57 protein-coding genes (1 of these 57 running past the window's edge) are annotated in these 55,424 nt (G+C 69.3%); 24 read left to right on the top strand and 33 right to left on the bottom strand.

All coding sequences use genetic code 11. The features are described 5' to 3' along the window. Positions 1 to 1,202 carry the 5' portion of a deoxyguanosinetriphosphate triphosphohydrolase gene (locus tag NJ4_RS08045; protein WP_067432767.1) on the bottom strand. 40 nt of this gene lie to the left of the window's left edge, so only the first 1,202 of its 1,242 coding nucleotides appear in the window; its start codon is at positions 1,200 to 1,202; the stop codon falls past the left edge of the window. Positions 1,203 to 1,223: 21 nt separating this feature from the next. On the opposite strand from NJ4_RS08045, the gene NJ4_RS25095 reads away from it, so the two are divergent. The 3 genes from NJ4_RS25095 to NJ4_RS08035 all read left to right on the top strand — a co-directional run bounded on the left by NJ4_RS25095 (position 1,224) and on the right by NJ4_RS08035 (position 2,650). After that, positions 1,224 to 1,352, top strand: a complete 129-nt coding sequence (locus NJ4_RS25095; protein ID WP_082748299.1) for a helix-turn-helix domain-containing protein — start codon at positions 1,224 to 1,226, stop codon at positions 1,350 to 1,352. A 195-nt stretch (positions 1,353 to 1,547) separates the two neighbouring features. Then, positions 1,548 to 2,150, top strand: a complete 603-nt coding sequence (locus tag NJ4_RS08040; RefSeq protein WP_067432764.1) for a hypothetical protein — start codon at positions 1,548 to 1,550, stop codon at positions 2,148 to 2,150. Then, positions 2,147 to 2,650: an RNA polymerase sigma factor gene (locus NJ4_RS08035; RefSeq protein ID WP_067432761.1), complete on the top strand. Its 504-nt coding sequence runs from the start codon at positions 2,147 to 2,149 to the stop codon at positions 2,648 to 2,650. Before NJ4_RS08040 ends, NJ4_RS08035 begins: the two co-directional genes overlap by 4 nt. 458 nt (positions 2,651 to 3,108) lie before the next feature. On the opposite strand, the gene NJ4_RS08030 is transcribed toward NJ4_RS08035, so the two are convergent. The 5 genes from NJ4_RS08030 to NJ4_RS08010 all read right to left on the bottom strand — a co-directional run bounded on the left by NJ4_RS08030 (position 3,109) and on the right by NJ4_RS08010 (position 8,049). Then, positions 3,109 to 3,975, bottom strand: coding sequence for an SH3 domain-containing protein (locus NJ4_RS08030; protein WP_157550924.1), 867 nt, complete (start codon positions 3,973 to 3,975; stop codon positions 3,109 to 3,111). Positions 3,976 to 4,107: 132 nt separating this feature from the next. Next, on the bottom strand, positions 4,108 to 5,286 hold the full coding sequence (gene dusB, locus NJ4_RS08025) for a tRNA dihydrouridine synthase DusB (RefSeq protein ID WP_067432755.1): 1,179 nt from the start codon (positions 5,284 to 5,286) through the stop codon (positions 4,108 to 4,110). 118 nt (positions 5,287 to 5,404) lie between these two features. After that, positions 5,405 to 6,058 carry a hypothetical protein gene (locus NJ4_RS08020; protein WP_157550921.1) on the bottom strand — a complete coding sequence of 218 codons (654 nt, stop codon included), beginning with the start codon at positions 6,056 to 6,058 and terminating at the stop codon, positions 5,405 to 5,407. 48 nt (positions 6,059 to 6,106) lie between these two features. Then, positions 6,107 to 7,519 carry a glycine--tRNA ligase gene (locus NJ4_RS08015; protein ID WP_067432749.1) on the bottom strand — a complete coding sequence of 471 codons (1,413 nt, stop codon included), beginning with the start codon at positions 7,517 to 7,519 and terminating at the stop codon, positions 6,107 to 6,109. A 218-nt stretch (positions 7,520 to 7,737) separates the two neighbouring features. After that, entirely contained in the window at positions 7,738 to 8,049 is a 312-nt protein-coding gene (locus tag NJ4_RS08010) for an antibiotic biosynthesis monooxygenase family protein (protein WP_245644505.1), read from the bottom strand. A 150-nt stretch (positions 8,050 to 8,199) separates the two neighbouring features. On the opposite strand from NJ4_RS08010, the gene NJ4_RS08005 reads away from it, so the two are divergent. Genes NJ4_RS08005 through NJ4_RS07990 form a run of 4 tightly spaced genes read left to right on the top strand, consistent with a single transcriptional unit; the run spans position 8,200 to position 11,393 of the window. Continuing rightward, the gene (locus tag NJ4_RS08005; RefSeq protein ID WP_067432743.1) at positions 8,200 to 9,168 is read left to right on the top strand and encodes a metal ABC transporter substrate-binding protein; all 969 of its coding nucleotides are present in this window, start codon (positions 8,200 to 8,202) and stop codon (positions 9,166 to 9,168) included. Continuing rightward, positions 9,162 to 9,989, top strand: a complete 828-nt coding sequence (locus NJ4_RS08000; protein ID WP_067432740.1) for a metal ABC transporter ATP-binding protein — start codon at positions 9,162 to 9,164, stop codon at positions 9,987 to 9,989. The genes NJ4_RS08005 and NJ4_RS08000 overlap by 7 nt, the downstream gene beginning before the upstream one ends. Then, positions 9,989 to 10,975: a metal ABC transporter permease gene (locus NJ4_RS07995; protein WP_067432737.1), complete on the top strand. Its 987-nt coding sequence runs from the start codon at positions 9,989 to 9,991 to the stop codon at positions 10,973 to 10,975. The genes NJ4_RS08000 and NJ4_RS07995 overlap by 1 nt, the downstream gene beginning before the upstream one ends. Next, positions 10,962 to 11,393 (top strand): Fur family transcriptional regulator, encoded by a 432-nt coding sequence (locus NJ4_RS07990; protein ID WP_067432734.1) that lies wholly within the window; start codon positions 10,962 to 10,964, stop codon positions 11,391 to 11,393. The genes NJ4_RS07995 and NJ4_RS07990 overlap by 14 nt, the downstream gene beginning before the upstream one ends. A 22-nt stretch (positions 11,394 to 11,415) precedes the next feature. Here the strand turns inward: NJ4_RS07990 and NJ4_RS07985 are convergent, their stop codons facing one another. After that, positions 11,416 to 12,192, bottom strand: coding sequence for an isoprenyl transferase (locus NJ4_RS07985; protein ID WP_067432731.1), 777 nt, complete (start codon positions 12,190 to 12,192; stop codon positions 11,416 to 11,418). 44 nt (positions 12,193 to 12,236) lie between these two features. Between NJ4_RS07985 and NJ4_RS07980 the strand changes: the two genes are divergently transcribed. Beyond that, the gene (locus NJ4_RS07980) at positions 12,237 to 12,692 is read left to right on the top strand and encodes a MarR family winged helix-turn-helix transcriptional regulator (protein ID WP_067432728.1); all 456 of its coding nucleotides are present in this window, start codon (positions 12,237 to 12,239) and stop codon (positions 12,690 to 12,692) included. Positions 12,693 to 12,740: 48 nt separating this feature from the next. Here NJ4_RS07980 and recO read toward each other — a convergent pair whose 3' ends face one another. The 3 genes from recO to NJ4_RS07965 are packed head-to-tail and all read right to left on the bottom strand — an operon-like array spanning position 12,741 to position 14,914. Beyond that, positions 12,741 to 13,469 (bottom strand): DNA repair protein RecO, encoded by a 729-nt coding sequence (gene recO, locus NJ4_RS07975; protein WP_067432725.1) that lies wholly within the window; start codon positions 13,467 to 13,469, stop codon positions 12,741 to 12,743. Positions 13,470 to 13,486: 17 nt separating this feature from the next. Then, on the bottom strand, positions 13,487 to 14,344 hold the full coding sequence (locus NJ4_RS07970; protein WP_082748292.1) for an alpha/beta fold hydrolase: 858 nt from the start codon (positions 14,342 to 14,344) through the stop codon (positions 13,487 to 13,489). 36 nt (positions 14,345 to 14,380) lie between these two features. After that, complete coding sequence (locus tag NJ4_RS07965; protein ID WP_067432721.1) at positions 14,381 to 14,914, bottom strand: FKBP-type peptidyl-prolyl cis-trans isomerase; 534 nt, start codon at positions 14,912 to 14,914, stop codon at positions 14,381 to 14,383. A gap of 42 nt (positions 14,915 to 14,956) precedes the next feature. On the opposite strand from NJ4_RS07965, the gene NJ4_RS07960 reads away from it, so the two are divergent. Together NJ4_RS07960 and NJ4_RS07955 are read left to right on the top strand one after the other, a co-directional pair. Beyond that, positions 14,957 to 15,751 carry a hypothetical protein gene (locus NJ4_RS07960; protein WP_067432718.1) on the top strand — a complete coding sequence of 265 codons (795 nt, stop codon included), beginning with the start codon at positions 14,957 to 14,959 and terminating at the stop codon, positions 15,749 to 15,751. Then, positions 15,748 to 16,218 carry a GNAT family N-acetyltransferase gene (locus NJ4_RS07955; RefSeq protein ID WP_067432715.1) on the top strand — a complete coding sequence of 157 codons (471 nt, stop codon included), beginning with the start codon at positions 15,748 to 15,750 and terminating at the stop codon, positions 16,216 to 16,218. The genes NJ4_RS07960 and NJ4_RS07955 overlap by 4 nt, the downstream gene beginning before the upstream one ends. Positions 16,219 to 16,225: 7 nt before the next feature. Here the strand turns inward: NJ4_RS07955 and leuA are convergent, their stop codons facing one another. Then, complete coding sequence (gene leuA / locus NJ4_RS07950) at positions 16,226 to 17,995, bottom strand: 2-isopropylmalate synthase (RefSeq protein ID WP_067432712.1); 1,770 nt, start codon at positions 17,993 to 17,995, stop codon at positions 16,226 to 16,228. Between the two features lie 174 nt (positions 17,996 to 18,169). Here leuA and NJ4_RS07945 point away from each other — a divergent pair, with 174 nt between their 5' ends. Genes NJ4_RS07945 through NJ4_RS07935 form a run of 3 tightly spaced genes read left to right on the top strand, consistent with a single transcriptional unit; the run spans position 18,170 to position 20,313 of the window. Then, positions 18,170 to 18,664, top strand: a complete 495-nt coding sequence (locus tag NJ4_RS07945) for a flavodoxin family protein (protein WP_067432709.1) — start codon at positions 18,170 to 18,172, stop codon at positions 18,662 to 18,664. A 12-nt stretch (positions 18,665 to 18,676) separates the two neighbouring features. Continuing rightward, the gene (locus tag NJ4_RS07940) at positions 18,677 to 19,483 is read left to right on the top strand and encodes a septum formation family protein (protein ID WP_067432707.1); all 807 of its coding nucleotides are present in this window, start codon (positions 18,677 to 18,679) and stop codon (positions 19,481 to 19,483) included. Then, on the top strand, positions 19,480 to 20,313 hold the full coding sequence (locus tag NJ4_RS07935) for a septum formation family protein (RefSeq protein ID WP_067432704.1): 834 nt from the start codon (positions 19,480 to 19,482) through the stop codon (positions 20,311 to 20,313). Before NJ4_RS07940 ends, NJ4_RS07935 begins: the two co-directional genes overlap by 4 nt. A 15-nt stretch (positions 20,314 to 20,328) precedes the next feature. Here NJ4_RS07935 and era read toward each other — a convergent pair whose 3' ends face one another. Together era and NJ4_RS07925 are read right to left on the bottom strand one after the other, a co-directional pair. Then, positions 20,329 to 21,330, bottom strand: coding sequence for a GTPase Era (era, locus tag NJ4_RS07930; protein ID WP_174524593.1), 1,002 nt, complete (start codon positions 21,328 to 21,330; stop codon positions 20,329 to 20,331). Continuing rightward, a complete protein-coding gene (locus tag NJ4_RS07925; protein ID WP_067432701.1) occupies positions 21,327 to 22,103 on the bottom strand; it encodes a siderophore-interacting protein in 777 nt (258 codons plus the stop codon). The genes era and NJ4_RS07925 overlap by 4 nt, the downstream gene beginning before the upstream one ends. Positions 22,104 to 22,213: 110 nt before the next feature. On the opposite strand from NJ4_RS07925, the gene NJ4_RS07920 reads away from it, so the two are divergent. Further along, the gene (locus NJ4_RS07920) at positions 22,214 to 23,593 is read left to right on the top strand and encodes an MFS transporter (RefSeq protein ID WP_067432698.1); all 1,380 of its coding nucleotides are present in this window, start codon (positions 22,214 to 22,216) and stop codon (positions 23,591 to 23,593) included. After that, positions 23,590 to 24,360 carry an HAD family hydrolase gene (locus NJ4_RS07915; RefSeq protein ID WP_067432695.1) on the top strand — a complete coding sequence of 257 codons (771 nt, stop codon included), beginning with the start codon at positions 23,590 to 23,592 and terminating at the stop codon, positions 24,358 to 24,360. Before NJ4_RS07920 ends, NJ4_RS07915 begins: the two co-directional genes overlap by 4 nt. Before the next feature lie 42 nt (positions 24,361 to 24,402). Here the strand turns inward: NJ4_RS07915 and NJ4_RS07910 are convergent, their stop codons facing one another. The 8 genes from NJ4_RS07910 to NJ4_RS07875 all read right to left on the bottom strand — a co-directional run bounded on the left by NJ4_RS07910 (position 24,403) and on the right by NJ4_RS07875 (position 31,725). Beyond that, complete coding sequence (locus NJ4_RS07910; RefSeq protein WP_067432692.1) at positions 24,403 to 25,680, bottom strand: SAM-dependent methyltransferase; 1,278 nt, start codon at positions 25,678 to 25,680, stop codon at positions 24,403 to 24,405. Between the two features lie 2 nt (positions 25,681 to 25,682). Beyond that, entirely contained in the window at positions 25,683 to 27,077 is a 1,395-nt protein-coding gene (locus tag NJ4_RS07905) for an FAD-binding oxidoreductase (protein WP_082748291.1), read from the bottom strand. Positions 27,078 to 27,218: 141 nt separating this feature from the next. After that, positions 27,219 to 28,034, bottom strand: a complete 816-nt coding sequence (locus NJ4_RS07900; RefSeq protein WP_157550918.1) for a hypothetical protein — start codon at positions 28,032 to 28,034, stop codon at positions 27,219 to 27,221. Between the two features lie 152 nt (positions 28,035 to 28,186). Further along, positions 28,187 to 28,492, bottom strand: a complete 306-nt coding sequence (locus tag NJ4_RS07895) for a cytidine deaminase (RefSeq protein WP_174524592.1) — start codon at positions 28,490 to 28,492, stop codon at positions 28,187 to 28,189. Next, the gene (locus NJ4_RS07890) at positions 28,485 to 29,801 is read right to left on the bottom strand and encodes a hemolysin family protein (RefSeq protein WP_067432888.1); all 1,317 of its coding nucleotides are present in this window, start codon (positions 29,799 to 29,801) and stop codon (positions 28,485 to 28,487) included. The genes NJ4_RS07895 and NJ4_RS07890 overlap by 8 nt, the downstream gene beginning before the upstream one ends. Next, positions 29,798 to 30,247 carry an rRNA maturation RNase YbeY gene (gene ybeY, locus NJ4_RS07885; protein ID WP_067432686.1) on the bottom strand — a complete coding sequence of 150 codons (450 nt, stop codon included), beginning with the start codon at positions 30,245 to 30,247 and terminating at the stop codon, positions 29,798 to 29,800. Before ybeY ends, NJ4_RS07890 begins: the two co-directional genes overlap by 4 nt. Further along, entirely contained in the window at positions 30,244 to 31,260 is a 1,017-nt protein-coding gene (locus NJ4_RS07880; protein ID WP_067432684.1) for a PhoH family protein, read from the bottom strand. Before NJ4_RS07880 ends, ybeY begins: the two co-directional genes overlap by 4 nt. Before the next feature lie 108 nt (positions 31,261 to 31,368). Next, on the bottom strand, positions 31,369 to 31,725 hold the full coding sequence (locus NJ4_RS07875) for a histidine triad nucleotide-binding protein (RefSeq protein WP_067432681.1): 357 nt from the start codon (positions 31,723 to 31,725) through the stop codon (positions 31,369 to 31,371). A 99-nt stretch (positions 31,726 to 31,824) separates the two neighbouring features. Here NJ4_RS07875 and NJ4_RS07870 point away from each other — a divergent pair, with 99 nt between their 5' ends. Genes NJ4_RS07870 through NJ4_RS07855 form a run of 4 tightly spaced genes read left to right on the top strand, consistent with a single transcriptional unit; the run spans position 31,825 to position 35,536 of the window. Continuing rightward, complete coding sequence (locus tag NJ4_RS07870; protein ID WP_245644504.1) at positions 31,825 to 32,385, top strand: SigE family RNA polymerase sigma factor; 561 nt, start codon at positions 31,825 to 31,827, stop codon at positions 32,383 to 32,385. Then, a complete protein-coding gene (locus tag NJ4_RS07865; protein ID WP_067432675.1) occupies positions 32,382 to 33,479 on the top strand; it encodes a Gmad2 immunoglobulin-like domain-containing protein in 1,098 nt (365 codons plus the stop codon). Before NJ4_RS07870 ends, NJ4_RS07865 begins: the two co-directional genes overlap by 4 nt. Positions 33,480 to 33,505: 26 nt before the next feature. Then, positions 33,506 to 34,447 (top strand): Gmad2 immunoglobulin-like domain-containing protein, encoded by a 942-nt coding sequence (locus NJ4_RS07860; protein WP_067432673.1) that lies wholly within the window; start codon positions 33,506 to 33,508, stop codon positions 34,445 to 34,447. A gap of 33 nt (positions 34,448 to 34,480) precedes the next feature. Further along, the gene (locus NJ4_RS07855; RefSeq protein ID WP_067432669.1) at positions 34,481 to 35,536 is read left to right on the top strand and encodes a winged helix DNA-binding domain-containing protein; all 1,056 of its coding nucleotides are present in this window, start codon (positions 34,481 to 34,483) and stop codon (positions 35,534 to 35,536) included. A gap of 7 nt (positions 35,537 to 35,543) precedes the next feature. Here the strand turns inward: NJ4_RS07855 and NJ4_RS07850 are convergent, their stop codons facing one another. The 4 genes from NJ4_RS07850 to hrcA form a co-directional block, all read right to left on the bottom strand. Further along, positions 35,544 to 36,836 (bottom strand): cytochrome P450, encoded by a 1,293-nt coding sequence (locus tag NJ4_RS07850; RefSeq protein ID WP_082748289.1) that lies wholly within the window; start codon positions 36,834 to 36,836, stop codon positions 35,544 to 35,546. A gap of 75 nt (positions 36,837 to 36,911) precedes the next feature. Continuing rightward, the gene (locus NJ4_RS07845) at positions 36,912 to 37,652 is read right to left on the bottom strand and encodes a 16S rRNA (uracil(1498)-N(3))-methyltransferase (RefSeq protein ID WP_067432661.1); all 741 of its coding nucleotides are present in this window, start codon (positions 37,650 to 37,652) and stop codon (positions 36,912 to 36,914) included. Next, positions 37,652 to 38,827 (bottom strand): molecular chaperone DnaJ, encoded by a 1,176-nt coding sequence (gene dnaJ / locus NJ4_RS07840; protein WP_067432658.1) that lies wholly within the window; start codon positions 38,825 to 38,827, stop codon positions 37,652 to 37,654. The genes NJ4_RS07845 and dnaJ overlap by 1 nt, the downstream gene beginning before the upstream one ends. A 31-nt stretch (positions 38,828 to 38,858) precedes the next feature. Next, positions 38,859 to 39,881 (bottom strand): heat-inducible transcriptional repressor HrcA, encoded by a 1,023-nt coding sequence (gene hrcA, locus NJ4_RS07835; RefSeq protein ID WP_067432655.1) that lies wholly within the window; start codon positions 39,879 to 39,881, stop codon positions 38,859 to 38,861. Between the two features lie 144 nt (positions 39,882 to 40,025). Here hrcA and NJ4_RS07830 point away from each other — a divergent pair, with 144 nt between their 5' ends. The 3 genes from NJ4_RS07830 to NJ4_RS07820 all read left to right on the top strand — a co-directional run bounded on the left by NJ4_RS07830 (position 40,026) and on the right by NJ4_RS07820 (position 42,520). Further along, positions 40,026 to 40,727 (top strand): hypothetical protein, encoded by a 702-nt coding sequence (locus NJ4_RS07830; protein ID WP_067432652.1) that lies wholly within the window; start codon positions 40,026 to 40,028, stop codon positions 40,725 to 40,727. A 97-nt stretch (positions 40,728 to 40,824) separates the two neighbouring features. Next, a complete protein-coding gene (locus NJ4_RS07825; RefSeq protein WP_067432649.1) occupies positions 40,825 to 41,646 on the top strand; it encodes an MBL fold metallo-hydrolase in 822 nt (273 codons plus the stop codon). A 19-nt stretch (positions 41,647 to 41,665) separates the two neighbouring features. Continuing rightward, positions 41,666 to 42,520: a DUF3097 domain-containing protein gene (locus tag NJ4_RS07820; protein ID WP_067432882.1), complete on the top strand. Its 855-nt coding sequence runs from the start codon at positions 41,666 to 41,668 to the stop codon at positions 42,518 to 42,520. A 65-nt stretch (positions 42,521 to 42,585) separates the two neighbouring features. On the opposite strand, the gene hemW is transcribed toward NJ4_RS07820, so the two are convergent. From hemW to lepA, 5 genes are all read right to left on the bottom strand, one after another. Next, positions 42,586 to 43,803: a radical SAM family heme chaperone HemW gene (gene hemW / locus NJ4_RS07815; RefSeq protein ID WP_067432646.1), complete on the bottom strand. Its 1,218-nt coding sequence runs from the start codon at positions 43,801 to 43,803 to the stop codon at positions 42,586 to 42,588. Between the two features lie 115 nt (positions 43,804 to 43,918). Then, positions 43,919 to 45,703: an AMP-dependent synthetase/ligase gene (locus tag NJ4_RS07810; RefSeq protein WP_245644503.1), complete on the bottom strand. Its 1,785-nt coding sequence runs from the start codon at positions 45,701 to 45,703 to the stop codon at positions 43,919 to 43,921. A gap of 163 nt (positions 45,704 to 45,866) precedes the next feature. After that, entirely contained in the window at positions 45,867 to 46,529 is a 663-nt protein-coding gene (locus NJ4_RS07805; RefSeq protein ID WP_067432639.1) for an MOSC domain-containing protein, read from the bottom strand. Positions 46,530 to 46,864: 335 nt separating this feature from the next. Then, the gene (locus NJ4_RS07800) at positions 46,865 to 47,785 is read right to left on the bottom strand and encodes an aminoglycoside phosphotransferase family protein (protein WP_067432636.1); all 921 of its coding nucleotides are present in this window, start codon (positions 47,783 to 47,785) and stop codon (positions 46,865 to 46,867) included. 24 nt (positions 47,786 to 47,809) lie between these two features. Beyond that, positions 47,810 to 49,684: a translation elongation factor 4 gene (gene lepA / locus NJ4_RS07795; protein ID WP_067432633.1), complete on the bottom strand. Its 1,875-nt coding sequence runs from the start codon at positions 49,682 to 49,684 to the stop codon at positions 47,810 to 47,812. Positions 49,685 to 49,865: 181 nt separating this feature from the next. On the opposite strand from lepA, the gene NJ4_RS07790 reads away from it, so the two are divergent. After that, positions 49,866 to 50,810, top strand: a complete 945-nt coding sequence (locus tag NJ4_RS07790) for a phosphotransferase family protein (protein WP_067432630.1) — start codon at positions 49,866 to 49,868, stop codon at positions 50,808 to 50,810. 190 nt (positions 50,811 to 51,000) lie between these two features. Further along, positions 51,001 to 51,261: a 30S ribosomal protein S20 gene (rpsT, locus tag NJ4_RS07785; protein WP_067432628.1), complete on the top strand. Its 261-nt coding sequence runs from the start codon at positions 51,001 to 51,003 to the stop codon at positions 51,259 to 51,261. Positions 51,262 to 51,329: 68 nt separating this feature from the next. Here the strand turns inward: rpsT and holA are convergent, their stop codons facing one another. The 3 genes from holA to NJ4_RS07770 all read right to left on the bottom strand — a co-directional run. Continuing rightward, positions 51,330 to 52,322, bottom strand: a complete 993-nt coding sequence (gene holA / locus NJ4_RS07780) for a DNA polymerase III subunit delta (RefSeq protein WP_067432625.1) — start codon at positions 52,320 to 52,322, stop codon at positions 51,330 to 51,332. 62 nt (positions 52,323 to 52,384) lie between these two features. Next, the gene (locus NJ4_RS07775; protein ID WP_245644502.1) at positions 52,385 to 54,679 is read right to left on the bottom strand and encodes a ComEC/Rec2 family competence protein; all 2,295 of its coding nucleotides are present in this window, start codon (positions 54,677 to 54,679) and stop codon (positions 52,385 to 52,387) included. After that, on the bottom strand, positions 54,679 to 55,424 hold a 746-nt coding region (locus NJ4_RS07770), incomplete at its 5' end, for a ComEA family DNA-binding protein (protein ID WP_082748288.1). The genes NJ4_RS07770 and NJ4_RS07775, both read right to left, overlap by 1 nt.

Below are 55,424 nucleotides of genomic sequence, written 5' to 3'. Positions count from 1 at the left end.
GAGGCGTCGGTGAGCGAGGCGACCTGGTCGATGACCACCCGCAGGCGAGCGGCGTCGTCGATAGCGTCGCCGTGGTCGTTGGCGAAGGCGGCGTCGAGTCGATCGGGCCGGTCGACCAGGCCCGCGACCAGCTCGGCGAGCAGCTCGCGCTGGCGGGTCATCACCTCCCGTCGCTCGTCGGTGCGCATCACGAGGTGAGCGGCGACGCCCTTGAGCACGGTGATCTCGAGGAGCGTCTCGTCGGGAATCACCAGGTCGGCGCGGTAGCGCACGAACGAGTCGCTGCCGTAGGTGGCCACCATCGCGGCCTGCACGCTGCCGCAGAACCGGCCGATCAGGTCGCTGGTGAGGTTCTTCAGGGCGGCCAGCGACCGCCGCGACCCGTCGTACGACGACCGCTGCCAGCTGCCCTGCGTCTGCATCCGGGCCAGCGCCTCCTCGAAGGCGTCGTCGGTGGCGTCGGGGAGGTACCAGTCGCGGGTGGTCTGCCACACCTCGCGTCGCAACCCGGGGTCGGTCAGCCCGGTCAGGTCGATGCGGTCGGCGACGATGCCGTCCTCGACGTCGTGCACGGAGTAGGCCACGTCGTCGGCGAGGTCCATCACCTGGGCCTCGACGCACGTGCGGTGATCGGTGCGACCGTCACGCATCCAGGTGAAGACCGGCAGGTCGTCGGCGTAGGCGCCGAACTTGGTGCCCGGGATCTCGCGTGGCCAGGGGTATTTCGTGCAGGCGTCGAGGGTCGCGCGGGTGAGGTTGAGGCCCACGGAGTGACCGTCGGCGTCGAACGTCTTGGCCTCGAGTCGGCTGAGCAGGCGCAGGGTCTGGGCGTTGCCCTCGAACCCGCCGCACGGCTCGCTGAGTGCGTCGAGCACCTGCTCGCCGTTGTGACCGAACGGCGGGTGGCCCAGGTCGTGGGCCAGGGCGGCGGTCTCGGTGATGTCGGGGTGACAGCCCAGGGCGCGGGCCAGGTCACGGGCGATCTGCGCGACCTCCAGCGAGTGGGTCAGCCGGTTGCGGACGAAGTCGTCGCTCTGCGGACCGACGACCTGGGTCTTGGCGGCCAACCTCCGGGAGGCCGCCGCGTGGACGACCCGGGCCCGGTCGCGCTCGAACGGGGTGCGCACGGGGGCGTCGACGCGCTTCGGGGGCTCCGGGACGATGCGCTCTCGGTCGCGGTCGTCGTACTCGTTGGTCCTCATCAGGCCCGAGAGTAGTGGCTACTGTCCACAGTCGACGCCATCCTGAAGAACGACCGCGCCACGGCGATCCGTTTCTCGACGCTGACCGCGATCTGCGAGGCGCTGAACTGCGACGTCGGCGAGCTGCTCACCATCCGTCGTACGGACTGAGCTGAATCGGGCCAGCGCCCACACTCTTCGATTTCGGCGGAGTCGGATGTTCGAACTGCCGGAATGGCCTTTGCTTCTTGCTCGGGCAGGGTGGCGGAGATGCTCCAATGAGTAGTGCGCACATCGAATGGACGCTGGCGCCGTTTGCATACATGTACTGGGTGTACGGATCATCCTCGTTCTTCAGGAGACGACATGACATCCTCGTTTGACGCCCAGCTTGACGCATCGGCACCGTCAGTCACTCCGCGGACGCCAGAACTCGAGAGGGAGCTCGCGGTCCTGATCAGGGAGGCTGAGGCGATTGCTGCGCCGGTGCCGTCCCGCTTTCGCCGGCGGATCCTCATCGGCGGCCTGGCGACGATCGGAGTGCTGGGAGGCGGCGCGACTGCCAGCGCCACGGGGCTGCTGCCCTGGTTCGACAACCCGGCGGCTCAGAACACGCAAACGACCTCCACGGGTGCCTCTTGCGAGGTGAAATACGCAGCCAAGGGAATCGAAGACCAGAAGCACCCAGTCGACGACGCCGCGCGCGCTGCGGCTGTCGCCGCCGCAGGCACGTTCCTCCGGGACTTCGATTTCTCCACAATCGACGTGAAGGAGGCCGTCAGAAGGCTTCCTGCCAGAGTCACGGCCGATTCAGAGGCCGGACTTGCCCAAACCGTCGAAGATTACGAGACGTTCGCTGTGCAAGTAGAGCTGGAGAAGCGGCTGGGCGCCTATCTTGCCCAGCATGGCCTTCCTGCAGAGGCGGTCAGCGTGTCCGCGGCGATCTCGTGCGACGGCGGCTGGAAATGAGCGCGGCCGACCGGGCGGCGATTCGTGCGGCATTCCGTGAGACGTCCCCCGACCTGTTGGCCTATTTCGAACGTCGTCTCACCGACAGGGAAGAAGCGGCAGACCTGCTGGGGGAGACGATGGTGACCGCTTGGCGACGGGTGGAAAGGTTGCCAGCCGATGTGGAGCGGCAGCGCATGTGGCTGTTCGTGATCGCAGCCAACACCCTGTCCAACCACCGTCGAACTTGGCAGCGCCGGTTGGCGCTGGCCGACCGGCTCCGAGACCACCTCGCCGTATCAACACCAGTGTCCGAACTGGGTGACGCCCATGCGGTTCGGGATGCCGTATTGCGACTTCACGGCGCTCAACGCGAACTCGTCATGCTCATCCACTGGGAAGGATTCACCATCGTCGAAGCCGCGGAGATCCTCGGACTGAACCCCTCCACCGCGCGCAGCAGATACGCAACGGCGAAGGAATCGCTCCGCGCAGCCCTGGTCGAAGCCAGCTCCATCTGACCGTCGGCGTGGTTGCCGCGAGAATACCGGCGAGTCGGATGTTCGAACTGACGGAGTTCCATGGCGGAAGGCCCACCGGCACACAGTGTGTGCGAGAGGCCCGGGATCCTCGGGACCACGTTTCGCATCTCATTCGGTCGCTATCTAGAGGCGGGCCGTTGTCGGAGTCCACGGTGGCCCAGGGATCGACTCGACGAGTCTGCATGGCGTTCTCACGCCCCTGGCGAATGAGGCGCGCTGATCAGGTACGACCAGCGCGGACATGGTCGTTCGGAGTCTTGCGCGAGGCAGATCTGACGTCGGTTCCGAGCGCTGGGATCAGCCGCTCAACTTGATGAGGCACAACGCCTACTGGTCCTGACGCGAACTGGCAGCCGCCTCCGACCGGATGGCCTTCACGTCACCGCACGAATACATCCAGCGTAAGAGTTCTGCGTCAGATGCAACTTCCGACGTGATCAGTACGTCGTGACGTGCACGTGGTCGTAGTGGTTGGCCGTGGTCGAGCCACGGTCCTCCATCCCACGCCAGCCCTCGCCGGAGCGGTCCACGGACCAGATCTGCTGGGAGTAGATGATGTAGTTCACGCCCAGGTCGGAGAAGTTGGCGCGGACGAACTCCGCGACCTCCCAGCCGCGGTCGCCGCTGACCATGATGTCGACCGCGAGACCCTGCGAGTGCTCACCGTCGCCACGGAACGTGCCGTAGGTGGTGATCTCGGGGAACGCGGCACAGACGGCCTGGTGAACCTTGACGATGTTGGGGCTCACGCCGCTGGGCACCGAGGTGCCGTTGGTGCAGTCGCCGCCGATGCCCTCGACCGGCTTCTCGTCGTCGAGGTACTCCGCTGTCACCCAGCGCGATGCGCCGCCGAGCACGATCTCGGAGCGGCCGTTCTGCTCACGACCGGTGACCAGGACCTTCTTGCCGGCCTCGATCGTGCCGACCTGGGCAGCCTGGTCGGTGGCCGAGTCCCAGAGGTTGAGCTCCTCGGTGGTCCACAGATTGTCGTGGGCCTTGGTGACCGCGCGCTTGGTGGCCAGGCGGTCCGCGTTGCGGGAGTACGTCGCCGAGCTGCGCAGCGTGTCGAGGTCGAGATCGGCTCCTCGAGCACTGGAGCGGGAGGACTCGGTCTTCCGGTCAGCGGTGCTGTTGCCGATGGAGGCCTGGTTGGCGCTGACCACCTTCTGCACCTCGGGGTCGGATCCGAGGACTCCGACACCGACGACGGCGAGGGTGGCGAGCGTGGAGATCGATCCTGCGATGATCACCAGGCGGGGCTTGCGGCGGGCATTGGTGTCCCGCTTGTGGCCATGATTTGCCACAGCGCTGATCCTTTGCGATAGCTGACAGGGGGCTGTCCCCGAACCGGTTCTCGATCGGGCACGAGGATCGAGTGAAACATGAACCAGATGGAAATGTCCCATTTGGGTCCGGAATTCACCGGGTGTTCCCGATCACCCGCCCGATGCGGCGGACACGTCCTCAGCCATCAGCCAGTCACGTCCGTCGGCGTCGTCGAGCCAGCCGTCGGGCAGCACGACGCGCTTGCGCGGGGTGCCCTGACGCCCGCGCGGCGCACCCAGCTCGGCGACCGGGAAGACCGCGTCGGGGTCCAGCTCACTGAGCAGGACGTCGAGAGTGGCGAGACTGTCGATGAGGGCCAACGAGTGACGCAACGCACCGCCGACGGGGAAGCCCTTGAGGTACCACGAGACGTGCTTGCGGAACTCCTTGCAACCGCGCTCCTCCCCCATGTGCAGACTGAGCAGCTCGGCGTGTCGACGCATCATCGCGGCCACCTCGCCCAACCTGGGCAGGGTGGCGATCCGCTCCCCGCGGAAGGCCGCGGCCAGGTCGCGGAACAGCCAGGGCCGACCGAGACAGCCCCGGCCGACGACGACACCGGCGACACCGGTCTCCTCGACCATGCGCAGCGCGTCGGTGGCCTCCCAGATGTCACCGTTGCCGAGCACGGGGATGTCGACGTGGTCGACCAGCTCGGCGATCGACGCCCAGTCGGCGGTGCCCGAGTAGGCCTGTTCGACGGTGCGCCCGTGCAGGGCGATCGCCGCGCACCCGGCCTCCTGCGCGATGCGACCGGCGTCGAGGTAGGTCAGGTGGTCATCGTCAATGCCCTTGCGGGTCTTCATCGTCACCGGGACGTCGTACGGCGCCGCGGCGCGCACAGCGTTCTCGAGGATCGCCCCGAGCAGTCCGCGCTTCCAGGGCAGGGCTCCCCCGCCACCCTTGCGGGTGACCTTGGGCACCGGGCAGCCGAAGTTCAGGTCGATGTGAGCCACGCCGTACTCGGCGCAGAGGATCTCGGCGGCCTTGCCGACGTGGATCGGGTCGGTGCCGTAGAGCTGCACGCTGCGGCGTGTCTCGAGCTCGTCGAAGACCAGCATCGACCGGGTCATCGCGTCACCCTCGACCAGCCCGCGCGAGGTGATCATCTCGCAGACGAAGACGCCGTCGGCGCCTACGGCCTGCATCTGCTCCAGGCACAGCCGGCGGTAGGCGGCGTTGGTGATGCCTGCCATCGGGGCCAGCACGACGGGCGTCTCGACGGTCAGCCCACCCAGGTGCAGGGCACCGGGAAGGCTGCCGGGGAGGCGGGTCGGCGTGGTCGTCATGGCAACCATTGTGGCCCGGGAGGGGCGTTCGGCGGGAATTCAGCCGCCCCACGGCCGTCGAGAATCAACAACTCGAGCGTCAGGAATCAACAACTCGCGGGGGGCAGGTTCCAGGACGTCAGGGCTTCTTCCTGGGCTTCTTCTTCGCGGTGCCCGGCTTGGTGAGCTTGCCGGTCCAGTCGATCTGCTCCTGGGACTCGTCGGGGCGCAGCGCGACCGTTCGCAGCTTCGTCTTGGCGGGGGCCAGGAACACCATGCAGAGGGCGGCGGGCTTGGCCTTGGGGCCGAACTTCTTCGGCAGCAGCCGGTCGGCGCACGGGGCGAAGCCGCTGATGTGCGCTGCCGGGTAGAGGATCGAGGAGCCGTTGTCGAGGAAGACCGGCGGCTCGAAGCCACCGAGGTTGGTGGTGCCGGTGTTGGTCACCTTCAGGTGCACGTAGTAGGGCGTCGCCTTCTTCATCTCGTCGCTCAGCTTGAACCCGCTGAACGCCTTGATCGCGGCCTTGTCGATGCGGGTCACCGTGACCTCGGCCTCGCCGCTCACCTTCGCGGTGGCCTGCCACTCGAACCGGGCCGGGTCACCGAGCTCCAGACTCGACCCGGGCTCGGTCAGACCGTCATCCTCGGGCGCGCTCGAGCCGTCGGTGGTCTGGGAGGACTCCCCCTGGGAGTCCTTCTTGTCCTTGCCGTCGTCGTCCCCGCCCCCACAGCCCGCGAGGGCTACGACGGCGACCAGGGACAACGAGGCAAGGCGAACGACAGCAGAATTCATGGCGTCATTGTGCACCGACGGCGCAGTCGTCGGACGCCGAAACGCAGGTCACGAACCGAGCAAACGCTCCGCGAAGTACGACGAGATGCCGTCGAGGCTGATCCGCTCCTGCGACATCGAGTCACGTTCGCGCACCGTGACGGCGTTGTCGTCGAGCGTCTCGAAGTCGACGGTCACGCAGTAGGGGGTACCGATCTCGTCCTGCCGGCGGTAGCGGCGGCCGATCGCGCCGGAGTCGTCGAACTCGACGTTCCAGTTGCGACGCAGCTCGGCGGACAGTGCCTTCGCCTTCGGCGACAGGTCGGCGTTGCGGCTCAGCGGCAGCACCGCGACCTTGACCGGGGCCAGGCGCGGGTCGAGGCGCAGCACCGTGCGCTTGTCGACGCCGCCCTTGGTGTTGGGCGCCTCGTCCTCGGAGTAGGCGTCGACCAGGAACGTCATCAGGCTGCGACTCAGACCGGCCGCCGGCTCGATGACGTAGGGCGTGTAGCGCTCGTTGTTGGCCTGGTCGAAGTAGGAGAGGTCCTGACCCGAGTGCTTGGAGTGCGTGGTCAGGTCGAAGTCGGTGCGGTTCGCGATGCCTTCGAGCTCACCCCACTCGGAGCCGGCGAAGCGGAAGCGGTACTCGATGTCGGTGGTGCCCTTGGAGTAGTGGCTCAGCTTCTCCAGGGGGTGCTCGAAGTGGCGCAGGTTGTCGGGGTTGATGCCGAGGTCGACGTACCACCGGGTGCGCTCCTCGATCCAGTACTTGTGCCACTCGTCGTCCTCGCCGGGCTTGACGAAGAACTCCATCTCCATCTGCTCGAACTCACGGGTGCGGAAGATGAAGTTGCCCGGCGTGATCTCGTTGCGGAAGCTCTTGCCGATCTGGGCGATGCCGAACGGCGGCTTGCGACGCGAGCTGGTCACCACGTTGGCGAAGTTGAGGAAGATGCCCTGGGCGGTCTCGGGGCGCAGGTAGAGCATGCCGGACTCGTCCTCGAGGACGCCGACATGGGTCTTGAGCATGCCGGAGAACTCGCGCGGCTCGGTCCACGCGCCACGGGTGCCGCAGTTGGCGCAGGCGACGTCCTTGAGGTCGACGTCATCGGGCGACGTGAGCTCGGGCTTCTTCGATGCATTCTTCTCGAAGTACGCCTCCTGCAGGTGGTCGGCGCGGAACCGCTTGTGGCACGACTGGCACTCGGTCAGCGGGTCGTTGAACGTGTCGACATGGCCGGAGGCCACCCACGTCTCGCGCGGCAGGAGGATGCTGGAGTCGAGGCCGACGACGTCCTCGCGGCCCTGAACCATCGCCTTCCACCACTGGCGCTTGATGTTCTCCTTGAGCTCGACACCGAGGGGGCCGTAGTCCCACGCGGAGCGGGTGCCGCCGTAGATCTCACCGCACGGGTAGACGAAGCCTCGACGCTTGGCGAGGGAGACGACGTTGTCGACGGGCGAGGGGGGCGGCTTGGCCACGGGAGCTCCTGGGGAAGGTCGGCCGACTGGCTGTCGGTCTGGAAGGATCAAGCCTAACGACCCTGTCGTGCGCGTTCCGGCTCAGGGTTCGAGCAGGTAGCCGATCCCTGCGCTGGTCAGGATGTGACGCGGCTTCGACGGGTCCGCCTCGAGTTTGCGGCGCAGCTGCGCGGGGCGCCCCTCAGAGGTTGACTCGGCCGGTGGGCCGGCTGGTCTGCTCAGGTCTCGCGCGCCATCGCCTGGTTGGTCTGCTCCCCGGGCTCGACGATCTCGTAGGCGCTCGGCTCGTCGAGAGCAGCACCCAGGAGCTCCCAGGCGCCCAGCTTCACGTCGTACGACGACAGCGCGCGACGGTAGGCGCCGACATGGATCCACCTCGTGGTGAGCACCCAGAGGTCCGGCTCGTCGACGTTGCGACCGACCGTCCCGTCGACGTACCCGGCACACGCCGCCAGCAGCGCGTGCGCCTGCTCGACCTTCGCGCGAAACGACGTCTGGTCGGGCTCGGGCACCCGGAACCTGTTCACCACCAACACACCCCCAATCTCCCATGCAACGCGGGGTCACGGTCGCTCCACACGCGTTCTGTCACGGGCGAAACATCACCACGACCGCACGACTGACACCGGTCGCGACATACGGATTTGACAACGGTTCTCATCTTGCTGAGAATCGTTCTCATGAACTTGCCCGTCACACGCTTCGCCGTACCCCTCGCCCTCAGCGCCTCCCTCTTCCTTGCCGGATGCGGAGCTCTCTCGGGCGAGGGGGACGTCGACGAGCAGAAGGTCTCCGCGGCCTTCTACCCGCTGGCGTACGCCGCCGAGCGCGTGGCGGGCGACCACTTCGAGGTCGAGAATCTGGTCCAGGCCGGCCGCGAGCCGCACGACGTCGAGCTGAGCGTGCGTCAGACCGGCGACGTCGCCCAGGCCGGACTGGTCATCTTCGAGACCGGGTTCCAGCCCGCCGTCGACGAGGCCGTCGAGCAGAACGCCGAGGGCGAGACCCTCGACGCAGCCGAGGTGATCGACCTGCACCAGAACGGCGAGGACGACGCGGACCAGCACGAAGGAGACGAGCACGCCGAAGACGAGCACGCCGACGAGCACGAAGGTCACGACCACGAGCAAGGCGAGAACGACCCCCACTTCTGGCTGGACCCGCTGCTGATGGCCGACCTGGCCGACGCGATCGCCGACAAGCTCAGCGGCATCGACCCCGACCACAAGGACGAGTTCACCGCCAACGCCGCCGACTTCCGCGCCGAGCTCGAGGCCCTGGACAAGGCGTACGCCAGCGGGTTGTCCAGCTGCGAACGCGACACCGTGGTGGTCAACCACGAGGCGTTCGGCTACCTGTCGCGCTACGGACTGCACTTCGAGGCCATCACCGGGCTCTCACCCGGCGCCGAGCCGACCCCGGGTGACCGCGCCCGCCTCGAGCGACTCGTCCGTGCCGACGGCCTGACCACGGTGTTCTCCGAGGCACTGGGCAGCAAGAAGGCCGCCGAAGCGCTCGCCGCGGACGTCGGCGTCGAGGCCGCCGTGCTCGACCCGATCGAGGGCCTGAGTGACCTGACGAAGAACGAGAACTACCTTTCACTCATGAAGAACAACCTGACTGCCCTGAAGAAGGCCAACGGGTGCTGAACGAGACCCCAGGCGATCGAACCGTTCTCGAGGTCGAGAACGGTTCCGTCGCCATTTCCGGGCGACCGATCCTGCGCCACATCGACGTGCGCATCGAACGCGGCGAGTTCGTGGCCCTGATGGGTGCCAACGGCTCCGGAAAGTCGACCCTGGTCCGCACCATGACCGGCCTGCGCAAGCCTGTCGGCGGCACCGTGCGGATCTTCGGCTCCGATCTCGCCGACTTCGACGACTGGCACCGCATCGGCTTCGTCCCGCAGCGCTCCACGGCCGGCGGCGGTGTCCCGGTCTCGGTCTGGGAGGTCGTCTCCTCCGGCCGGCTGACCCGACGTCGTCTCCTGCGACCGCTGATGCGCAAGGACCGCCAGGCGATCATGGACGCGCTCGACGTGGTGGGCCTGGCCGACCGCAGCCGCGACGGCATCACCACGCTCTCCGGAGGGCAGCAGCAACGGGTGCTGATCGCCCGCGCACTGGCCGGCGACCCCGAGCTGTTCTTCCTCGACGAGCCCACTGCCGGCGTCGACCTGCCCAACCAGCAGGCACTGGCGCAGGCCCTCGCCACGCTCAAGGATCGCGGTGCGACCGTCGTACTCGTGGCCCACGAACTGGGCCCGATGGCGCCCCTGGTCGACCGGGCGATCGTCATGCGTGACGGCCGCATCGCCTACGACGGCCCTCCCCTGGCCGACCACGAGGTGCACGGCCCCCTGTTCGGCGCGAGCCACAACCATCATCACCATCCGGCGCCGGCCAGCCGCGACCACGCGCCGCACGTCGCCTCACCGCTCGACCGCACCTCCGACGGGGAGGGCCGCTGATGGACATTCTCGCCCTCGACTTCATGATCCGCGCGATGATCGCCGCGGTCTTCACCGGTCTGGCCGCGCCCGTCGTCGGCACCTACCTGGTGCAACGGCGCCTGGCCCTGATGGGGGACGGCATCGGCCACGTCGCGGTCACCGGTGTCGCCCTCGGGCTCCTCACCAACACCTCCCCGACCTGGACGGCGGTCGTGGTCGCGATCCTCGGCGCCGTGCTGATCGAGGTGATCCGCGAGCAGGGACACGCCAACGGCGACGTCGCCCTGGCCCTGCTCTTCTACGGCGGCATCGCCGGCGGTGTGCTGATCACCGGCCTGGCCGGGCAGAGCGCCGCCCGCCTGCAGGAGTTCCTCTTCGGCTCGATCACCACGATCTCGCCCGATGACGTGTGGGTCACGATGGCGCTCAGCGCCACGGTGATCCTGCTCGGCGTCGGCCTCGCCCCCCAGCTGTTCGCGGTCGCCCAGGACCAGGAGTTCGCCCAGGTCGCCGGCCTGAACATCCGGGCCTACAACGTCCTCGTCGCCGTGCTGGCCGCGGTCACGGTGACGGTGGCGATGCGCACGGTCGGGCTGCTGCTGGTCTCGGCGCTGATGATCGTCCCGGTCGCGGCGGCCCAACAGCTGACCCGCAGCTTCCGCACGACGTTGCTGGCGGCGATGGCCATCGGCGTGAGCGCCTCGTTCGGTGGGTTGATGGTGTCGGCGCTGGCCCTCGACGTGGCACCCGGCCCGACCATCGTGCTGCTGGCCCTGGCCGGGTTCGTGCTGACCTGGCCGGTCGGCATGTGGCTGCGCCGGCGCCGCCGGCAACAGCTGCCGTTCGACGAGATCGAGCCGTTGGCGCACGACGAGATCGAGGAACACCCCCACGAGCACGGTGAGAACTGCGGGCACCCCGCCGTCCCGCACGGCGACCACGTCGACTACGTCCATGACGGTCACCGCCACGCCCCCCACGGAGTGCACTATGACGAACACTGACCCCACCACCGAGTCGAGCACCGGCCGGGCCCCAGCGGCCATGGCACGGCCGACCAAGCAGCGTCTGGCCGTCGCCAACGTGCTCTCGACCTTCAACGACTTCCGCAGTGCGCAGGAGATCCACTCGCTGCTCGACGCGTCGGGCGAGAAGGTCGGCCTGGCCACGGTCTACCGCACCCTGCAGATGCTCGCGGACAGCGGCGAGGTCGACGTCCTCCGCACCGAGGACGGCGAGGCCGCCTACCGACACTGCTCGGACTCGCACCACCACCACCTCGTCTGCCGGTCGTGCGGCGCGACGGTGGAGGTCGAGGGACCGACCGTCGAGCGCTGGACCAAGGCGATCGCCGCCGAGCACGGCTACGCCGACATCAGCCACACCCTGGAGATCTTCGGCACCTGCGCCAGCTGCTCCTGAGCGTGGAACCGGGCCGACCTGATCAGGCGTTGGGCAGTGCGCCGCCGTAGCGGCGGTCCCGGCGCGCATAGGTGTCGACGGCCTGCCACAGGTCTCGACGGTCGACGTCGGGCCACAGCACGTCGGTGAACACGAACTCCGAGTACGCCGCCTGCCAGAGCATGAAGTTCGAGAGTCGCTGCTCCCCCGACGTACGCCAGACCAGGTCCGCGTCGGCGAGGTCGGGCACGTAGAGGTGCTTGGCGAACGTCTTCTCGTCGACCTTCTTCGGGTCGAGGCGGCCCGCCGCCACGGCCTCGGCGATCGACCGGGCGGCGTCGGCCACCTCGGCACGCCCGCCGTAGTTGACGCACATGGTCAGCGTGCAGACCTTGTTGTCCTTGGTGAGCTCCTCGGCGATCTGCAGCTCCTTGATCACCGACTTCCAGAGCCGCGGGGCCCTGCCGGCCCACTTCACGCGGACGCCGAGCTCGTGCATCTCGTCGCGCCGCCGCCGGATCACGTCGCGGTTGAAGCCCATCAAGAACCTGACCTCTTCGGGTGACCGGCTCCAGTTCTCGGTGGAGAAGGCGTACGCCGAGATCGCCTTCACGCCGATCTCGATCGCTCCCTCGACCACGTCGAACAGGGAGGACTCGCCCGCCTCGTGGCCCTTCGTTCGGGGCAGGCCACGCTCCTTGGCCCAACGCCCGTTGCCGTCCATCACGACGGCCACATGGCGTGGCACGAGCTCCCTCGGGATCGGCGGCGGGGTGGCCCCGGACGGGTGGGGCGTGGGACGACGGGGCACTCGATTCACGGGACAACACTAGGGGGTCGGGCAGGGAGTCCTATGCTTCAGCCGTGGAGTCACAGAACGATCTCATCGAGCAGCAGCTGTTCACCCTGCTCCGACGCACCCAGGCGATCCATGTCCGGACGGCTTCCGGGGACGTCGAGCTGGAGCGTTCCAGCTACGGCATCCTCTGTCTGCTCGACGACGAGGGACCGCAACGGCTCGGCGCCATCGCGCAGGCCTTCCGACTCGACCCGTCGACGATCACCCGACAGGTGCAGACCGTGGTCCGTCTCGGCCTCGCCGAGAAGACCGTGGACGAGTCCGACCGGCGAGCGTCGCTGCTCACCCTGACCGAGCTGGGCCGGGTCTCGCTGACCGAGGCCCGCGACCACCGGCGCAGCATGCTCGACCTGTTGTTGTCCTCGTGGACCCCGGCCGAACGCGACAACCTCCTCAGCTCGCTGCGACGCTTCAACGACACCGTCGACCACTGGATCGAGAAGGGCACTCCGCACGAGTAGGCCAGTGTCCGGCCCGAACAGCCCCGCGCCCGGCGACCGGCGCCCGGCTCAGCGTTCGACGTACTCCAGCGAACGCAGCCGTCGCTCCAGGTGCCAGTGCAGGTACGCCGCCACCAACCCGCTGGCCTCCTTGAGGTGTCGCGGCTCGGAAGCGTCGATCAACGGCCAGTCGCCGGCCAGCAGACCGCCCAGGACCGCGACCGTCTCGGACGACGGGTTCGCCGAGCCCGGGAGCCGGCAGGCGCTGCACAGGATGCCGCCGGCCGCCGGGTTGAACCAGCGGTGCGGCCCGGGGGTGTCACAGCGGGCACAGGAGTCGAACGACGGCGCGTAGCCGGCCACCGACAGTGATCGCAGGAAGTAGGAGTCGAGCACCTGCCCCGGACGACGCTCCGGTGAGGTCAGCGCGCGCAGACCGCCGACGAGCAGCAGGAACTGCTGCAGCGAGGGCTGCCGCTCCTCCATGATCAGGCGTTCGGCGGTCTCGAGCATCGCCGTGCCGGCGGTGTAGCGCTCGTAGTCGGCGCCCAACTGGCCCGAGAAGGGGTCGAGGGTCTCGGCCTGGGTGATGGTGTCGAGGTTGCGCCCCTCGGCCAACTGCAGATCGACGTGGGTGAACGGCTCGAGCCGCGACCCCCACCGCGACGACGTCCGTCGTACGCCCTTGGCGACCGCGCGCACCAGCCCGTGGTTGCGGGTCAGCAGCGTGATGATGCGATCGGCCTCACCCAGCTTGTGGGTGCGCAGCACGACGGCTTCGGCGCGATAGAGGGGCACGGGTCCATTGTGCCGGGTCAGAGGCCGCGGAGCCCGCTGGCGGCGCGTGTCTCCCAGCACTCCCGGACGAAGCGGGCGGCCTCGTCGTCGAGACGCTCGGGCCGCAACCGCCACTCGACGATGCTCCGGGCCTGCACGAACCGTGCCCCGGGGATCTCCTCGGCCAGCATCGCCGCGTCCGCCGCCGGGTGGATCGGGTCGGCAGGGTGACCGACCACCAGGGTGGGTACGTCGATCGCGCGCCGTACCTTGGCCGGTGGGGCGATCCGCCCGAAGACGATGCCGTGCAACACCGCCGCCATCGCGGCCGGCTGCTGGTCGCAGGTGTCGAGCAGGACCCCGGCCCAGAAGGGGACGAGTCCTCGCGGGATCGGACGGGTCAGGGCGCGCAGGGTCTTCACCGTGATCGGCAGGAACCGGGCGCCCAACATCATCGGTCCGAAGACGACGAGGCCGACCTCGAGGGCGTTGTCGAGCACCGGCATCTCGACCAGGAGCCCGCGCACCCGTTCGGGGGCGATCGCGGCGACCTCGAGCGACACGTTCGCACCCAACGACGTACCGCCGATGACGGCCTGCTCGGCCCCGAGGTGATCGAGCAGCGCGACCACCTGCTCCGCGAACGCGGTCATCGAGTAGACCAGCGGGTCGGCCGGTCGGTCGGAGCGGCCGTGCCCGAGCAGGTCGATGGCGACCACGTGCATGCCTTCGGCAGCCAGGGCGCGGGCCAACGGCTGGCACATGCGACGCGGCATCAGCTGGCCGTGGACCAGCACGACCCAGCGCTCACCCGAGCCGTACTCGGTGTACTCGAGACGGTCCTCCTCGAGGAAGAACTGCCCGATGCGTTCGGAGACGAGCGAAGAGCGCGGCATGGTCGGCAATCTAGCTCCCGTGCGGCCCCGGAGCGGTCAGCTGACGTCGACCGCGTCCACGACGAAGACCAGGGTCTCGTTCGGCTTGATGCCCTGACCGCCCTCTCCGTATCCCTTCTCCGGCGGGATGATGATCAGTCGGCGGGCGCCCTTCTGGATGCCGATCAGCCCCTCGTTCCAGCCGTCGATGACCGGCGCCTCGCCCAGCGGGGTCACCGGGAACGGCTGGCCACGGTCGTAGGAGTTGTCGAGGACCTGCTGGTCCGACCAGGTGACGAGCAGGTAGTCGGTCACCACCGTGCCACCTGCCTCCGCGGCGGGGCCTGAGCCGGCGCTGAGGTCCTTGGTCACCACGGTCGTGGGCGGCGTGCAGTCCTCGGGCAGTGTCACCACCGGCTTGTCCCCGAAGGCGCCGCTGACATCGATGTCGTCGGCGGTGCACACGGCGGCGCCGGAGTCGGACGTGGCGCCGGACGAGTCGTCCGAGTCGTCCGAGTCACCGCAGCCGGCGGTGGCGAGCAGGGCAGCCGTGACGGCGAGGACCGAGGTGATGCTCCGAGCGGTACGCATGGCGCCGACCCTATCCGGGGCCGACCTGACAGTGTTGGCCGCATGTCAGCGAACACCCGGCAGACGAGACCCGGCGACACGTCCCCGCTCGCGAACTACCCCTCGAAGCCGCCGGTCGGCTACGCGGACTGGACCATGCTGGTCATCGCGATCATCTCGGTGGTGCTGCTGTCATGGATCACGTTCTGGGACGTCTCGGGCCCGACCGAACGCTGGGTGATTCGCGCCGACTACGCGATCTGTGCCCTCTTCGCGATCGAGTTCGTGTGGCGCTGGCGCCGCTCCGGCGAGGGCTGGAGGTTCCCGGTGAAGTACTGGTACGAGGTGCTGGGGATGATCCCGGTCTCGAACCCGGCGTTCCGGTCGTTCCGGCTGCTGCGGATCTTCATCGTGCTGGCCCGACTCGGTCGCGCCGCCGACCGAGCCTTCGGCGACCGGGTCACCGCCGCGATCGTCAAGCAGGGCACGGACTCCATCGTCGAGGTGATCAAGAGGCCGGTGACGATCGCGGTGATGGACGAGGTCACCGCGGTGCTCCAGACCGGCAACTACACCACCAACATCGCCCGCGCGCTCGACGAGAACCGGGCCGAGCTCGACATGATGATCGTCGAGCTGATCAAGAAGGACCAGCAGATGGGCCGGCTCAAGTTCCTGCCGTTCCACGACGACGTCGTCCGCCTGGTCAGCGACACGGTCTTCCGGCTGATCTTCTCGGTGCTCAACGACCCTCGCACCGATGAGCTGATCTCCGATGCCCTGCGCGAGAACATCGACCAGATGCGCGAGGCTGTTCGCAACAAGTACGACGCCGAGAAGGCAGGAGCGATGTCGTGAGCACCGAGACGCGTCGACTGGCCCCCGAGGAGTGGCCCGTGTGGCGCGAGATCCGATTGCGCTCCCTCGCCGACTCCCCCGACGCGTTCGGATCCACCTTCGCCCGGGAACAGGCATTCACCGAGGACGACTGGCTGATGCGGATGGAGAGCATGCCCGTGGTGGTCTTCGTCGACGGCACGCCAGCGGCTCTGGGCGGAGCCTTCCGCGTCGAGGACCGGGTCGCCCAGATCGTGGCGATGTGGACGGCCCCCGAGTTCCGACGCCGGGGCCTGGCCCGGCTGGTGCTCGACGACGTGGTCGGGCAGGCCCGTGCCGAGGGACTCCGGGTCAGGCTCGACGTGACCCGGGGAAACGTGGCCGCGCGCACGACCTACGAGCGCTACGGCTTCGTGCCCACCGGCGAGGTCGAACCCCTCAGGGAGGGGTCCGACCTGCTGGTCGACCTGATGGTGCTGCCCGACTGAGCCTCGCTCAGGCGCGGTTGACCGCCGAGACGACGGCCTTGAGCGAGGCGGTGACGATGTTGGCGTCGAGGCCGACACCCCACAGGATCTGGTCGCCCACCGCACACTCGACGTAGGCCGCGGCGATCGCGTCGCCACCCGCCGAGAGCGCGTGCTCGTGGTAGTCGAGCACCCGCACGTCGCCGCGGTCGTCGTACGACGCGTTGCCGGCGGCCTGCTCGGTCTCGACCAGGTCGTTGAGCGCGTTGGTGAACGCGTTGATCGGCCCGTTGCCCGACGCGGTCAGCGCCCGCAGCTCGCCGTCGACGTACACGTTCACCGAGAGCTGGTCCTTCTCGCCGGCCGCCGAGGAGGTGTGCACCGAGTTCAGCTTCAGCGGGGACTCGCGGTCGAGGTACTCGCTGCGGAAGACCTCCCAGATCGCCTCGGGCGTCATCTCGCCGCCGTCGGAGTCGGTGCGCTGCTGCACCACCCGGCTGAACTCGATCTGCGCACGACGCGGCAGCTCCAGCTTGTGCTCGGCCTTGAGGATGTAGGCCACGCCGCCCTTGCCGGACTGGCTGTTGACCCGGATCACCGCCTCGTAGCTGCGACCGACGTCCTTCGGGTCGATCGGCAGGTAGGGCGCCTCCCAGGGAAGCTCGCCCACGGGGACGCCCCTCTCGGCGGCCTGCTTGTCGAGATCCTCCAGGCCCTTCTTGATGGCGTCCTGGTGGGAGCCGGAGAAGGCGGTGTAGACGAGGTCGCCGGCGTAGGGGTGGCGCGGGTGCACCGGCAGGTTGGTGCAGTACTCGACGGTGCGGCGCACCTCGTCGATGTCGCTGAAGTCGATCTGCGGGTCGATGCCCTGGCTGAACAGGTTCATGCCCAGGGTCACCAGGTCGACGTTGCCGGTGCGCTCGCCGTGGCCGAACAGACAGCCCTCGACGCGGTCGGCGCCGGCCATCAGGGCCAGCTCGGTGGCCGCGACCGCGGTGCCACGGTCGTTGTGCGGGTGCAGGCTGATCGCGCTGTGCTCGCGCCGGGTCAGGCCGCGACCGAAGTGCTCGATCTGGTCGGCGTAGGTGTTGGGCGTCGACATCTCGACGGTGGCCGGCAGGTTGAGGATGATCTCGCGACCCGCCTCGGGCTGCCACACGTCGGAGACCGACTCGCACACCGAGAGCGCGAAGTCGGTGTCGGTCTGGGTGAAGATCTCGGGGCTGTACTGGTAGCCGAAGTCCTGGCTGCCGACGATGCCGCCGAGCAGCTCCTCGGCGTACTTCATCACCATCTCGGTGCCACGGACCGCGATGTTGCGGCACTCGTCGGGAGTGACCCCGAAGACCACGCGCTGGAACAGCGGCGCGGTGGCGTTGTAGAGGTGGATGGTGGCCCGGTCGGAGCCGACCAGTGACTGGACGGTGCGCTCGATGAGGTCCTCGCGGGCCTGGGTCAGCACCGAGATCTGGACGTCGTCGGGGATGCGGTCTCCCTCGATCAGCTGACGCACGAAGTCGAAGTCGGTCTGGCTGGCGCTGGGGAAACCGACCTCGATCTCCTTGTAGCCCATCTTCACCAGCAGCTCGAACATGCTCAGCTTGCGGGGCGGGGTCATCGGGTCGATCAGGGCCTGGTTGCCGTCACGCAGGTCGGTGGAGAGCCAACGCGGGGCCCTGGTGATCTTCTTCGTCGGCCAGGTGCGGTCGGGCACGTCGACCGGTTCGAAGGCGGTGTACCGGCCGAACGGCATGCCGCTGGTGGCCTGCTGGTTGCCGGTGTTGCTCAGGTTGGTCATGGTTTCCTCGCTGCTCGGAGTGGTGTGCCGGTCAGCAGCCCGAACGGGCAGCAGAGCCTCCGCAACGAGGGGGCCGGCTTTCAGGCCTCGTTGCGGCAGCGAAGGAGGAGGCTGCGCATCTTCATGACGACAACCACTTTAGCGCAGCCTCGGCGCCGTGACAGGGTGGGTCTCATGGCCCGGCTGCTGGTTGTCCATCACTCCCCCACGCGCTCGCTGCAGACACTCACCGAGGCGGTCGTCGCGGGCGCCTCCGATGACGAGATCGAGGGCGTCGAGGTCGTCGTACGACCTGCGTTGGAGGCGACTGCCGACGACGTGCTGGCCGCGGACGGCTACCTGCTCGGCACCAGCGCCAACTTCGGCTACATGTCCGGGGCGCTCAAGCACTTCTTCGACTCCACGTTCCTGCAGGTCGGCGGCGCCCTGGACCCGACCGGGGCGGCCGACGACTCCGGGGCCGGCCCCACCGTGAAACGCCCCTACGGCCTCTACGTCCACGGCCGCTACGACACCACCGGGGCGGTCCGCTCGGTCCAGTCGATCGTCGGCGCCCTCGGGTGGCGCCAGGGGTACGACGTCCTCGAGGTGCTCGGCGACGTCGGCGAGGCGGAGACCGAGGCCGCCTACGAGCTGGGCGGTACGATCGCGGCACTGCTGACCACCTGAGGATCGGACCACGTGCCCCCTGTACGACGCCTGTTGCTGGCCGTCGCCCTGCCCTGTGCCCTGCTGCTGGTGGCCTGCGGCAAGGACGACGGCGACGACCGGGTCGACCCCGACCAGGTGGACGCCGTCGAGGCTCCCGTGCTGGGCGCGTGTCGTGACCTCACCCCCGACGACGTCGCGAAGCCGAGCAACGCCACGAAGACCGTGGACTGCACCGAGGACCACACCGCCGAGACCTACGCCGTGGGGCCGCTGCCGGCGAAGTTCTCCGATGTCGAGCACGACGACGAGGGTCTCGCCATTTTCGCCTACGAGCGCTGCTCGACGACGTTCCAGCGCTTCCTCGGCGCCGACGAGTCCCTGGTGATGCGCAGCGTGGTGAGCTGGGCCTGGTTCCGCCCCTCGGAGAAGGCCTGGGAGAACGGCGCCCGCTGGTACCGCTGTGACATGGTCGGCGGGGGCGAGCAGTCCAAGTCGTACGTCGACCTGCCCACGACTGCCAAGGGTCTGCTGAAGGGTCGGCCCGACGACAAGTGGATGGTCTGCGCCGAGGGGCCCAGCGTGGTCGGTGACGTCAAGGTGCCCTGCTCGGAGAAGCACACCTGGCGGGCGGTCACCACGATCAAGGTCGGCACCGACACCGACCCCTACCCGGGCGACCGGCTCGTGGAGGTCAAGTCCCGTGACTTCTGCTCCGACTCCGTCGGCGCCTGGATGAACTACCCGGTTGACTACGACTACGCCTACACGTGGTTCCACGAGGCGGAGTGGCAGGCCGGCAACCGACGTTCCATCTGCTGGGCGAGGACCTCCCGATGACGCGCAGCCTGATCGCCCTGTTGCTCGCCCTCGGCCTGCTGGCGGGATGCTCCGACGACGGGGACAAGTCCGCCGCCCCCGAGCCGACCCCCAGCCAGAGCACCGGCGCACCCGAACCGGCGAAGCCCGCGCCTCGTCCCAAGCCCGGCGGCTGCTACGCGCTCTCCTACGAGGCCGCCGTGGCGCCGACCAATGACGTGAAGCCCGTGTCGTGCCAGGCCAAGCACACCGCGCTGACCTTCTTGGTCGGCGACCTCAACACGGTCGTCGACGGCCACCTGCTCACCGTCGACTCCGACCGGGTTCAACAGCAGGTCGCGCGATCGTGCCCCCAGGCACTGTCCGACTTCGTCGGCGGCTCGGCGGAGGACCTCCGTCTGAGCATGCTCTCCGCGGTCTGGTTCAGCCCGACGGTCGAGCAGTCCGACGCCGGTCAGGACTGGTACCGCTGCGAGGTGATCGCGATCGCCGCCCCGCAGAGGCTGCAGCTGCTGAGCGGAGCGATGAAGGGTGTCCTCGCCACCGAGGAGGGGCGTGACACCTACGGCATGTGCGGCACCGCCAAGCCCGGCAACAAGGACTTCCGACGCGTGTCGTGCGCCCGTCCGCACACGTGGCGCGCGGTGGGCACGGTCGACGTACGACCCGGGAAGGGTGGCGCCTACCCCGGCGTCGAGGCCGCGCAGAAAGCTGGTCAGTCGATCTGCGAGGACACCGTCCGTGACCTGGCCGAGGACCCACTCACGTTCACCTGGGGCTATGAGTGGCCGGAGAGGAAGCAGTGGGCGGCCGGCCAGCACTACGGCTTCTGCTGGAGACCCGAGGCCTGACCGCGACCGGGCGAGTCAGAAGCCGAGCTTGCGCAGCTGGCGCGGGTCGCGCTGCCACTCCTTGGCCACCTTGACCCGCAGGTCGAGGTGCACCGGCGTGCCGAGCATCGCCTGGATCTGCATGCGGGCGTCGGTGCCGACCTGCTTGAGCCGCGACCCCTTGTGGCCGATCACGATGCCCTTCTGCGAGTCGCGCTCGACGTAGAGCCATGCGTGGATCTCGAGCAGCGGCTTGTCCTCTGGGCGGTCCTCGCGCAGGCCCATCTCCTCGACGACGACCGCGATCGAGTGGGGCAGCTCGTCACGCACACCCTCGAGGGCGGCCTCACGGATCAGCTCGGCGACGATCGCCTCCTCGGGGGCGTCGGAGAGCTCGCCGTCCGGGTAGAGAGGCGGACCCTCCGGCAGCATGCCGGTCAGAACGTCGGCCAGCAGCTGCACCTGGTCACCGCTCTTCGCCGACACCGGCACGATCTCGGCCCACTCGGTGCCGGTCTCCGCGCCGAGTGCCTGGATGGCGAGCAGGTGCTCGCCGATCTGCTCCGGGGTGGCCAGGTCGGTCTTGGTCGCGATCGCGACCTTCACGGTGCGCCGGACCTTCGACAGCTCCTTGACGATGAACGTGTCGCCGGGGCCGATCTTCTCGTTGGCCGGGAAGCAGACCGCGACCACGTCGACCTCGGCCCACGTGGTCTTCACCAGGTCGTTGAGGCGCTCCCCGAGCAGGGTGCGGGGCCGGTGCAGGCCGGGGGTGTCGACCAGGATCAGCTGCGCGTCGTCGCGGTGCACGATGCCGCGGACGACGGTGCGTGTGGTCTGCGGCTTGGAGGAGGTGATCACGACCTTCGAGCCGACCAGGGCGTTGGTCAGCGTGGACTTGCCGGCGTTGGGCCGACCCACGAAGGAGACGAACCCGCTCTTGAACCCGTCGGCCCGCTCACCGTGCAACGGTCCCGCCGGGGCCACCCCGCTGACGTCGAAGTCCTTGTCTGACTCAGATCTGCCGTGCTCGTTCACTGATTCTCCCGTGCTGCGTCGTAGTCGGCCCAGATCTCTTCATCGCTCTTGCCCGCCGCCTTGCCGGCCCGGTAGATCGGCCCGGGGTCGACGGCACGCGGTTGCCGCTTCGCCACGCCGCGCCAGTAGCCCATCACGTCGTACGCCGTCGAGGGGAGCCTGCGTTCGCGCATGAGGTGCTTGCGGATCGCTCGCATCTGCGCGGACTCCCCGGCCATCCAGAAGTAGCCCTGCCCCTCGGGCCACTCGATGCCTTCGACCACCTCGGCGAGTGCGCTCTGGCCGTCGCCGGGCTGCTCCAGCCAGGTCACGTCGCAGCCCTCGGGGAGGTAGTCGGGCTGGTCACCGGGCACCTCGGCCCACATGCGCACGGGCACGTCGCGCACCTCACCGGCGATGCGCGCCATCGCCGGCAACGCGGTGAGGTCGCCGACCAGCAGCAGCCAGCCGGCGTCCGACGGCATCGCGAACGAGCCCTTGGGCTCGGTGATCGTGACCACGTCGCCGACGCAGTCCCGCATCGCCCACTCGGTGACCAGGCCGATGTCGTGGACCACGATGTCGAGCACCAGCTCGGCGCCGTCCCACGAACGCACCGTGTAGTAGCGGGACTGGAACTGGCCGGGCACCACCAGGCCGACCCACTCGTCGCTGATCCCGGTCGAGGTGAAGCCGGTGAGCCCGGCGCCACCGAGGGTCAGCCGCACCAGGTGCGACGAGATCTCCTCACGCCGCAGCACCTGCGCGGCGTACTGCTCTGCTCGGGTGCTCACCCGGCAAGGTTAGACGCCTGCCAGCGCAGCACGCGCATCCAGCGCCTCGAGAACCTGCGATGACAGCGCGATGAAAGGCGGATGCAAGGCCGGCCCGCCACTGTGCTGGGATGCCACTGCTCACCGATTCTGCTGCCTCGCATCCGCCCGCCCTCGTCCGTGCCCGCACCGTGATCGTCTGCCTCGCGCTCTTCCTCGAGGGCATGAGCTCCTCGAGCATCAACGTGCAGATCGCCGCCGTGGAGAAGGACTTCGCGCCCGGCCCGGTGGAGCTCCAGCTGATCGCCGGCGTCTTCCTGATCTCGTACGCCGGCCTGCTCCCCCTGGCCGGCCAGCTGGTGGACCGGAGCAACCGACGGACCCTGTTCCAGACCGGAGTCGTCCTGTTCGGTCTCGGCAGTCTGGCCTGCGCCATGGCGCCGGCCGCCCCGTTCCTGGTCCTGGGGCGCTTCGCCCAGGGTGCCGGTGCCGCGCTGAGCGCGCCGGCCGCTCTTGCCCTGATCACCACCGGCCTACCCGTCGGCGCCGCCCGCAACCGGGCAGTGACGACGTACGGTGCGATGGGCGCGGTCGGGTTCTCCACCGGCCTGGTGGTCCCCGGGGCCATGGTCACGGCGCTGGGCTGGCGCTCGAGCTTCCTCGTGCTGGTGCCGATCGTGATGCTGGTCGTCGCCGCCACGTGGCGCATCCCGACCTCGGTGGCCCAGCGCAGTGGCCGCCTCGACCTGCCCGGCGCGCTCCTGCTGACCCTGGCCCTGGCCCTCGCGCTCAGCCTGGTCAGCGGTGTGGGCAGCCTGTCGGTGGCCGTTCTCGGTGCCGGTGCGATCGTGCTCGCCGGCCTGGTCGCCGCGCTCGTGCGCCGGGGCGGGGTGGGCGGCATCCCACGCAGCACCTTCGGACGCCCTCGCGTCCTCGGGGCCGGACTCGGCCTGGCCGCTGTCTTCGCCGGAGTGCTCTCGTCGATGTTCGTGTTGAGTCTGGAGCTGCAGACGGGTGACGGGATGGACGCCTACGAGGTCGGTCTGCTGATCCTGCCCCAGCCCCTGGCCTTCTCGGCTGCCTCCCGGGCCGGCGCCGCCGCCGTGGGTCGTCACGGGCCGGGACGAACCCTGGCCGCCGGGATGCTCCTGATCGTGTCGAGCCTGGTGCTGCTGGCCACGATCACCGTGGGCCCACCGCAGGCGCGCACCCTGATCGCGATGGCGCTCATCGGCGTCGGCATGGCGCTGAGCTTTCCGGCGGCCTCCATCGCGGCCGTCGACGCCACCCCCGAAGCGCTGCGCGGCACCACGGCAGGGTTGCTGACCACCGCACAGAACGTGGGCGGGGCGCTCGGCCTCGCGGTCGTGACCGCCCTCGACCTCGTTCCGCGTGATCGCGGCGACGCCGCTGCGCCGGGGCTGCTGGTCGCCGCCGCTCTCATCGTCGGCGGCGGGCTGGCCGCCGCGGCTGCGGCACGCACCCGGGCCTCCGAAGGAGCCCTCGCATGATGATCGCCTGCGACCTCGACGGCACCCTGACCTTCGACGGGAGGCGCCCCGACGACCGACTGGTCGACGTGCTGGAGACATTCGCCGAGCGGACCGACGTCCGGCTGGTGCTGGCCACCGCCCGCTCACCTCGCTGCCTGCGGGAGTGGTTCGGGCGGCTGGCCCAGCGCATCGACCTGGTCTGCTGCAACGGAGCGCTTCACCTGCCGCCGGGCGGGCTGCCGGCCACGATCCATGCCCTGCCGAGTGGCAGCGTCGGCGCCCTGCTCGACCGGTTGGACCGCGCCGGAGCCGGTTGGTGCGCGGAGTACGGCGACCACTTCGTGTCCCGTGACCCGCGGGCGCTGCCGTGGTTCGGCGGCCGTCACCGGCGGGTTCTGCGGAACGGGGAGGCAGTGCAGCTGGAGGGTGTGCTCAAGGTCAGCATCGACGACGCACGGGCCGGGGCCGCTGCCGCCGACGGCCTGTCCGGGGTCGTGGCCCTCCCCCACGCAACCGGGGACCTGGACGTCATCGCGGCGGGCGTCGACAAGTCGGTGGCAGTGGCCGGTCTCTCGTCGTCCGGCGCGGCCGACCTCGCAGTGGGCAACGACCTCAACGACCTCGCGATGCTGCGGGCCGCCCGCCGGGCCGTGGTGGTCGGCGACGGGCTGCCCTCACTGGATCGTGAGGCGCACGTACGCCGGGTCGTTGCCTGCCCGCGCGCAGTCGAGGACGCCCTGCTGGACGCGGTGTCGAACCGGTGGCCCCAGGCCGAGATCGCCTGACCGTCCGCACGGGGACGGCCAGGCGATGTGAGGGGCGATGGCTCAGGCGGTCCAGTCGGGGCGCAGCGGGAAGCCGCTGACGCCTCGCTCGTCGTTGCGTGTGGCCAACACGTGATGCAGCTCGATCTCGTCGCGCTCGAACCCGATGCGTGACCCGGCCATGTAGATGCCCCAGACCCGGGCCGTGCCCTCGCCGACCTCGGCCACGCACTCGTCCCAGTTGGCCTCAAGGTTGCGGCACCATCCAGCCAGGGTCATCGCGTAGTGCTCGCGGATGTTCTCGGTGTGCTGCACCTCGAGCCCGGCGTCCTGGGCGGCGGCCACGATCGTGCCCGACCCGGTCAGCTCGCCGTCGGGGAAGACGTAGCGGTCGATGAACGCCCCCGTCTCGGTGGGCCGGTTGTGCGGGCGGGTGATGCTGTGGTTGAGCAGCCGGCCCCCTGGACGCAGCTTCTCGCGCAGGAAGGAGAAGTACGACGGGTAGTTCCTCACTCCGATGTGCTCGGTGAGGCCGATCGAGCTGACCGCGTCGAACCCGGTCTCCATGACTTCGCGATAGTCGAGGTGCCGCACCTCGGCCAGGTCGCCGAGCCCCTCACGGTCGATCGCTTCCTTGGCCCACTGCGCCTGCTCGAGCGAGAGCGTCACGCCCAGTGCCTTGACGCCGTACTCCCGTGCCGCGTGGCGGACCATGCCGCCCCAGCCGCAGCCGACGTCGAGCAGTCGCTGCCCGGGTTGGAGGTTGAGCTTGCGGCAGATCAGGTCGTACTTCGCGGCCTGGGCGACCTCGAGGCTTGCCTCCGGCGTCTCGAAGAGGGCGCACGTGTAGGTCATCGACGGACCGAGCACCAGCTCGTAGAACCGGTTCGAGACGTCGTAGTGGTGCTTGATCACCTCGGCATCACGGTTCATCGAGTGGCGCAGGCCCTCGAACGCACGCCGCCAGCGCGGCAGGTGCTCCTGGGGCGGGGTCGGCGGCGGCCTGAGCTTGTCGATGCCCAGACCCCGCACCAGCCGCAGCGCCTCACTGACCGTGGGTCGACGGAACTTGAGGTGGTTGACCAACAGCGCCATCGCATCGTAGGGGTCCCCCGGATGCACCCCTCGCAGCTCGAGGTCGCCCATCACGTAGGCGCGGGCCATGCCCAGGTCACCGGGCGCGGTCATGATGTAGGAGAGCCCGCGCTCGTTCTTGAGGTGGAGCTCGATCTGCGCGTCGGGAGGCCCGGCGACGCTGCCGTCGTACGCACTGAACCGCACGGGCGATCCGTCGTGGAGAAGCGAATCGATGGCCTGGCCGATGGTGATCGTGTCGGTCATGCTCACTGGCGTTGCACCGCCTTGTCGTAGAGAGAGGTGAGTCGGTCGTCGGGGTCGTAACGCTGTTTCACGGTGGCCAGATTGGCGCCGTCGTAGAGCCGGTCGAAGGTCGCGCGGTCGTAGAACGCCTCGGAGTAGAGCGACTTGTGGCCGCCGAGCTCGTGCACGCGGGCCTCGATGGCGCGGTTCATCGGCGCCTCCCCGGCCTGGTCACCGACATGGACGGTGCCCCAGAATCCCGCGTTCACGTACGTCGTGCCGGGCTCGAGCGGGTACGACGGCCAGCAGGCGCCGGCACCGCGCAACCGCAGCGGGCACAGCCACACCGGCCGCATGCCGACGGCCTCGTCGAACCAGTCGAGGAAGTCGGGCAACCGGTCGACCGGCACCTCGACGTCCTGGATGACCCGCTCGCGCTGGGGGCGGCCGGCCCGGCGGTCGAGGCGGTCGACGATGCCGAGGCGACGGTCGAGCCCGACCAGCTTGTGGTAGACGTCGGAGCGCCGCCAGCGCCGCGGCCACAGGCGTCGGATGCGCGGGTTGTGCAGTCCGAAGGCGCCCGAGCACCAGAACCAGTCGGTGTCCCAGCGCCACAGGTAGTCGTGCATCGACAGGACGTCGGTCGTGCGCTGTTGGATCGAGCGGTAGTAGATGTCGGCGCCGGTGTAGTCGGAGGGTGCGCCGGCCGAGGTCTCGCTCCAGCGGGCCAGGGTCAGATAGAGCTCGCCGGGTTCGAAGGCGACGCCGTCGAGTCCGTCGACACGCTCGCCCTCCCACTCGCCCGACTCGACGACGGTCTCGATCGCCTTGCCCATCTGGGCCGCGTCATCGAATCGGACGTGGCGCAGCCGGACCAGTTGCGAGACGGGCTCCAACTCGATCCGCAGTCGGGTGGCGTAGCCCAGGGAGCCGTAGGAGTTGGGGAACGACGCGAACAGGTCGGCGTGCTCGCCGGGGTCGTCGGCACGTGCCGGACGGGCCATGACCACCTCACCGGCACCGGTCAGGATGTCCATCTCGAGGACGGACTCGTGGGGCAGACCGTTGCGGAAGCTGGTCGACTCGATGCCCAGGCCGGTGACCGCGCCACCGAGGGTGATGGTGCGCAGCTGTGGCACCACCAGGGGGATGAGCCCGTGCGGCAGTGTCGCCTCGACCAGGTGCTCGTAGGTGCACATGCCCTGCACGTCGGCGGTGCGGTTGCCGGCGTCGATCGCGATGACGCCGTCCAGACCGGAGACGTCGAGCCCCTTCGCGCTCGTCGCCGAGCGGGGGCGGAACAGGTTGGAGGTCTTCTTGGCCAGGCGCACGGGCGATCCCGCCGGTATCTCGGCGTACGACGCAAGCAGGGTCTTGACGGCAGCCCGGTGGTCGTCCCACCCACGCACGATGGTCACGAGGACACGTTAGCGCCTCGCTGGTTGCACCCACCAATGGATTTCCCTGGACACTCCTGACGTTTCCGTGGCCAGCGGCCGATAGTCCCTGACGTTCGGCTCCTTGGCAGGGTGCCGAACGTCAGGGACTATCCGGTGTGATCAGCCGACCTTGGTGTCGACCTCCGCCTCCTCGGGACGGACCGGCGCGGCCTGGACGAGCGTCGCATGCGGAATCATCGCAGCGGCAAGACGCACGATCACCGCGGCCAGGCACATGCTCAGCAGCGTGCCGATCACGACCGCCGTCCGCGACGTGTCCTCAAGGTGAAGCGCCACGATCGTCGGCCAACCTGCGCCGCAGTTCACCAGGAAGAAGGTGCCCGGGAAGATCGCGAAGAGTCCCAACAGGTGCCAGGTCTGTGTCGCCTGCTTGCGCAGAACCGCTGCAGCCATCGCGAAGGCGACCACCTGTGCAGCCTCGAGCACTCCTGCGATCACCGGGTACTCGAAGAGCCGGAACACGTGCGGCCCCCAGTATGCGTATCCGTCCTGGCTGGTGCCGTAGACCTCGAAGATGCACGACATGATCACCTCGACGCCGGCAAAGGCGAAGAGGCGGTTGCGGGTCAGCTCACCGCGGGCAAGAAGTCGCGCGATCATGATGGCGGCGCTCCCGTAGAGCACGATGTAGCCACTGTGCGTCCAGATCGGCTGGGCCACGCCGAACGCTGTGAAGTGCGTGAACATCCCCTCGGTGGAGTAGAAGTGCAGGTCCATCATCACGTCGTAGATCGGCTCCGCGAAGGCGCCGACTCCTGCGGCCAACACCATCAGCGCGTAGAAGGGGGTGCCGCCCTCTCGACGCCCCATCTGGATCGCAGCGACGAGGACGACGACCGTCAGCCCCCAACTCCCAAAGGTCAGCACGTCCTGAGTGGTCAGGTTGAGTGGATGGTCCACTGGCACCGTTTGCATGGCATTCTCCAATTTTCAGAGCAACGCCCATCCGCATCGCGGTCTGGGCATGAACCTTCGACCATAGGGATGCCGAGGTCCTTCCAAGCACCTACTCAGGCAGCGAAGTAGCCATCCGGTGGAGTGATCTCATGTGGGCTGCGTCACCCGCCTCATATCAGGTGGACGGGGACCTCGTGGCCCGCGAAGTCGTCGAGGACCGCGCGGTCGGCGACTGCCAGCGTGGTCGCGTCACTCATGCGTACGACGGCCTCCAGGCCTGTCGATCCGGAGGAGAAGGCCATCGCCACACAGACCTGGATCGCGGAGAGCTTCAGCGAGGGCAGGTCGACCGACCCGGCGGCATAGGTGCGGCCGTCGTTGTCACGCACGGCAGCGCCTTCGGCGGCCCGGGTGCGGGCGCGGGTGGCGCGGGCGAGGGTGACGAGCTTGGCGTCCTCGGGGGCGAGATCAGGCATGCGGCTCAGCGTAGTCGGTGTCACCGGACCTACTCACGCTCGCATCGACCCGGCTGATCAGCACCGTGCCGATGCGGTTGCGCCGACCGGTGGACGCCTCGGCCTCGAAGCGGAGCCCGTGCACCTCGACGGTCGAGCCGGGGATCGGCACTCTCCCGAGCTCCTTGGCCAGCAGCCCGCCGACCGAGTCCACGTCGTCGTCGGCGAAGACGTGGCCGGGGAACAGCTCGTCGAGGTCGTCGATCGGGTAACGCGAGGACACCCGGGTCGAGCCGTCCTCGAGCACCTCAATCGCGATCTCGCCCTCGTCGTACTCGTCGGTGATCTCACCGACGATCTCCTCGAGGACGTCCTCGATGGTGACGATGCCGGCCGTGCCGCCGTACTCGTCGACGACCACGGCGATGTGCTGGCGACGCGCCTGCATCTCGGAGAGGACGTCGTCGGCCGGCTTGCTGTCGGGCACCCAGTGCACGGGCCGCAGGTGCTGGTCGATGCGTTCGGTGGTCTCGGCGTCGGCGTTGTCGAAGACCCGCTTGCTGACGTCCTTGAGGTAGGCGAAGCCGATGATGTCGTCGAGGTTCTCGCCCACCACCGGCATCCGGGAGTAGCCGCTGCGCAGGAACAGCGACATCGTCTGACGCAGGTTCTTGTGCCGGTCGACGTAGAGCACGTCGTTGCGCGGCACCATCACCTCACGCACGGTCGTGTCGCCCAGCTCGAAGACCGAGTGGATCATCTTGCGCTCACCGTCCTCGATGACGCTCGAGGCCTCGGCCATGTCGACCAGCTCACGCAGCTCGGTCTCACTCGAGAACGGCCCGTCACTGAAGCCCTTGCCGGGGGTCAGCGCGTTGCCGACCATGATCAGCAGCTGCGGGATCGGGCCGAGGATGCGGGTCACCCACTGGATCGGCGCGGCGCACAGCAACGCCACGGTGATGGCGTGCTGGCGACCCAGGGTGCGCGGCGCGACCCCGATCGCCACGAACGAGACCACGAGCATGCTGCCGATGGAGAGCAGGAGCGTGGGCCACCAGCCATCGACGTTGCTGCTGACCAGCCGGGTGACCAGCACGATGGCGGCCACCTCGCAGAGGATGCGGAGGAGCAGCGTGGTGTTCAGGTAGCGCGGCGCGTCGTCCAGGATCGCCAGTACCCGGGTGGCGCCGGCCTTGCCCTCGGCCGCGATCTCCTCGGCGCGAGCGCGGGAGAAGCTCGACAGGGCGGCGTCGGCGGCCGAGAGGACCCCGGCGAGAAGAACGAGGACGGCTGCTGATCCCAGCAGCCAGAGATCGCCACTGGTCATTGCGAACGCCACTGGGCGAGGAGCTGGTCCTGGAGACCGAACATCTCCTGGTGCTCCTCAGGCTCGGCGTGGTCGTAGCCGAGCAGGTGGAGGATGCCGTGCACGGTGAGCAGCTCGATCTCGGCGTCCTTCCCGTGACCGGCCGTCTCACCCTGTGCTGCCGCGATGTCGGGGCACAGCACCAGGTCGCCGAGAACCCCCTCTTCAGGTTCCTCGTTGACCAGGCCGGGGCGCAGCTCGTCCATCGGGAAGGCCAGCACGTCGGTGGGGCCCTGCTTCGCCATCCAGCGTTCGTTCAGCTCGGCGATGGTCGCCTCGTCGACGGCCTTGATGCACAGCTCGGCCTGCGGGTGCACGCGCAGCTGGTCCATCACGAACCGGCTCAACGTGGCGAGCTGGTGGACGTCGAGCTCGTGGCCCGACTCGTTGAGGACCTCGATGGTCACCGGTTGTGGTCCTTCCGCGCGTCTTCGCGTGAGTCGTGGGTCTCGTAGGCCGCGACGATGCGGCCGACCAGACGGTGGCGGACGACGTCGTGGGCGGTCAGCCGGTTGAACGAGATGTCCTCGACCTCGTCGAGGATGCCCTCGACGATGCGCAGGCCCGACTTCATGCCCGAGGGCAGGTCGACCTGGGTGACGTCACCGGTGACCACGATCTTGGAGCCGAAGCCGAGCCGGGTCAGGAACATCTTCATCTGCTCGGGCGTGGTGTTCTGCGCCTCGTCGAGGATGATGAAGGAGTCGTTGAGCGAGCGCCCACGCAGGAACGCCAGCGGGGCCACCTCGATGGTGCCGGCGGCCAGCAGCTTCGGGATCGTCTCGGGGTCGAGCATGTCGTGCAGGGCGTCGTACAACGGACGCAGGTAGGGGTCGATCTTCTCGGTCAGCGTGCCGGGCAGGAAACCGAGCTTCTCCCCCGCCTCGACCGCGGGCCGGCTGAGGATGATGCGGTTGACCTGCTTGGACTGCAGCGCCTGCACCGCCTTGGCCACGGCCAGGTAGGTCTTGCCGGTGCCGGCCGGGCCGATGCCGAAGGTGATCGTGTGCTTGTCGATGGAGTCGACGTAGCGCTTCTGGTTCAGCGTCTTGGGGCGGATCGTGCGCCCGCGGTTGGAGAGGATGTTGAGCGAGAGCACGTCGGCCGGCCGCTCGGTGGTTTCGGCCCGGAGCATGCTCACCACCCGCTCGACGGTCTCGTCGGTGATGCCCTGACCTGTGCGGATGATCGTGACCAGCTCTTCGAGGAGGCGCTCGACAAGCGCGATCTCGGCGGGAGGGCCCTGCAGCGTCACCTGGTTGCCGCGCACGTGGACGTCGGCGTCGAAGGCGTGCTCGATCAGGGAGAGGTGCTCGTCGTTGGGCCCGAGCAGGTTGACCATGTTGATGCTCGCGGGCACGACGACGGTGTGCTTGGTGGTCGGGCCACGGGAGCCGGACTCGTGCTGGGTGTCTGTCATGAGACCTCCATGCTACGGCGCCCCGGTGACCCGGTCACACCGAGTTTGCGGCGCGACCGTGGAGGAGGCCGATCTCCGGGCCGGGAGCGACTCGAGGTTCATCCGAGCTCAGCCGGGCGGCCAGGTCAGCTCACGGCCGCCGAGCACGTGAAGGTGGGCGTGGAACACCGTCTGTTGGGCCGCGGCGCCGGTGTTGAACACGGCGCGGTATCCCTCCAGGCCCTCCTTCTCGCAGACCTCGCGCGCCGTGGTGAACATCTCCGCGAGCGCGGCCGGCTCGTGGTCGGCCAGCGCTGCGGCGTTCTCGTAGTGGCTGCGCGGGACGACCAGGAAATGCGTCGGCGCCTGCGGACTCAGGTCACGGAAGGCCACCGACTCGTCGGTGGCGTGCACGATCTCGGCCGGCAGGTCACCGGCCACGATCTTGCAGAAGATGCAGTCGTCAGGGGGAACGGGTGCACTCATGGGCACCACGATAGGGCGCCGCTGCGAAGCAAAGAAGGCCGGCCGGCGTGTAAACCGATCGCCCCGGCCATGCGTGCCACTAGCGTGATGACCCATGCGATGGCGAGTTCTGCGGTGGAGCCGATGACGGCGTCCTCCCGCGCCGTCAGCGCCGACGCCGCCGTCGAGCAGCTGTACGCCGCCCACTGGCGGGCCCTGGTGCGTCTCTCCGTGCTGCTGGTGCGCGACACGGGCACCGCCGAGGAGGTCGTGCAGGACGCGTTCGTGGCCATGCACGGCCGCTGGCACAAGCTGCGCGAGCCCGACAAGGCATTGGCCTATCTGCGTCAGGCGGTGGTGAACCGCTCCCGGTCGGTGCTGCGGCACCGGCAGGTCGTCGACCGCCACGCCCGCGTCGAGCAGGAACGGGCCGAGGTCACCACCCCCGGGGCCGACAAGGCCGTGCTCGACCGGGCCCGGCGCGACACGGTGCTCGACGCCCTGGCCGCTCTCCCCCGACGCCAGCGCGAGGTGCTCGCGCTGCGCTACTACCTCGATCTCAGCGAGGCACAGATTGCGGACACCCTCGGCATCAGCCGAGGAGCCGTGAAGAGCCACGCCTCACGTGGCGCCGAGGCCATGCGCCGGAACCTCGGAGAACTCCTGGAGGACCCGTCATGAACCGCCCCGAGAACAACGACCCGCTCCGGGAGCTGCTCGCCGACGCCGTCTCCGACGTCGAGCCGTCCGACGCGCTGGAACGCATCCGTGACAAGACGAAGGTGACCGCCATGAGCTCACGCCGTCCGTGGATCTACGGGGCCGGTGCCGCCGTCGTCGCGACCGCCGCCACCCTCACTGCTGTGGCGTTCGCCGGCAACCTCGGCAACGACGACTCCGCCGACGACCCCGCCGACGACCCCGCCGCCACCCCGTCCGTCAGCCAGTTCAACGACCCCGACGCCACCGATGACCCGACCGAGTCCGAGACCGACCAGCCGGACTCCCAGGAGTCAGCGCTTCCGGTCTACTACGTCGGCGACGGTCCGAGCGGCGCCCGGCTGTTCCGCGAGTTCCACACGATGCGCGTGCCCACTGGGGACGGCCCTGTCGCCGCTCTCGGCGACAAGGTTGCGCTCTCTGTCAACGAGGCGGTCTTCGGCAATCCCATGGACCCCGACTACCGCACCTCGTGGCCCGAGGGCACCGCGGTCGGCGGTGCGACGTACGACGGCGACGTGATCCTCGTCGACCTGTCCCAGGGCGCGACCGACCTGCGCGACCGCCCGGAAGGAATGACCGCCGATGAGGCCGAGATCGCCGTCCAGCAGGTGATCTACACGGCACAGGCCGCCGCCGGTGACGGCCGCAAGCCCGTGCAGCTGCTGGTCGACGGCTCACACGTCGACACCGTGCTCGGTGTCCCCGCGGCCGAGCCACTGGCCAATGCCGACTGGCAGGACACGCTGTCCCAGGTGAGCATCACCGCGCCCCGCGAGGGCGTCGAGGTGTCGGGGGTCTTCACCGCCACCGGCGTGGCGAACAGCTTCGAGGCCACCGTGCCCTGGCAGGTGCTCAAGGATGAGGAGGTCGTGCTCGAGGGCTCCACCATGGCCGAGGGCGCCTACGACAGGCTCTACCCCTGGCAGGCCGCGATCGACGTGTCGAAGCTGGCGCCGGGCACCTACGTGTTCAAGGCTTCCACCGACGACCCCACCGGCGGTGCGGAGGGCAGTGGTCCGTCCGTCGACACCCGCACGATCGTCGTCAAGTGATTCAAACCGATCTCAGGAGGTTCCCCATGACCGTTCACCGACCCCGACGCATCCTGACGGCCGCATTCGTCGCCGCACTCGTGGTCCCGCTCGTGGCCTGCGGTGACGAGTCCGACCCGTCCGACACGTCCGCCGGCGACCCGTCGCAGGCCACCGAGAGCAGCTCACCGACGCCGGACGGCAGCACGACGCCGAGCGAGGCACCCGAGACCACCCCCGCGGATTCCGAGGACACCACCCACACCACCTGGTACGTCGGCGACTCGGGTCGCGGTCCGGTCCTGTTCGCCGAGCAGAGCACGCACGGCGAGCCTGACCACGGCTTCGGCGACGAGCTCGCCGCGCTGATGACAACTCCGCAGGACCCCGACTACCGCACGCTCTGGCCGGAGGGGTCACTGAAGTCAGCCAGCTTCGACGGCGTCGGCAAGGACGGCGTCCTCCAGGTGGAGCTGTCCGACGACTCGCTGTCCGAGCGGCCCGACGACCTGTCCGCACGCGAGGCCGAGCTCGCCGTGCAGCAGGTGGTCTGGACGATGCAGGAGGGCGCGGGGGCTCGTGCTCCGGTCCAGTTCCTGGTGGATGGCGGACCGGCCGACACGGTCCTGGGCATCCCCACAGCGACACCGATCAAGCGCAAGGCTCCCCTCCAGACGCTCAACCTGATGAGCATCACCTCGCCCGCCGAGGGCGAGAGCGTCACGTCGACCTTCACCGCGAGCGGCGCCAACAACGGCTTCGAGTCCTGGGTCGGCTGGCAGCTGCTCAAGGACGGCAAGGTCGTCAAGAAGGGCTTCGGCACGGCGAGGGGCTGGGCCGCGAACCGGCTGTTCCCGTGGAAGGTGAAGGTCGACGCCTCCGGCCTGCCGGCGGGCGACTACGTGCTGCGCCTCTACAACGACGACCCGACGGGTGGCACCGAGGGCAGCGGACCCGACGAGGACACCAGGACCGTCGTCATCACGTGACTCGCTTCGGGTCGTGACCACTAGGTTGGGGTCGTGCAGCTCACCGCGCGCGACCTCAACCGCACCCTGCTGGCTCGCCAACACCTGCTCGAGCGTACGACGAGTGCGGTGTCGCCGATGGTCCAGCACCTGATCGGCCTGCAGGCACAGGCGAATCTCCCGCCGTACCTCTCCCTCGCGGCACGGATCGACGGGTTCGACCCCGAGCACGTGTCGACAGGGCTGATCGACAAGAGCCTGGTCCGACTGCTCACCATGCGAGGCACCGTGCACCTGCTGGTGGCTGAGGATGCGTTGTCCCTGCGGCAGTGGACCCAGCCCCGACAGGACCGGGAGCGGGCCTCCAGCCAGAGCGTGAAGGAGGCGACTCACCTCGACACGGCCACCTTCAACGACGCGGTCAGCGGGCTCCTCGCCACGGGGCCGCTGTCCGGCAAGGAGCTGGGCCTCCGCCTCGCCGAAGTCTTCCGGGACGCGCCGCCCACGGCGTTGACCAACCTGGCCAGGGTGAACCTGCCGCTGGCGCAGCTGCCTCCGCGCGGCTGCTGGAGGCGGGCCGGCGGGGTGGTCTACCAGTACGTCGACCGCTGGCTCGGACGACCCCTGGTCGACCCCGATGTCCCTGCACGGGTCCGCCGCTACCTGCGCGCCTTCGGCCCGGCCACCGCGGCCGACATGACCGCCTGGTCCGGCGTCACCCGCCTCGGCCCGGTCATCGCCGGCATGGATGACCTGGTCGAGCACGCCGATCCGACCGGGCGGCGGTTGTACGACGTGGCCGACGCACCGATCGTCGCCGGGCACCACCCGGCGCCGGTGCGCCTCCTCGGGCAGTACGACAACCTCTGGCTCTCCCACGCCGCCCGCGATCGCGTGACCACCGGCGAGAATCGCCAGCGCTGGATGGGCCTCAACGGTGGCGCGGCCCACACGGTCTTTGTGGACGGCATGCTCGAGGGCCTGTGGCGCGTCGTCGACGACGCACTCGAGTTCGAGCTGTTCCGCGATCTCACCCGCGCCGAGCAGGGTGAGCTTGACGCCGAGACCGCACGCGTCGAGCGGCTGGTCGGCATTGCCGGAAGGTCGTAGGAGGCGCCTACTGGGCGGCTGACTCCGGCCCCGGCACCACCGGAACCCGGTCGACGCCGTAGACCAGCGAGCTCTGCCGGAACCCGAGGTCGCCTTCGGCCAGCCGCATCTGCGGGAACCGCCGCACCAGTGCGGGGAACGCGGTGCGCAGCTCCATGCGGGCCAGCTCGGACCCGATGCAGCGGTGGAGTCCGTGTCCGAACGCCAGGTGCCCGTGGGCTGGACGCTCGGGGTCGAAGGTGTCGGGGGCCTCACCGAACACCGGGTCGCGGTTGACCCCGGGCACCGAGACCAGGACCACGTCGCCCTTGTGCACCTGTCGTCCACCCACGGTGCGGTCCTCCTTGGCGAACCGAGGGAACGCAACCTGCACGACCGAGAGGTAGCGCAGCAACTCTTCGACGACCGGGTCGACCGAGCTGTCGTCGTCGCGCAGACGGTTCCAGGTGTGGCGGTCACCCAGCAGCACGGCGGTGCCCATCGCGAGCATGCCGGCACTGGTCTCCATGCCGCCGGTGAAGACGCCGTCGGCCAGGCCGGCCAGATCGTAGTCGTTGATCTCGTCGCCGTGCTCACGCAGGATCTGACCTATGAGTCCGGGGCCGGGGTCGCTGCGCTGGCGGCGGGTGGCGTCCTTGAGGAACTCACGCGAGTCGGAGATGGCGCCCAGGCTGCCGTAGCCACCTTCGGTCACGTCGAAGCGGGCGCTGCCAAGGTGGCGGAAGACCTCACGGTCGTGGTCGGGGAGGCCGAGCAGCTCGCAGATCACCAGGAACGGCACCGGGAAGGCGAACGTGGGAATGAGGTCGACGACCTCGCTCCCCGACGCCTTGGCAGCGACCTCGTCGAGTTGCTGCTCCACGATGCGGTTGACCATGGGGCGGATGCGTTCGAGCCGGTGCATCGTGAACTCGGGGGTGATCAGCTTGCGCAGCCGGGTGTGGTCAGGGGGATCGGTGAAGCCGAGCCCCCCGATGTCACCGTCGGCGGCACCTCGTTGGCCGACGTACGGCCGGATGTCGGTGCTGTAGGCGCGGGGCTCCATCAGCACCTCCCGCCCCTCTTCGAGGCCGGTCACCAGCCACACGTTCATGCCCAGCAGCGAGGTCAGGTGGTGCACCGGGTGCTCGCCACGGGTCTCGGCGAGCCGCGGCACAGGGTCGAAGCCGTCGCGCTTGAGCGGCCAGCCCAGTGAGTCGGGCACCTTGTCGAGTCGGGACAGGTCAATGGTCTGGGCCGGCATCAGCCGTAGCAGCGTCTTGCGCACCATTCCTTGAAGCTGTCGCCTCATCGCAGTCATGCCTCCAGCATCGCCAATTCAGTGCCACGTCACATCGGGGTTCTCCCCGAGGTCAACCCCGTCGAAACACCCGCATCATGCCCATCGCGTCGACCGGGACAGCAGTGCAGCCACCGCAGCCACGCCCGCTGTGGACGTGCGCAACACCTCACGTCCCATCCGCACCGGTTGCACTCCGGCGGCCAGGAAGCCGGCCAGCTCTTCGGCACTGATTCCGCCCTCCGGGCCGACGACCACCACCATGGTGTCACTGTGGTCCACAGAAATCGCCGACAAGGGCAGCGTGGCGGCCTCGTGCAGGACGACGGCCACGTCGGCACCGTCGAGGAGCCCCACCACCTCGTCGGTGCTCGCCAGTGGCGCCACCGTCGGGAACCAGGCCCGCCGCGACTGCTTGGCCGCCTCACGTGCGGTGGCCGCCCACTTGGCGTGCGACTTGGCGATCCGATCGCCGCGCCACACCGCCACCGACCGGGACGCGGCCCACGGCACGATGAGGTCCACGCCGATCTCGGTGAGCACCTCGACCGCCAGCTCGCCGCGCTCGCCCTTGGGCAGCGCCTGGACCACGGTCACCGACGGCGTCGGCCGTGGCTCATGGGTGGGCTCGGCCGTCTCGACGGTGAAGACCCGCTTGCCGGTGCTCGTCACGGTGCCGGTCGCCGACATACCGGCGCCGTCGGTGAGCACGACCGCCTCACCGACCCGCAGTCGACGTACGGCGACCGCGTGGTGGGCCTCGTCGCCCGAGATCTCGACCACGTCACCGGAGGCCACCCCGTCGAGGGAGGGCACGAGGTGGACGGGCAGCGACATCAGTGGTTGAACGCGTCGCGCAGCCGACCGAAGACACCCTTGTGCGCGGCCTGGACGCTGCCGTCGGGAGACTCCTCGCCCCGCAGGGCGGCCAGCTCGCGGAGCAGCTCCTCCTGGCGGGCGTCGAGGCGGGTCGGGGTGTCGACCAGAACGGTGACCACCAGGTCGCCGCGGCCGACGTTGCGCAGACCGGGAACCCCGCGCGCCCGGAGCACGTGGTCGGTGCCGGACTGGGTGCCCGCCTTGATCTCCAACGGGAAGCTCGTCTCGAGCTCGGAGTCCTCGCCGGCCACGTCCGCCTCGAGGGTGGGCAGGGTCAGGGACGCGCCCATGGCCGCGGCGGTCATCGGCACCGAGACCGTGCAGTGCAGGTCGTTGCCGTGACGGGTGAAGGTCTTGTGCGGGGCCACGTGGATCTCGACGAACAGGTCACCGGCCGGGCCGCCCCCGGGGCCGACCTCGCCCTGCCCACTGAGCTGGACGCGGGTGCCGACGTCGACGCCGGCGGGGATCTTCACGGTCAGGCTGCGGCGCGAGCGGATCCGGCCGTCGCCGGAGCACTCCCGGCACGGGTCGGGGATGATCGTCCCGAACCCACGACAGGCGGCGCAGGGACGCAGCGTGCGGATCTCACCCAGGAAAGAGCGCTGCACATGGGCCACCTCGCCGGCGCCACGACAGGTCTCGCACGGGAATGGCGTGCTGCCCGGGGCAGCACCGTCGCCGTGGCAGGCCTCGCACTGGACGGCGGTGTCGACCTTGATCTCGCGGGTCACCCCGAAGGCGGCCTCGGCGAGTTCGATCTCCAAGCGGATCAGGGCGTCCTGGCCACGACGGACCCGGGCGCGGGGCCCGCGCCCACCGGAGCCGGCCTGGCCCTGACCACCGAAGAAGGCGTCCATGATGTCGGTGAACGAGAATCCCTGGCCCTGGCCGAAGCCACCGGCGCCCATGCCGCCACCGAAGGGGTCGCCCCCGCGGTCGTAGGCCGCACGCTTCTGCGGGTCGCTGAGCACCTCGTAGGCCAGCGAGACCTCCTTGAACCGCTCCTGGGTCTCGGGGTCCGGGTTCACGTCCGGGTGCAACTGGCGGGCCAGCTTGCGGTACGCCTTCTTGATCGCGTCCGCGTCTGCGTCGCGAGGCACACCGAGGAGTTCGTACAGGTCCTGACTCATGAGTCCTTCTGGTTCGTGGGGTTCGGGTGGATCACGCTTCGTTGAGGATCCGCGACACGTAGCGGGCGACGGCTCGCACGGTCGCCATGGTCGCGGGATAGTCCATGCGGGTCGGGCCGACGATGCCGAGGGAGGCCAGCGCCTGGTCCTCCGGGCCGTAGCCGGTCGCGATGACGCTGGTGGTGGCCAGCTGCTGGTAGGGCCCCTCGTGGCCGATGCGCACGGTCACCGCGCCACCGGAGCCCGCCTCACCGAGCAGCTTGAGGAGCACGACGTGTTCCTCGAGGGCCTCGAGGATCGGGCGGACCGTGCTCTCGAAACCATCGCCGAAACGGGCCAGGTTCGACGTGCCGCCGACGGCGACCCGCTCATCGGAACGGTGGTCGGACATCGCCTCGACCAGGGCCGCGACGACCGCAGTCGCCACCGGGCGAGCCTCGCGCGGCAGCTGGTCGACGACGTCGTCGAGGGCCAACGCGGCGTCGGAGATCACCTCGCCGATGGTGGCCCGGTTGACGCGGGTGCGCAGTTGGGCGAGGTCGTCGTCGGCGAGCTCACCGGCGAGCTCGACCACGCGTTGCTCGACCCGACCGGTGCTGAGGATCAGCACCAGCAGGAGGCGGTTCGCGGCGAGCGCGACGATCTCGACGTGACGCACGGTGCTGCGGCTCAGCGTCGGGTACTGGACGACGGCGACCTGTCGGGTCAGCTGGGCGAGCAGCCGGACGCTGCGCTGCACCACGTCGTCCAGGTCGACGGCGCCCTCGAGGAACGAGGAGATGGCCCGCTGCTCGGCGGCACTCATCGGTTTGACCGTGGTCAGCTTGTCGACGAAGAGCCGGTAGCCCTTGTCAGTGGGCACCCGGCCGGCACTGGTGTGCGGCTGGGCGATGAAGCCCTCCTCCTCGAGCGCGGCCATGTCGTTGCGCACCGTGGCCGGCGAGACCCCGAGCTGGTGCCGCTCCACCAGCGCCCGGGAGCCGACGGGCTCCTCGGTCGAGACGTAGTCCTCCACGATCGCCCGCAGGACGGCAAGACGACGGTCCTCGACCATGGTCACCCCTCCTGGTTGCTGGCACTCCGACTTTCCGAGTGCCAATGCTACTCGGCACCGGGCGGGTTCTCCCAAGCGCAGGACATGACCTGGCCAGGAACATGTCATTAGGTTAGGCTCACCTATGTTATCGAGGAGGAGCTCATGACCACACCCAGCCCGTCGCCCGACCCCGCCGCACTGGCCGCCCGTGCCCGCAGCATCCTCTCCAGTCCCCAGGGCGTGAGTCTGGTCGTCGAAGGCGCCGAGCACACGCTCGATGAGGGCGTCTCCCTGCGCGACGACGCCGGAACCCCGACGTTCTTCGCGCCCCCGGGCAGCACCGTCGACCGAGCCGCCAGCCAGAACCGGAGCGCGCTGGTGCGCGTCACCAGCCAGCTCGACGAGCACGACGACGTGCGCTCGCACGTGGTGCTCGCGGGCACGCTGCGTGTGCAGGGCGAGTGCGCGCACGAGGACGTCGTGCGCGTGATCTCCCTCGACATCGGCATGGTCTCGCTCGTGCTCACCGGTGGGAACCGGACCGAACGTCACATCCCCGTGCCCACCTCACACTTCCGACATCCGTCGCACCTGCTCAACCGCGGCTACCTCCACAGCTGCGTGAAGCACGCCAACGAGTGTCACCAGGACGAGTTGATCCGGTCCGTGGCCCTGGCCACCGGAACACCCCCGGGAGACCTCGCCGGAGTCACGCTGTCACGCCTGACCTCGACGGGAGTGGAGCTGCACTGGGTCGACTGGTCGGGGGCGCACCGGCGCGTGATCACGTTCTCGCACGCCGCCCGCACTCCCGAGGAGCTGGCCGGACTGCTCAGCGCCCACCTGCACACCGGCCTCTGCTGACCCACGAGTCGTTGAGTTTCGTTCGTCCACTCGTTGATTCTGGCGGTGCCGGGGCACGGCCGTACGGCGCGCGCGGGCCACGTCCTAGTCTGGCCCGATGGCAACTCCCCTGGTCGAGATCTCGGATCGTGTGTGGGTCGCACGCCACGAGTGGTTCGACGTCAACGTGACGGTGATCGGCGGCACCACGGGGCTGGTGGTCGTGGACACGTTGGCCTCCACCCGCGAGATGCGCGGCACACTGGACGCCGTACGCCGCCTGGGTGAGGTGATCGCCGTGGTCAACACGCACGACCACGTCGACCACGTCCTGGGCAACTCGCTCTTCGACGGCCTCCCGATCCATGCCCACGAGGAGACCGCGGCCGCCCTCGAGCGCCTTCGCGACGACCGACCGGGCCACGACGGTGACCGGGCGGAGGAGGTCGACGCCTCCCCCGTCGTCGTGCCCACCGACACCTTCTCGTCCGCGCGGGTGATCGATCTGGGCGATCGCCAGGTCGAGCTGCTCCACCCCGGGCGCGGCCACACCGCCGGCGACATCGTGGTGCGCGTGCCGGACGCGGACGTCGTACTCCTCGGCGACCTGGTCGAGGAGTCCGCTCCCCCGGCGTACGGCGCCGACTGCTGGCCGATGGAGTGGCCGACCTCACTCGACCTGGCCATCTCACTGATCACCGACACCACCGTGGTGGTGCCCGGGCACGGTGCCGTCGTCGACCGTGACTTCGTCTACCAGCAGCGCGGCGACATCGGCATCGTCGCCGAGACCATCCGCGACCTCGCCGGTCGCGGAGTTCCGGCCGCTCGGGCGCTCGACGAGGGCGAGTGGCCCTGGCCACACGCCGTCCTGGAGCACGCGGTGACCCGTGGCTACGAGCAACTCCCCCGCGCGTCGAAGCGGCTCCCACTGATCTGATCGGTCTAGCGTTGTGCGGGTGACTCCGCCCAACGACCGCTACGGATCCGACGTCCTCAACACCGACTGGCGCGCGCCCAAGAACGGCCGGGCCACCGAGGTGGAGGCTGACAACGGACTCGTGGTCGAAGAGGTCACCACCGACTGGTGTGGCGAGATCGTCGCCGTCGACCGTGACATCGACACCGTCACCCTCGAGGACCGACGCAACCGACGACGCACGTTCCCGCTCGGCCCGGGGTTCCTGCTCGAGGGCAAACCGGTGATCCTGACCCGGCCGACCCGGTTGAAGACACCCGCCAGGCCGACGCGCACTGCCAGCGGGTCGATCGCCGTCCACGGCGCGAAGGCGCGGGTGGCCCGGGCCAGTCGCATCTTCGTCGAGGGCCGCCACGATGCCGAGCTGGTCGAGAAGGTCTGGGGCGACGACCTGCGCATCGAGGGCGTCGTCGTGGAGTTCCTCGGCGGTGTCGATGACCTCTCCGAGCACCTGCGCGACTTCAAACCGGGCCCGGACCGGCGGGTCGGCGTACTCGTCGACCACCTCGTCCGCGGCTCCAAGGAGAGCCGGATCGCCCAGTCGATCGCGAAATCGCCGGTCGGCAAGCACGTGCTGATCGTGGGCCACCCGTTCATCGACATCTGGGCCGCCGTCAAGCCCGAACGACTGGGCATCAAGCAGTGGCCCGAGGTGCCCCGGAACATCGAGTGGAAGTACGGCGTGTGCCAGCAGCTCGGCTGGCCGCACCGCAACCAGACCGACATCGCCCGCGCTTGGCAGCACATCCTCGGTGGCGTGCGTGGCTTCCAGGATCTCGACCCTGCCTTGCTCGGCCGGGTCGAGGAGCTGATCGACTTCGTCACCGCCCCCTGACACGGGTTGTTGGGTTTCGCGCGTCGAGTTGTTGATTCTCGCGTGCCCCCGGCGCCGCCGACCGGTCAGATGAGGTCGCGCACGATCCCGTCGGCGAGCAGCCGGCCGTCGCGGGTCAGCACCAGGCGACCGTCGGTCACCGCTCCCGGCTCGATCAGCCCGCGCGCGACGAGGTCCGGCAGCCGGTCCCGGGCCGGGTCGTCGAGCAGGTCGAGTGGCAGGCCCTCCCGGATCCGGATCTCGAGCAGCACGCGTTCCACCCGACGGGTCTCCGCGTCGAGCACCTCCCGCGCGTGCGCCGGGCTGAGGCCGGCGTTGATGCGCTGGGCGTAGGCCGCCGGGTGCTTGACGTTCCACCAGCGCACCCCGCCCACGTGGGAGTGCGCCCCCGGGCCCACACCCCACCAGTCGGCGCCCTGCCAGTAGAACAGGTTGTGCCGGCACCGCGCGGCCCCACCGGTCGACCAGTTCGACACCTCGTACCACCCCAGCCCGGCAGCGGTCATGGCCTCGTCAGCGGCCAGGTACTTGTCGGCCAGGTCGTCGTCATCGGTCATCGGCACCTCGCCCCGGCGCACCTGCCTGGCCAGCGCGGTGCCCTCCTCCACGATCAAGGCGTACGCCGACACGTGGTCCGGCGAGCAGGCGAGCGCAGCGTCGAGGGAGGACTGCCAGTCACCGGCGGACTCCCCCGGCGTTCCGTAGATCAGGTCCAGGCTCACCTGATCGAAGCCGGCCTGCCTGGCCCAGTCGACGACCGCCGGAACCCGCAGCGGATCGTGGGTGCGGTCGAGGGTCTTCAGCACGTGAGGCACCGCTGACTGCATGCCGAAGGAGAGGCGGTTGAAGCCGCCGTTGCGCAGGGCCTCCAGGTCCCACAGCGCCACACTGTCCGGGTTCGCCTCGGTGGTCACCTCGACGTCGGCGGCCAGGCCGAACTCGGCGGAGATCGCCGCAACGATCGCGGTCAGGTCGGCCGGCGGCAGCAGCGTCGGCGTGCCGCCACCGAAGAAGACCGTGTCGACGCGCCGGTCCACCTCCCCGAGCACGCGTCGCGCCTGACGGATCTCCGCGATCGCCGTCTCGGCGTACGACGCCCGCGTGACGCCTTCGCCGAGTTCGGTCGCCGTGTAGGTGTTGAAGTCGCAGTAGCCGCACCGCGCGGTGCAGAACGGCACGTGGACGTAGAGGCCGAACGGTCGATCGCCGGCCCCGGCGAGCGCCGTTTCCGGGAGCCGGCCGTCGGCGGGGGCCGGTTCACCGGGCGGGAGGGCTGAGGGCACCCACCCATCCAATCACCGGGCCGGGCAGACCGGGACATCGAGCATCACGCCCCGGCGCCGGTGCGGCCTGCCTGTGGCGCCGCACCGGGCGCCCCGTGTCGCGGCCCGGCGAGGCTCAGCCGTAGAAGGCGTTGATGACCTGCTTCTGGTTCTCCTCGACGACCTTGCGCTTCACCTTCATCGACGGAGTGAGCTCGCCGGACTCCACGCTCAGGTCGTGGTCGAGGATCTTGAACTTCTTGATCGTCTCCCAGCGGTTCAACCGCCCGTTGAGCTCGTCGATGTATCCGCTGACCATCTCGTTGGCCTCGGGCGATCCGACGATGTCGGCGTACGACGCCCCTTCCATGCCGTTCTGGGCCGCCCAGTCGGTCATCTGATCGGGGTCGAGGGTGACCAGCGCGGAGACGAAGTTGCGCTCATTGCCCAGCACCAGGAACTGGCTGGCGTAGGGGCAGATCGCCTTGAACTGGGACTCGATCATGGACGGGGCGATGTATTTGCCGCCCGAGGTCTTGAAGAGGTCCTTCTTGCGGTCGGTGATCTTGAGGAAGCCGTCGGAGTCGAGCTCGCCGATGTCACCGGTGTGCAGCCAACCGTCCTCGGTGAGCGCCTCGGCGGTGGCCTCGGGCAGGTTGTGGTAGCCCTCCATCACGTGGGGGCCGCGGAGCATCACCTCGCCGTCCTCGGCGATCTTGACCTCGCTCCCCGGGAAGGGCGCACCCACGGAACCGAACTTGTTCTGGTCCGGGTGGTTGACGGTGGCACCGGCGGCGTTCTCGGTCATCCCGTAGCCCTCGAGCACGGTGATGCCGGCTGCGTTGAACCACTCGGCAACCTCACGGTTGAGCGCCGCCGAGCCGGAGATGAAGAACCGCACCCGGCCACCGAAGCGCGCCCGCACCTTGCTGAAGACCAGCTTGTCGAAGAGCCCGTGCTGCAGCTTCAGGGTGAGCGGGATCGACTTTCCCTCACGCTTGAGCTGGTCGACCTGGAGGCCGACGGCGAAGGCCTTCTTGAAGAGCTTCTCCTTGGCGCCGCCCTCGGCCGCCTGCATCGTCACGATGCGGGAGTAGGCCTTCTCGAAGATCCGCGGTGCGGCCCCCATGAAGGTGGGCTTCACGATCGCGAGGTTGTCGATGATCTTGTCCACCCTGCCGTCGACCGCGGTCGGGAAGCCACAGGCCAGCTGGGTGGAGAGAAGTACCTTGCCGAACGAGTGGGCCATCGGCAGCCACAGGAACTGCAAGTCGTTCTCGTCGAGGATCTTCTGCGACGCGATCGCCTCGCCCTCGTAGACCCAGGCCCGGTGACGCAGCCGCACACCCTTGGGGCGGCCGGTCGTGCCGGAGGTGTAGATCAGGGTCGCCAGCTGGTCGGGCTCGATCGCCTCGGCGTGCTCGACGACGGCGTCGGGGTTGGCGGCGAGGAACTCTTCGCCTATCGCGGCGAGCTCGTCGACCCCGATCACCCAGTCTCCGTCGGCCTTGCCGTCGAACGTGACCACCTTGAACAGGTCGGGCAGCTCGGCCCGGTGCTCGACGAGCTTGGCGATCTGGGCGTCGTCCTCGGCGAAGACGACGCGGGACCCGGAGTCACTGAGGATGTAGGCCGTGTCGGCGGCGTTGGTCGATGGGTAGACCGTGGTCGTGGCCGCACCGGCAAGCATCACCGCGAGATCGGCCAGAATCCATTCGTAGCGGGTGCCTGAGGCGATGCCGACGCGCTGCTCCGGCTCGACACCCAGCGACATCAGGCCGGCTGCGAGGTTCGCGACCCGGTCGCCGACCTCCTGCCACGTCACCGACTCCCACTTGTCGCCCACAGGGAACCGGTAGGCCTCGCGGGTCGACGACTTCTCGACGCGATCGAGGAACTGCACCGCCACGTTCCGGGGCATGGACTCGAGAAAAGATGCGTCGTGGTTGATCGGCATGACACTCCTGGGATGTTCGCGGCGCCGGAGCGCAGAATGCTCCGTGTACGTACGAGTAACCTAGATCACCCATGGCTGTCGTGCACGCGATCTCGGACAGCAGACAAGGAATGGGGCGCAGACCCCATCACCGGTCGGCGGCACTGCCGACGACCGACCTGGCCACCATCTCACGCACCGACTCGGCCAACCCATCGATCGCGAGCAGGCTGGGCGCCAGGTCGCGCTCCGTGGTGAGGGCGCGGAACATCTGCGAGACCGTGATGCCGTGGTCGGGCCGGTGTTCCACCGTGATCGGGTCCCCGGCGCGGATCTCACCCTCCTCGAGCACCCGCAGGTAGGGGCCCGGACGACCGTCGGCCGCGAATCGCTTGACCCAGGCGGTGTCGTCGTAGCCGTTGAGGCGCATCCAGTTCTTGAACACCGAGCACGGGATGCGCACCTTGGTCACCTCGAGGAGCACCGAGCCGATCCGCCAGCGCTCTCCCACGAGCGCCTCGTTGACGTCGATGCCCTCGGTGGTGAGGTTCTCACCGAACTGGCCGTTGCGGATCGGGGCGCCGAGTTGCTCCTGCCACCGGTCCACGTCCTCGCGGGCGAACGCGTAGACCGCCATGTCGGGTCCGCCGTGGTTCCTCGTGTCCGCCACCTGATCGCCGTCCAGGCCCCGGCGGCGTACGGCGACCGGGCCCTCGACCGTGTGCTTGACAATCGCCGTCCGTTTGAGACTGCCCGCCCACTCTTGGTCACGTGGCAAGCCGACGCTGACATGGAGGACCGAGGCGTGCATGGGAGCGATCGTTCCAGATCCGACCCGTTCAGTCTGTTCGATTTCCGTGTTCGATCCCGCCGTGGACAGTTCCCGAGGTGTCCGCGATCTCCGGAGTCGTCGACCTCACCGCCGGCATTGCCGACCTGGTGGCGAGGCGATGCCCCCTGGTCGCGGGCGACTCACTGGACGTCGCCGGCGCGTCCTGCACGCTGCAGCCCGGCACCGACCTGACCGGAGAGGGCATCCCGGTGCTCGACCTGATGCCGGCCGCCCAAGCCTCGACGGCGCCGAAGCCTGCTGCGAGGAAGAAGGGTTGGTTCGCGCGCCGCCAGCGGTGGCCAGCGTTCATCGGCCTACTCCTGGACTGCCTTCGCGATCGTCACGCACACGGTCATCCAGGTCCGCTCGTCAGAGGTGAGGTCGCGTCCGACGGCGTCATGCACGGTCCACATCGCGTTGTGCACCATGCGTACGACGACCCAGTCTCGGGCCCGGTCCTCGTCGAGTCCGGCGCCGTCGACCAGCGTGTGGAATCGCCGTCGCAGGCCGTCGCGAACGTCGCCGGCGAGCTCATCGAAGCGGTTCCACAGCATCGGCGCCAGCTCATAGTGAGGATCTCCGCTGACCGGTTTGGGGTCAATCACCAACCAGGGTTCACGATCAGCGGCCAGCACGTTCTCGTAGTGGAGATCTCCGTGGATCATGGTGCCGTCGGTCGCGTCGTCGGCGATCAATGCGGTGCTCAGGCTGACTGCCTGTTCGACCATGCGACGCGGTAGTGGTGCTTCGCGTGGCAGTTGCTCGAGGTCGGCGTTCCAGCGTTCGACATACGACGACAGCGTGCGCAATGGCGGCGGCGCCGGGACGTGGATCCGCCCGTAGAGCCCGGCCACGATCTCGCAGGCCTCGAGGTCCCACAGACCGGTGAGGTCCTCGGGATGGAGACGCTCCAGCAGCATCGCCCGGCGGTGCGGGTCGGCCCGGAGCAGCTGCACCGCGCCCTGCCCGTGCCAGTGCTGAAGCGCGAGGTGCTCGTGGTCGGACTCCTCCGCGTCAACGTCGGTGTGCACCTTGAGCACCGCTGGTCGTCCGGAGGCGGTGCGCACCGGGAGCACGAGGGAGCAGAACCCGTGCCGGGACGTGTCGTCGACCACCAGCTCCCACTCGTCGAGCAGCTCGGCGGCCAGTCTCGGCAAGCGGTCCAACCACCCGGCCCACGCCTCACCCCGTGAGGCCTGAGCCAGCAGGCCGGCCGGGACCTCGATGCGGTTCATGTCGACCAGCCCAGAAGCGCGGAGCTACTTCTTGGACTTCTCCGTGGGCTGAGTGGTCGACAGCGCTGCGACGAACGCCTCCTGGGGCACCTCGACCCGGCCGACCATCTTCATCCGCTTCTTGCCTTCCTTCTGCTTCTCGAGCAGTTTGCGCTTGCGGCTGATGTCACCGCCGTAGCACTTGGCGAGCACGTCCTTGCGGATCGCGCGGATGTTCTCGCGGGCGATCACCCGGGCACCGATGGCGGCCTGGATCGGCACCTCGAACTGCTGCCTGGGAATGAGCTCCTTCAACTTGCCGGCCATCATCACGCCGTAGTTGTACGCCGCGTCGCGGTGCACGATCGCCGAGAAGGCGTCGACCGGCTCGCCCTGCAGGAGGATGTCGACCTTGACCAGGTCGGCTGCCTGCTCACCGGAGCGTTCGTAGTCGAGCGAGGCGTAGCCCTTGGTGCGCGACTTCAGCTGGTCGAAGAAGTCGAAGACGATCTCGCCCATCGGCAGCGTGTAGCGCATCTCGACCCGGTCCTCGGAGAGGTAGTCCATGCCCTTGAGATTGCCGCGCTTGGTCTGGCAGAGCTCCATGATCGTGCCGATGAAGTCGGACGGCGACAGGATCGTGGCGCGTACGACGGGCTCGCGCACCTCGGCGATCTTGCCCTCGGGGAACTCGCTGGGGTTGGTCACCTCAGCCTCGGAGCCGTCCTCCATCTGCACCTCGTAGACCACGTTGGGTGCCGTGGAGATCAGGTCGAGGTTGAACTCGCGCTCGAGGCGGTCACGGGTGATCTCCATGTGCAACAGGCCGAGGAAGCCGCAGCGGAACCCGAAGCCGAGTGCGCCGGAGGTCTCCGGCTCATAGGTCAGGGCTGCGTCGTTGAGCTGCAGCTTCTCGAGTGCCTCACGCAGGTCGCCGAACTGGTCGCCATCCATGGGGTAGAGGCCGGCGTAGACCATCGGGTTCGGGTGCTTGTAGCCGCCGAGGGCCTCGGTGGCGCCGTGGTGCTGGGTGGTGACGGTGTCACCGACGCGGGACTGACGCACGTCCTTCACGCCGGTGATCAGGTAGCCGACCTCGCCGACGCCGATCTCGCCGGCCTTGACCGGCTCCGGGCTGATCACGCCGACCTCGAGCATCTCGTGCACCGCATTGGTCGACATCATCTTGATCCGGTCGCGATGGCTGAGCTTCCCGTCGATCACCCGCACGTAGGTGACCACACCCCGGTAGGTGTCGTAGACGGAGTCGAAGATGAGCGCCCGCGCGGGCTTGTCCGCACTGCCCACGGGCGGCGGGGTCTGCTTCACGATCTCATTGAGCAGCGCCTCGACACCGACGCCGGTCTTGGCCGAGGTGAGCAGCACGTCGGACGGCTCGCAGCCGACCAGCCCGGCCAGTTCCGCGGCGTACTTCTCGACGTTGGCGCTGGGCAGGTCGATCTTGTTGAGCACCGGGATGATGTGGAGATCGGCGCCCATCGCGAGATAGAGGTTGGCCAGCGTCTGCGCCTCGATGCCCTGCGCAGCGTCGACCAGGAGCACGGCGGCCTCGCACGCCTCGAGGGAACGCGACACCTCGTAGGTGAAGTCCACGTGGCCGGGAGTGTCGATCATGTTGAGCACGTAGGTGCCCGCGTCGATGTCGAGATCGGTGGCTGCCTCGGGCGTCACCGTCCATGGCAGGCGCACGGCCTGGGACTTGATCGTGATGCCTCGCTCACGCTCGATGTCCATGCGGTCGAGGTACTGCGCACGGGCGGCGCGCTCGTCGACGACCCCGGTGAGCTGGAGCATCCGGTCGGCAAGGGTCGACTTGCCGTGGTCGATGTGCGCGATGATGCAGAAGTTGCGGATGATCGCGGGATCGGTGTGGCCGGGCTTCGGCGCTTGCGAGGTCAACGGCGGCTTGCTCTCTGGGCTGTGGTGCGGAGTACGACGTACGGCCCGTCATTGTCCCATGCCACGGGGCCACAGCCGAACCGACAGCCGGCGGAACAGGCGCGCCCTCCGAGACGTCACCCACGCCCCGAGGCGCATCGGGTGTCCGGGCGGAACCGGCGGCCGGGCATGATGTGCTCCCGTGACGCCTTCCCACCAACGGAGCGACCCGCCGCCGAGCGGCCGGACCGCCCGCCGCCTCGAGTGGCAGTTCCTGCCCCCGCACATCCGCCGGCGCGTCGAAGCCGAGTGCGGTTCACCCGTGGTGGCCGCGGAGTCCCAGGGTGGTGGATTCACGCCCGGGTTCGCCTCCGTCCTGACCTGCGACGACGGCTCCCTGCATTTCGTCAAGGCCGCATCGGTGAAGGCCCAGCGGATGTTCGCCCTCTCCTACCGCGAGGAGGCGCGCAAGCTCCGCACCCTCCAGGACCTCGTTCCCGCACCACGGCTGCTGTGGTCCCACGACGACGATGACTGGGTGGTGCTGGGCTTCGAGTACGTCGACGCGCGGCTTCCCGAGCGCCCCTGGCGGGCCGTCGATCTGGACCGACTGCTCGATGCCCTCGAGTCGGTCGCCGCGGCACAGCCCCCGATCGACGCGGGGCTCGACCCGATCGAGGAGGACCTGGCCGGCCTGCCGGCGTACTGGCAGACCATCCGGGAACGACACCCCGACCTTGCCCACGTCGACGAGGCGGCAGCCCTGGCCGCTCGATTCGGTGAGGTGTTGGTCGGCGACGTCGTGCAGCACACCGACATCCGCGACGACAACACGCTCCTGGGAGCGGACCAGCTCTGGATCTGCGACTGGAACTGGCCGGTGCTCGCCGCGCCCTGGTTCGACACGCTCTGCGCCCTGATCGGTCCCCGCGGCGACGGGCTCGACGTGGAATCGGTGCTGGCGGCCCGCCCGCTCACCCGCGAGGTGCCGGCCGAGCACATCGACATCGGGCTGGCCCTGTTGGCCGGTCACTTCCTCAAGTCCGCCGACGATCCGGCACCGCCCACCTCGCCCCATCTCCGGGACGCCCAGGCCTGGCAGGGCAGGGTGGTCTGGGAGTGGCTCGCGGAACGCCGCGACTGGTGAGCAGGCCTGCCCCTTCGCCCGGCACTGATGGATTTGGGGGGTCTCGTCACCGCTGATAGAGTTTCCGCTTGCATGTCTGGCGCCCTCTTCGCTGACCTGCCACGGACTGAATTCCCGCCAGTCCAGCAAGCTGGTTAACCCCAGCCACAAGACCTCCATCCAGTCCGAACCAAGTGAAAGCGCAGCAAACGTGGCGAACATCAAGTCCCAGATCAAGCGCAACCGCCAGAACGAGCAGGCGCACGAGCGCAACAAGTCGGTCAAGACCGGCCTGAAGTCCGCGGTGCGCAAGTTCCGCGAGCTGGCCGAGACCGGCGACAAGGACGCTGCTCTGGCCGCCGCCGCCGACGCCAACAAGAAGCTGGACAAGGCGGCCTCCAAGGGCGTCATCCACAAGAACCAGGCTGCCAACCGCAAGTCCTCGATCAGCAAGAAGGCCTCGTCGCTCTGACGTAGCCCCGACAAGCACGAAGGCGTCGCTCCCCTCGGGGAGCGGCGCCTTCGTGCTTGTCGCGACGGTCAGCGGGTGGAGCGCTGCTCCCGGAGCCCGGCGACCGTCAGGACCAGCCGTTCGAGGGTGTACGCCGCGTCGTGAGCGGCTCCCTTGATGTCGGCGTCGGCCTGGGCGATCGCACGGATGGCCAACCCCAACCCGTCGGGTGACCAGGCACGCGACTGGTCGCGCAGCGTGCGCAGCTTCCACGGGGGTACGCCGACCTCTCGGGCCAGGTCGGCCTCGCGCATGCCTCGCGGCGCCGAGACGTAGCGGGCCAGCCCACGGACTCCGCCGGCGAAGGCCGAGGTGATCAGCACCGGGGCGGTGCCGCCGTCGAGCGCCCAGCGCAGCTCCTCGAGGGCCGGGGCCCGACGACCGAAGAACGCGTGGTCGGCCACGGCGAACGACTTGGCCTCGGCCCGCCCACCGAAATAGCGCTTGACCATGTCGACGCTCAGCGCCTGGCCGGGGTAGTCGTTGACCAGCTGGTGCGCCGCAGCGGCCAGGGAGCGGAGATCCTGGCCGATGGCCTGGACCAGGAAGTCGGCGGCCTCGTCATCGAGCCGGGCACCGTGACCACGGACCTCGGAGGAGACGAAGCGGGTGAACTCGGCGCCCTTCACCGGCGCCGACTTCACCTCGGTGACGGTCGCGACCTTGCGCAGCTTGGTCAGCACGCCGCTGCCCTTCTGCCCTCCCCCATGGACGAGCACGAGCGCAATGTCCTCGGCTGGTGAGGAGCAGTAGTCGAGCAGGCCGGCCACGGACTCGTCGGGAAGGTTCTCCAGCCCACGCACCACCACGCATCGGGTGGTGGAGAACAGGGATGGTGCGGCCAGCTCTCCCAGGGTGGCCAGGGTCAGGTCGTTGCCCTGGGCCTCGGAGAACTCCGCCTCGGCGTCGTGCTTGCGGACCGCGGCACGCACGCCGACGACCGTGCGTTCGTTGAGGAACTCTTCACTCCCGGTCACGAGCGTGACTCGGCCGAGGACGTCTGCTGCGCGTGGTTCTGCCATGGTGCGTCTAGCCTGCCACAGCGCGAGGACAGGCCCGCCCGCAGCACGGTCCTCACCCCGGGTCACCCTCGCGTGGCGACCCGGAGTCGATGGTCGCGCAGGACCACCACGACGTCGCCGTCGCGATCGGTTCGCAGCACCCGGGCGCCCGAGTCGCGAAGCGGCTCCATCGTCGAGGCCGCCGGGTGCCCGTAGCCGTTGTCCGCGCCCACCGAAGCGATCGCGATCGCCGGATCGAGCCCGACCAGGAAATCCATCTCCTGGTAACGGCTGCCGTGGTGCGGGATCTTGAGCACGTCCACCCGCAGACCCGGGTAGGCCGCCGCCAGCCGGGCCTGCCCGTCGGGCTCCACGTCACCGGTGAGCAGGATCCGCACCCCGCGGATCTCGGCGAGCAGCACCAGCGACGCGTTGTTGGGGTCCCCGGCGAGCAGTGTCCCGGGGACGGGGCCGATGACCTGCATCCGGACCTCCCCCACCTGGAGGACCTCGCCGTACGCCGGAGTACGGAAGCGGCCCTGCGTCTCCGCGCTGACAGCGGCCACCCGTTCGGGCGGCTCCGGGAGGGCACTGGTCAGCACCGAACCCACCCTGCGCCCGCTGACCGCGGAGGCGAAGCCGTCCACGTGGTCGGCGTGGAAGTGACTCAGCACCACGACGGGAAGGACAGAGACGCCGAGCCGGTCCAGGCAGTGATCCATGTCGTCGGACTCGGGCCCGACGTCGACCACCACCGCCTGTCCCCCGCCGGCGTTGAGCGCCAGCCCGTCGCCCTGCCCGACGTCGCACACGGCAAGGATCCAGCCGACCGGCGGCCACCCCGGGCTCGGCATCGGCACCACCACGACGGCCACCATCAGCACGCAGCAGGCCAGTCCGGACAAGCGCCTGGCCAAAAGTCGTCCCAGGGTCACGGCGAGGCCCGCGCACAGCACGGTGAGGACCCCGACCGACACCCAGTCCGAACCCCAGTCGATCGCCGGCAGGGCAAGCCGTGCCGATCGGTCGGCGACGGCGATGATGCCGCGCGCGCACTGGCAGGCCAGCCACCCGGTCACGGCTCCCCCGGCCGGCCAGAGCAGGCCGACCACTCCCCCGAGAAGTCCGGCCACGGTCGCGGGCGCGACCAGGGGCCCGGCAGCGAGGTTGGCCAGCACCGCCACCAGGCTGACCTGGTTGGAGATCGCAGCCACCAACGGTGTGCAGGCCAGCTGGGCAGCGGTGGGTACGGCGATGGCCTGCGCCATCCACTCCGGCATCCAGGTCGACAACGCACGCGTCCACACCGGGGCAAGCAACAGGATCCCCGTGGTGGCCAGCACCGAGAGCGCGAAACCCACGGTGGTGGCCAGCCAGGGATCCAGCAGGAGAAGGCCTACGACGGCCACCCCGATCGCTCGGACACCCCGGCCGGTGCCGTTGGACCCCATGCCGATCAGGGCGACGGTTCCCATCGCCGCGGCCCGGACCACGCTCGGCTCCGTGCGGGCCAGCAGCACGAAGCCGACGATGCCGGCAGCTCCCAGCGCGTACTGCCATCGACCGCGCACACCGCACCACCGGCCGACCACGACCAGAAAGCCCACCACCAACGTCAGGTTGGTGCCCGAGACGGCCAGGAGGTGGGTCAGCCCCGAGGCCCGGAACTCCTCGGCCACCTGCTCGGGCAGGCCCTGGTCGTCGCCGTCGACCAGGGCAGGAACCAGGTCACGAGCCGGAGCCGGGCCTCCCTCGACCGAGTCGCGGATCGACGCACGAACCGCGGCCGAACCGCGCCACAGCACGGACGGCGACTCGGCCTCGCCCGGTGGACCGAACGGCGTCAGCACGGCGGCCACCTCGTGCCCGTCGGCCGGGCCCAGCCTGGCGCGCACCGTCATCGTGCTGCCCAGCTCGACGTCCTTCCACGACGGGTCGGCGATCAGCAGCACCGGCGTGTGCACGTCGTACGTCGTGCCGTGGGCGGTCAGCTCGGCGATCGAGGCCCGCATAATGATCGCGGTCGCGAACTGACCCTGAACCGGCTTCGGATCGGAGATCACCGTCACCCGGGCCGTCACCGCGGTGCGGGTCTCGGAGAGCGCCGCGGCCGGGCCGGAGCGGACGGCGAGATCGCGAAGAGCCGCGCTGGCGCCGATCGCCACGGCGATCAGGAGCCACGCGACGACGGCTCGTCGCAGGGTCGGCCTGACCAGCCGCAGTGACACCGCCGTCACGGCGACCGCCCCGATCAGCGCCGGCACCGGCGCAACCAGACCGCCGATCCCACCCAACCAGGCAGCCAGCCCGGCGGCCGGCATCCGCAGGTCGGCCACCTCCGGCACCTCCAGGAGCCGACGCAGGTCACCGACGTGCATCACAGGGTGACGTGCGGTGCCAGCTCGGCCAGGGTCTTCTCACCGATGCCGTCGACCTCCAGGAGCTGGTCGACGCTGCGGAAACCACCGTTCGTGTCACGCCAGGCCACGATCGCCTCGGCCGTGACCGGGCCGACGCCGGGCAGCTCCTCGAGCTCGGTGGTGGTTGCGGAGTTCAGGTTCACCGTCGCCCCCGAGGTCGCGCCGGGCGACGGCGCACTGGACGCGGCGACACCGGGTGGCGCCGGGACACCCACCACGATCTGCTCGCCGTCGGTGATCAGACGGGCCTGGTTGAGCCCAGCCAGGTCGGCCCCCGGTCGCACCCCACCGGCCGCCTTCAGGGCGTCGACGACGCGCGATCCAGGGGGCAGAACGACGATTCCGGGGTGGCGCACCTTGCCGGTGACGTCGACGACCAGTTCACTGGCCGACGCGGCCGAGCCCCCGGTCGACGCCACGGACGACGGAGCACCGTCGGCCACGGGGGTGGCCAGCGCCGGTCCGCCCTCCGGTGCCGCGACGGGTGCCCCTGCGTCGTCACGGATCACCCACCACGCGGTCACGGCCAGACCCACGGCAACCAGCACGGCCAGCGCCGCCACCTGCCCCGCGGTCAATGCCACCCGCCCGCGGAACGCGGAGAGATCCAGCCACGGGCGCGTCGCCGTGCGCGCTGCGTGACGACCGGGAATCGGGAGCATCGGCGGGCCCGCCGGATCACCGGCGGGCTCCGGCTCGGGCG

Origin of the sequence: Nocardioides jensenii JCM 1364 = NBRC 14755, from assembly GCF_001552535.1 — a bacterium.
GTDB lineage: Bacteria > Actinomycetota > Actinomycetes > Propionibacteriales > Nocardioidaceae > Nocardioides > Nocardioides jensenii.
Note: the sequence above shows the minus strand (reverse complement) of the source record. Positions and strands in the feature narration are given on the sequence as shown.

What these genes read in the sequence shown, in the direction of transcription:
- NJ4_RS08020 (WP_157550921.1), bottom strand. Translation starts at nt 6,058, where the DNA reads ATGAATTCTGCTGTCGTTCGCCTTGCCTCGTTGTCCCTGGTCGCCGTC.
- NJ4_RS07810 (WP_245644503.1), bottom strand. Translation starts at nt 45,703, where the DNA reads ATGCCCCGGAACGTGGCGGTGCAGTTCCTCGATCGCGTCGAGAAGTCG.
- NJ4_RS07965 (WP_067432721.1), bottom strand. Translation starts at nt 14,914, where the DNA reads ATGCGTACCGCTCGGAGCATCACCTCGGTCCTCGCCGTCACGGCTGCC.
- NJ4_RS07830 (WP_067432652.1), top strand. Translation starts at nt 40,026, where the DNA reads ATGACCACACCCAGCCCGTCGCCCGACCCCGCCGCACTGGCCGCCCGT.
- NJ4_RS07870 (WP_245644504.1), top strand. Translation starts at nt 31,825, where the DNA reads ATGGCGAGTTCTGCGGTGGAGCCGATGACGGCGTCCTCCCGCGCCGTC.
- NJ4_RS07865 (WP_067432675.1), top strand. Translation starts at nt 32,382, where the DNA reads ATGAACCGCCCCGAGAACAACGACCCGCTCCGGGAGCTGCTCGCCGAC.
- NJ4_RS08035 (WP_067432761.1), top strand. Translation starts at nt 2,147, where the DNA reads ATGAGCGCGGCCGACCGGGCGGCGATTCGTGCGGCATTCCGTGAGACG.
- NJ4_RS07995 (WP_067432737.1), top strand. Translation starts at nt 9,989, where the DNA reads ATGGACATTCTCGCCCTCGACTTCATGATCCGCGCGATGATCGCCGCG.
- NJ4_RS08040 (WP_067432764.1), top strand. Translation starts at nt 1,548, where the DNA reads ATGACATCCTCGTTTGACGCCCAGCTTGACGCATCGGCACCGTCAGTC.
- NJ4_RS07890 (WP_067432888.1), bottom strand. Translation starts at nt 29,801, where the DNA reads ATGACCAGTGGCGATCTCTGGCTGCTGGGATCAGCAGCCGTCCTCGTT.
- NJ4_RS07880 (WP_067432684.1), bottom strand. Translation starts at nt 31,260, where the DNA reads ATGACAGACACCCAGCACGAGTCCGGCTCCCGTGGCCCGACCACCAAG.
- NJ4_RS07825 (WP_067432649.1), top strand. Translation starts at nt 40,825, where the DNA reads ATGGCAACTCCCCTGGTCGAGATCTCGGATCGTGTGTGGGTCGCACGC.
- NJ4_RS08005 (WP_067432743.1), top strand. Translation starts at nt 8,200, where the DNA reads ATGAACTTGCCCGTCACACGCTTCGCCGTACCCCTCGCCCTCAGCGCC.
- dusB (WP_067432755.1), bottom strand. Translation starts at nt 5,286, where the DNA reads ATGACGACCACGCCGACCCGCCTCCCCGGCAGCCTTCCCGGTGCCCTG.
- NJ4_RS07800 (WP_067432636.1), bottom strand. Translation starts at nt 47,785, where the DNA reads ATGAACCGCATCGAGGTCCCGGCCGGCCTGCTGGCTCAGGCCTCACGG.
- holA (WP_067432625.1), bottom strand. Translation starts at nt 52,322, where the DNA reads ATGGCAGAACCACGCGCAGCAGACGTCCTCGGCCGAGTCACGCTCGTG.
- NJ4_RS07775 (WP_245644502.1), bottom strand. Translation starts at nt 54,679, where the DNA reads ATGCACGTCGGTGACCTGCGTCGGCTCCTGGAGGTGCCGGAGGTGGCC.
- NJ4_RS07945 (WP_067432709.1), top strand. Translation starts at nt 18,170, where the DNA reads ATGGCCCGGCTGCTGGTTGTCCATCACTCCCCCACGCGCTCGCTGCAG.
- leuA (WP_067432712.1), bottom strand. Translation starts at nt 17,995, where the DNA reads ATGACCAACCTGAGCAACACCGGCAACCAGCAGGCCACCAGCGGCATG.
- NJ4_RS07900 (WP_157550918.1), bottom strand. Translation starts at nt 28,034, where the DNA reads ATGCAAACGGTGCCAGTGGACCATCCACTCAACCTGACCACTCAGGAC.
- NJ4_RS07895 (WP_174524592.1), bottom strand. Translation starts at nt 28,492, where the DNA reads ATGCCTGATCTCGCCCCCGAGGACGCCAAGCTCGTCACCCTCGCCCGC.
- NJ4_RS07875 (WP_067432681.1), bottom strand. Translation starts at nt 31,725, where the DNA reads ATGAGTGCACCCGTTCCCCCTGACGACTGCATCTTCTGCAAGATCGTG.
- NJ4_RS07970 (WP_082748292.1), bottom strand. Translation starts at nt 14,344, where the DNA reads ATGCCGCGCTCTTCGCTCGTCTCCGAACGCATCGGGCAGTTCTTCCTC.
- NJ4_RS07910 (WP_067432692.1), bottom strand. Translation starts at nt 25,680, where the DNA reads ATGACCGACACGATCACCATCGGCCAGGCCATCGATTCGCTTCTCCAC.
- dnaJ (WP_067432658.1), bottom strand. Translation starts at nt 38,827, where the DNA reads ATGAGTCAGGACCTGTACGAACTCCTCGGTGTGCCTCGCGACGCAGAC.
- hrcA (WP_067432655.1), bottom strand. Translation starts at nt 39,881, where the DNA reads ATGGTCGAGGACCGTCGTCTTGCCGTCCTGCGGGCGATCGTGGAGGAC.
- NJ4_RS07860 (WP_067432673.1), top strand. Translation starts at nt 33,506, where the DNA reads ATGACCGTTCACCGACCCCGACGCATCCTGACGGCCGCATTCGTCGCC.
- NJ4_RS07805 (WP_067432639.1), bottom strand. Translation starts at nt 46,529, where the DNA reads ATGCACGCCTCGGTCCTCCATGTCAGCGTCGGCTTGCCACGTGACCAA.
- NJ4_RS07990 (WP_067432734.1), top strand. Translation starts at nt 10,962, where the DNA reads ATGACGAACACTGACCCCACCACCGAGTCGAGCACCGGCCGGGCCCCA.
- NJ4_RS07915 (WP_067432695.1), top strand. Translation starts at nt 23,590, where the DNA reads ATGATGATCGCCTGCGACCTCGACGGCACCCTGACCTTCGACGGGAGG.
- NJ4_RS07845 (WP_067432661.1), bottom strand. Translation starts at nt 37,652, where the DNA reads ATGTCGCTGCCCGTCCACCTCGTGCCCTCCCTCGACGGGGTGGCCTCC.
- NJ4_RS07935 (WP_067432704.1), top strand. Translation starts at nt 19,480, where the DNA reads ATGACGCGCAGCCTGATCGCCCTGTTGCTCGCCCTCGGCCTGCTGGCG.
- NJ4_RS07850 (WP_082748289.1), bottom strand. Translation starts at nt 36,836, where the DNA reads ATGACTGCGATGAGGCGACAGCTTCAAGGAATGGTGCGCAAGACGCTG.
- NJ4_RS07920 (WP_067432698.1), top strand. Translation starts at nt 22,214, where the DNA reads ATGCCACTGCTCACCGATTCTGCTGCCTCGCATCCGCCCGCCCTCGTC.
- NJ4_RS07960 (WP_067432718.1), top strand. Translation starts at nt 14,957, where the DNA reads ATGTCAGCGAACACCCGGCAGACGAGACCCGGCGACACGTCCCCGCTC.